This window comes from Neosynechococcus sphagnicola sy1 (assembly GCF_000775285.1).
Classification (GTDB): Bacteria; Cyanobacteriota; Cyanobacteriia; order Neosynechococcales; family Neosynechococcaceae; genus Neosynechococcus; species Neosynechococcus sphagnicola.
Genome location: NZ_JJML01000007.1, coordinates 1 through 57,671 on the forward strand (window position 1 = coordinate 1; position 57,671 = coordinate 57,671).

Genomic DNA, 57,671 nt, shown 5'->3' on the forward strand with positions numbered 1-57,671 from the left:
TCTACAATCAGTGCAATCAGCCTCAAAACCGTTGTCACTAACGTAAGTATCGTCGGTTCAACCGATGGTTTGACCTTTGAAGCCTTCATTGCTCGCCACCTGGTTCCGAAACTTTGGAAAGGAGCTTGTGTGATTATGGATAACTACTCGATACACAACCATGACACGATCAGAAAGCTGATTGAGGACGTGGGTGCTAAGTTGATTTATTTACCTCCCTATTCTCCAGACTTTTCACCGATAGAAAATTGCTTCTCAAAGATTAAAAATATTTTGCGGACGATTGGGGCACGCAGCTATCCCGATCTCGCTAATGCCATTGAAGACGCTTTTTCTCAAGTATCTTTGGAAAACCTCAAAAATTGGTTCACTCACTGTTGCTACTACGCCTCACAAGAGTGAAAAATGCTATAGTTTGTTTATTTACTTGGAAAGACTGCATTCTTTTCGACTTCATATCTTCCGAATGCTTAGCGCCTTTATTGTCTATTTATATATTAAATTAACAGTGGAAAAAAATATAATTTTATACAGTCAATTCCAAGAGCTCGAACAATTATTTACCCAAATTCTGCTGACTTGTGTCTTTGCATTTCTTCTTTTTAAAGCCAGTTCAGTTAGGTGGCATTCATTGTGGCAATATAGACTAAAAATGATTAGCATTTTGACTATATATCTATACTTGCAATTAGCTCTATCGACAACTTCTATTTTATACATTCAACTCAGTGAATTCAAGACATTGATTGCTTCAGTTACACTTCCTATTAAAGTTTTATCTGGAAGTTTTGATTATGAAAAAGATTTCCAAAAACAGCAGAGTGAGAATTTGTCGAAAAGAAGCTTGCCGAAAATTCTGGGGAGCGTTGACCTATATAAATATAATCAAGGTCTAGTCATTTCAAATTCATTTTTACGCTACCATCCTAGGCCAATTTTTCAGAGTTACTCAGCCTATACTGAGAGACTGGCAACAATAAATGCACTACATTTGAGAGATCCGCAAGCTCCAGACAATATTTTTTATGATATGTTATCAATCGACAACCGCTATCCCACTTTAGATGATAATTTGTCACTGCCTGAGCTGCTTGTAAGATATTCATTTAATTCCCAAAAAACCAACGAACTTTTTTTATTCTTTAATAAGAAGAAAATACCCAGAACATATACTATGATTCCGATTGAATCCGGGTATTTAAATTTTGATGAATGGAGAGATATTCCGAATATCGATCAACTCCTTTGGTCTGAAATCAATCTGAGAAAAAATCTTTTTGGCCGCTTCGTCTCTTTCTTATTTAAGTCACCACCTATTTTTATTGATGTAAGGCTTCAAGATAATTCTATAGAATCATTCCGCTTGATTCCTCAACTGGCTAAGTCTGGATTTCTGCTTTCACCATTGCTCAAGAGCAATAATGATTTACTGGATATATGTGTAAATAATTTCCGGCCGACTGAAAAATCCCAAAAAATTACTGAATTCAAAGTTAGAACTTTGCCGAATATCTTCTCCTTAATTCAATTCCAAAAACGTGGTGAATTTAAACTAAAAATGCTTAAGGTTTATGATGATAAATTTTATCCCGCAGAGAAATTTAAATAACTGGTTTATTCTCCTAACTTCTATAGCTCAATAAACATTAACAAATAATCTGGGAGTCAAGATTTGTTCAAATATAACAATTCTATGGTCTAAGAGACTTATGTCTGGGTGAGGACAAAGGTAGGGAGGAGAAGGCCGATCCCCATCCCATTCATCATATATTTTGTAGGACTATCTTCGGATGATGTCATCAAGGATTTCTAAATTGTTTTTAAGTAACTCGCTATTACATAGATAGTCAATCTGGATTGTAGCCCATCAATTGCAGTGCTGCTAAATTGTGAAAAACGCTACTGTATAGGTAATACACCTAGGTCTAGAATTAGCGTACGAATATTTTACGGGTGAGTCAATTGTTAGGTTTGAAAGCTGGAGATTGCTGCAATGCTTGAGGCTTATCGTCAACAGGTCGCCGAACGGGCTGCCTTGGGAATTCCCCCCCTGCCGTTGAGTGCCCAACAAACCACGGAGTTGTGTGAGCTACTGAAGACCCCCCCCGTCGGTGAGGCCGACTTTTTGCTCAGTCTGGTGCGCGATAGGGTTCCCCCAGGAGTGGATCAAGCTGCCTACGTCAAAGCTGGATTCCTGACGGCGATCGCCCACAGCACCCTCACCAGTCCCCTGATTACTCCCCTAGAGGCGATTGAACTTTTGGGAACCATGATGGGGGGCTACAATGTGCGATCGCTGATTGACTTGCTCCAAGCGGCGGATGCTGAAATTGCCGCTGCGGCGACCACAGCCCTCAGTAAAACTCTCCTGGTCTACGATGCCTTCCATGATGTGCAGGAACTGGCGGCTCAGGGGCATCCCTCCGCAGCGCAGGTGATGCACTCGTGGGCAGAGGCCGAGTGGTTTACCAGCCGCCCGCCCCTCCCAGCAGCAATTACAGTCACGGTGTTTAAAGTTCCCGGTGAAACCAATACCGACGATTTGTCTCCCGCACCCCATGCCACCACCCGGCCTGATATTCCTCTCCATGCACTGGTGATGTTGGAAACCCGCCAACCCGGTTCCTTGGAAACCATTGCCATGTTGAAGCAAAAAGGCCACCCCGTTGCCTATGTGGGGGATGTGGTGGGAACAGGTTCTTCCCGGAAATCAGCCATTAACTCAGTGCTATGGCATATCGGCCAGGATATTCCCTGTGTCCCCAACAAGAGATCGGGGGGCTATATTCTCGGCGGTAAAATTGCTCCGATCGTTTTTTAACACAGCGGAAGATTCCGGGGCTCTGCCCATCGAGTGCGATGTCACCCCACTGGAAACCGGGGATGTGATTACGATTTATCCCTACGAAGGGAAAATTACCAAGGTGGACGGGGTTGAAATCGCCACCTTTACCCTCAAACCCGACACCCTCCTGGATGAAGTCCGAGCCGGAGGCCGCATCCCCTTACTGATTGGTCGAACCCTGACGGATAAAACCCGCAGTGCCCTGGGGCTTGAACCGAGTTCGCTCTTTATCCGCCCCGCTCTGCCTGCGGACACAGGCAAAGGCTTCACCCTGGCGCAAAAGATGGTGGGCAAAGCCTGTGGGCTCCCTGGTGTGCGTCCTGGCACGGCCTGTGAGCCACTGATGACCACTGTAGGCTCCCAAGACACCACTGGCCCCATGACTCGTGATGAACTCAAAGAGTTGGCCTGTCTGGGCTTCAGTGCCGATCTGGTGATGCAAAGTTTCTGCCATACCGCCGCCTATCCCAAGCCCGTTGACATCCAGACCCACCACGAACTCCCCGATTTCATGCATGAGCGCGGAGGAGTGGCGCTCCGGCCTGGAGATGGGATTATTCATTCCTGGCTGAATCGGATGCTATTACCGGATACCGTGGGTACGGGGGCGACTCCCACACCCGCTTTCCCTTGGGGATTTCTTTCCCGGCAGGTTCGGGGTTGGTGGCCTTTGCCGCTGCCCTCGGGGTGATGCCCCTGGATATGCCGGAATCAGTGCGGGTCAAGTTCAAGGGCAGCCTGCAACCCGGTGTCACCCTGCGGGATATTGTGAATGCAATTCCCTATGCCGCGATGGAGCGGGGATTGCTGACGGTGTCCAAGGAGAATAAAAGAACGTTTTCTCCGGACGCATTATGGAAATGGAAGGCTTGCCCGACCTGAAGTTAGAGCAGGCCTTTGAACTGACGGACGCCACGGCAGAACGCTCCTGTGCCGGTTCAACGATTCAGCTCAGCACCGAGACGGTGGCGGAGTATCTGCGCTCGAACGTTGCCCTGCTCAAGAATATGGTGGCCCGGGGCTATGGCGATGCCCGCACCATCCTCCGCCGGGTTGCCAAGATGGAGACGTGGCTGGCAAACCCAACTTTGATGGCTGCCGATTCGGATGCGGAGTATGCCGAAACTATTGAGGTGGATCTGGATCAAATCACCGAACCCATTGTTGCGGCTCCCAACGATCCGGATAATATTAAATTGATGTCCGCCTGTGCCGGAGACCCCATCCATGAGGTCTTCATTGGTTCGTGTATGACCAACATCGGTCACTACCGGGCAGCGGCCAAGGTGTTAGAGGGAGCAGGCCCCGTAAAGGTGCGTTTGTGGATTTGCCCCCCCACCCGGATGGATGAGCAGCAGTTGCGGGAAGAAGGGATGTATGGCAGTTTTTGCTGCTGCGGGTGCCAGAACTGAGATGCCGGGATGCTCCCTCTGTATGGGCAATCAGGCACGGGTAGCCGATGGCGTGACGGTGTTTTCAACCTCGACCCGCAATTTCAACAATCGCATGGGCAAGGGGGCACAGGTTTACCTCGGTTCCGCCGAATTGGCTGCGGTGTGTGCTGTACTAGGTAAAATCCCCACTTTGGAAGAATATCGGGCGATTGTTACCCAGAAAATCGATCCCTTTGCCGCCGACCTCTACCGTTACCTCAACTTTGACCAAATTCCCAACTTTGAGGATGAGGGACGGGTAATTCCCCTGGATGAAATGCCCAGAATTGAGGATATTTTGGGGATGCCCACCGCCAGTCGTCGCTAACGCAGTGGGTTGAATACAGCGGTCAAGGGGTGCTGGGAGGTGAGGCCGGGGTGATGGATCTAGTGTTGTGCCATGCGATCGCCGATTTTGATACCTTGGGGGCGGCGGTGGGTTTAGCGCGTTTGCAGTCAGGAAGTCGGATTGTGCTCACGGAGGGGTGTCATCCGGGAGTCCGGGAATTTCTGGCACTTCATCGGGATGAGTACCCCCTGATGGAGCGGCGCTCGGTAATCCCGGCGCAGATTCGCTCTTTGAGCATTGTGGACACCCAACGCCGCGATCGCCTAGGGAAAGCGGCTGATTGGCTTGATTTACCCCAGGTGACCATCGCCGTTTACGATCACCACACCGAGGTTGAGCGAGATATTCCGGCCCATGAGGTTCAGGTCGTGGCAGTGGGAGCCACCACGACCCTGATTGTAGAAAAATTGCAAGCCGCACAGGTGACCCTGACCGCCACCGAGGCTACGGTCATGGCCTTGGGCATTCATGTCGATACCGGCTCTCTCACCTTTGACCATGCCACGCCTCGGGATGCGTTCGCCCTTGCCTGGCTGATGGAGCAGGGTGCTAACCTGGGGGCGATCTCCACCTATCTGGATCCGGGACTCTCCCCAGAATTACAAACCCTGCTGACCACCGCCCTCAATCAGTTGCAAATCTCCCCCTGCCAGGGCTACCAGGTTGCCTGGGTATTACTGGAAACCGACACCTACGTCCCTGGTCTCTCCACCCTCACCAGTCGGCTGATGGAATTGACGGATCTGGATGCCCTGATTCTAGGCTCCCAGTATTACCGGGGTGGCCCGGAGCCGATTCTGACCCTGATTGGGCGCACCCAGATTCCGGGCACCGATCTCCATCGGTTGTTTCACCCCCTCGGGGGTGGGGGGCATCCCCGCGCCGCCGCTGCCACCCTCAAGGGGGTGAATGCTCACCAAACCCTGCACCAGATCAGTCAGCAACTCCAGGCTCAAATTCCCCATCCCCCCACGGCCCAGGAACTGATGTCTACCCCCGTGCGCACCATCCGCCCTGAAACCACCATTGATGAGGCTCAGCGGGTGCTGTTACGCTACGGCCACTCCGGACTGTCGGTCGTGGATACCCAAGACCAACTGTTGGGGGTGATTTCTCGACGAGACATTGACATCGCCCTCCACCATGGGTTTAGCCATGCCCCCGTCAAGGGGTATATGACCAGCAATCTCAAAACCATTACCCCGGAGACATCGCTACCGGAGATTGAGTCCCTGATGGTGACTTATGATATCGGCCGTCTGCCCGTGATCTCTGCGGGACAACTAGTGGGCATTGTCACCCGTACTGATGTGCTGCGCCACTTGCATCAATTTACCGTCGAGCAAACGGAGCAACGTCGGGGTACCCCCGACGTTGCATCAGCCATGGCTCCCCCCCGCCACCCTGGCGATCGCCACCTTGCAGCAATCCCTCCCCCTGACGCTGTGGCAACTGCTGACTGAGGCAGCGGCAGCAGCGGTAGAGCGAGGTTGGCAACTCTACCTTGTGGGGGGGGTCAGTGCGGGATTTGCTCTTAGCCGTCGCTGAGCACCGCAGCATCCTGGTGGATAATATCGATCTAGTCGTAGATGGTTGTGATTCTGGACGGGGGGAACACCACTTCCTGCCTACCATTAAAAGGATCTGGGGTCGAGCTGGCACGGGATCTACAACGCCATTACCCCGATGCCCGACTCCAAATCCACGGCCAGTTTCAAACAGCTGCCCTGTTATGGCACCAAGACCCCCGGTTTGGCTCCCTGTGGATTGATATTGCCACGGCGCGCACTGAGTTCTATCCCTATCCCGCCGCCAATCCTGAAGTGGAGGCGAGTAATCTTAAGCAAGACCTCTATCGCCGTGATTTCACCATCAATGCCTTGGCTCTGCGGCTGACCCCCCCCCGGGCAGGGTGAGCTTCTGGATTTCTTCGGCGGCTGGCTGGATTTACAAACCCGCCAGGTGCGGGTACTCCACGCCAACAGTTTCATTGAAGATCCGACGCGGATCTATCGAGCTGTGCGTTTTGCCGTGCGTCTGGGGTTTGAGATTGACTCCCAGACAGAAGGCTACATCCGTTACAGCATTGCCAGTGGCATTTATGACCGGGTGCAGACAGAGATCAGCAAGGCTCCAGCACTTCAGACCCGGCTCAAAGCCGAACTGAAGTACATTCTCCAGGCAACTTACTGGCAGTCTGCCCTGCGCTTATTGGCCGATCTGGGGGCATTGCGGTGCATTCACCCCACCCTGACGCTAGATCGGCAATTGTGGCAGCAGCTGCGGTACTTGGAACGGTGGCTCTACCAAGACCCTACCCATCCGGTGGAACAGGTTATTGGGGATCTGCCCCTGGTGTTACCAGATCCCTGGCAACTGCGGCTAGAGGTATTACTGGCGGCCCTAGAGCCGGAGTATCGAGAGCTGGTGGCGAGTCATTTACAACTGCCAGCCGATTGTATTCACCGGCTGCGAGATCTGGCAACGGACGAGGCGACGATCCTCAGCGCCCTACCCAACTGTCGATTGACCAGCCAGGTGGTACAATTACTGGATGAATACCGCTTCCCCACCCTGTTGTTAATTGCCCTGCGCCAGCCCCGTTGGGTGCGCCGCTTGATCTGGCGCTATGTCAAAGATTGGGTAGACATCGCCCCGCCCTTAAATGGCCATGATTTACAGCAGTTAGGGTACCGCCCCGGCCCTGAGTTTAAGCAGATCTTGCAGCAACTGCGCAATGCCCAACTCGATCATGAAATTGGCGATCGCGCCACTGCCCTGACATTTTTAGCGGAACATTTTCCCCGGTGAAGCTTTCAGGGGGAACATGCCAAGGGGATCTTGGGGGTCACGTGGGATAGGATGTGGTGAGCATAAGTAACGCATGAATTTAACAACAGGCACGGCGCTACAACACGGTAAGTACCTGCTGGAGACATCCTTGGGTCAGGGTGGCTTTGGGATCACCTACCGGGCAACCCATGCCTACTTGCAGCAGTCGGTGGTGATTAAAACCCTCCAAAAAACAGCTGCGATCGGCGGCTGATTTTCCCCGCTTCCGCCAACGGTTTATCGAAGAAGCCCAGCACCTCGCTCGCTGTCAGCATCCTAATATTGTGCGGGTTCTCGACTTTTTTGAGGAGAGTGGCCTGCCCTTCATGGTGATGGATTATATTCCAGGGCAAACCCTGTCGGAGTTCATCCAACCCCGGAAACCCCTCCCCGAAGCCCAAGCAGTGCACTACATTCGTCAAGTCGCCGCTGCATTGAGCGTTGTTCATGCCAACCGGATTCTGCACCGGGATATCAAGCCCCAGAATATTATTCGTCGCCAGGGAAGTCATACCGTGGTGCTAATTGATTTTGGCATTGCCCGTGAATTTACCCTGGGCGTCACCCAAACCCAGACAGGCTTGCTATCGGCGGGCTATGCCCCAATTGAGCAGTATCTGCCCCAGGGGAAACGGACACCCGCCACTGATATCTATGCCCTGGCGGCAACCCTCTATTGTCTGCTGGCAGGGCAACCGCCCGTGGCCGCTCCCCTGCGCGATCGCATCCCCTTGCCAAAGTTGCAACAATTTCAGCCCCAGCTGACTCCAGGTCTGGAGGCAGCGATTCTGCAAGGCCTGGAAATGGAAGCTCCCTTACGACCCCAAACCGTTCAAGACTGGTTGGCCCTGCTGCCAGCCACCGCCCCTGCTCCAGAGCCAGCCCGTTCCCGAGGGGCGACGAAAACCATCGCCGCTGCTAAGATTATCCTGCCCCCCGCCGCGCCATCCCCTGCTGTTGCCAACGGAGCCTTACTGCCAGCAATGGCGAAGCAGCAGCCACTCCCTATCGCCCCCAGATCCGCCCCGTCCCCGGCCATGCTCCCCCAGCCAACTCCTTTATCAATGCCCCGTGCAATGGCTGCCCCTAGCCGCCCCTTTTCCTGGCTATTGGTTAGTACCGCTGTCGTTTGTGTAGGGGCTGGTTCTGGTTTTGGTCTGGCACTGCGGACGGGGGTGATTCAACAGACCCTGCCCCTGCTGCAACGGGATCAAACCTTTCCGGCACGCTCTGACTGGCCAGGCTCAATTCCCACGACCACTCCGGATCAAGCTGCAGAGTCCAATGTTCCAGCGGCAACTGAATATTCAGCGGAGCCAGTGATCCCAGCGGCGATCGCCAAGCCTACGCCAAGGCAGTCTGGGGCAACCGCGTCCTCCCTCCCCACTGACTCAGAGAGTCCAGCCGCGAGCCAAGCCCCGAGTCCAGCCGCCATCAATGCCAATCCGGCTCCCACCACGAACGTTGCCAATACTGATGACTCCGCTGTGCCCGTAGAATTAGCGCCCCCCTCCTCGGCAACCCCCACCCCCCGGCAACTCCTGAAGACACCTCCGCACCGACACCGATACCCACCCCATCTCGCTAGGTAGGAATCTACGGCAGGGTTTTGGGCAAGCACGTTATAATTTGTGCGGACATGCGTATGCTGAGAATTCTGATGAATCATTCCCCGGTACAGGCATTCTTTTTGGGTAAAGCCGTTGCCGAAACCTGTTATGAGCAAGTGGAGAGTACGCTGATCCACCTTTTGAGTGAAATCGGGAAGTTCGATGCCGAGCAGCGAGAGCATCTAAGCCAAGTAACCGAGCAGGTAACCGAACGCGCCAGACAGGCAGAGATTGCCACGGTGCAACAGCGGGGAGGTGCGACCCCGTCTTGGAATTCCCCCACCGTCGATCTCCAAGAACGCATTGATGAGTTACGGGCAGAAGTTGCACAATTACGAGCTGAACTCAAGCGCTACCGCAGTCCCATATCCTAAGGGGATGCACCTAGCAACTGAGTCCATTCTTCTGCTACCGTCCTTTTAGAAAATCCCGTTTAGGAACCTGTGTGTCTGCTATTCCTGATAGCTCCACTGCCAGCTCATATCAGTCTCCTCGATCGGCAGCGGTGATCTCATCCTCGCGATGGTCAAAGATCGGCCTTTGGCCATCGTCCCGTAACCGTAGCAGTAATCCTGATCAAATCTATGGCGGTAAGTCTTACCGTTGGAATCGTGAGAGTTACAATCGGCACACTCGCTTTCTGGATATTTGGAGCTTTGTGCTGCTGCTACTGACCTCCCTGTGGTTGAATGGCAAAACTTGGAGTTACTGGGGAGGAATTACCGATTCCAAGAAGGCAGCTCGTCGGCAGACCCAGGCAATTTGGATTCGCGAAACCCTCTTAGATCTGGGGCCGACCTTTATCAAGGTAGGGCAGCTCTTTTCCACTCGGGCTGATTTGTTTCCCACGGAGTATGTTGAGGAACTCTCGAAGCTTCAAGATAAAGTTCCTGCCTTCAGCTACGAGCAGGTCCTGCGGATCATTGAGCAAGATTTAGGGAAGTCCGCCCATTTGTCCTATGCCAGCATTGACCCCGTTCCCTTAGCTGCCGCCAGTTTAGGTCAGGTTCACCGAGCTAAACTGCACTCGGGGGAAGAAGCCGTGATCAAGGTACAACGCCCTGGACTGCGCAAATTATTTGGCATTGATCTGGCAATTCTCAAAGGGATTGCCCGCTACTTTCAAAATCACCCCGACTGGGGTCGGGGCGGGATTGGTTAGGAATTTATGATGAGTGTTGTCGGATTCTCTATCAAGAAATTGACTACCTCAATGAGGGCCGGAATGCCGATACCTTCCGACGCAACTTTCGCAACTACGATTGGGTCTCGGTGCCTCGCGTCTACTGGCGTTATACGACCCCTCGGGTGCTCACCCTAGAATATGTCCCTGGAATCAAAATCAGTCACTATGAGGCACTGGAAGCCGCTGGGCTAGATCGCAAAGTTCTGGCTCAGTTGGGGGCTAGAGCCTATCTGCTCCAGTTACTGAATGATGGTTTTTTCCATGCAGATCCCCATCCCGGCAACATTGCGGTCAGCCCTGAGGGGGCGTTAGTGTTTTACGACTTTGGGATGATGGGGCAGATTCAAGCGGTTACTCGCGACAAGTTAATGGAGGTTCTCTTTGGAATTTCCCAAAAAGATGCCGATCGCGTTGTGGTGGCTTTAATTGATCTCGGTGCCCTCGCTGCTGTGGATGATATGGGACCTGTGCGGCGCTCCATCCAGTACATTCTCGATAACTTTATGGATAAGCCGTTTGAAACCCAATCGGTGTCTGCCATTAGTGATGATTTGTATGAAATTGCTTATGACCAACCCTTTCGATTTCCGGCAACCTTTACCTTTGTCATGCGCGCCTTTTCAACCCTGGAAGGGGTGGGTAAGGGCTTAGATCCAGACTTCAACTTTATGGAGGTTGCAAAACCCTTTGCAATGCAGCTTATGACCAACAGCAATGGATCGGACAGCAATAGTCTCTTGAGTGAACTGGGACGGCAGGCTGCTCAGGTCAGCACTTCCGCCTTGAGTTTACCCCGGCGACTGGAAGATACCCTGGAAAAACTCGAGCGGGGAGATATCCGGGTGCGGGTACGCTCAACGGATACGGATCGGATCCTGCGCCGTCTCAGTACTGTGCAGATTGGCACTAACTACACCCTGCTCAGTAGTGCCTTTACCTTGTCTGCGGTGATCTTGTTTGTCAATCATTATGTTTGGCTGGCAGCGATCGCAGCGATGCTGGCAGCCGCTATGATGGTAGTATTACTGCGTCTTTTGAGCCGATTAGATCGGTTTGAACGCATGTTATAACAGGGAAGCTCTGCCTGAGTCGGTGCCAATCAAACCTCAAATAGGTTGTGTTGTTGTTAAATCTCGCTGCAAATCCTAAACTTCCCTGTAGGATGTTTCCATTCACTCCCAGTACCGTTGCGCATCGATGAAGTGCTTCTTTACGGGTCTGACCGATCCGGGTATCCTTCGCTCTGTTAATCAGGACGCCTATTATATCGACCCCATTGGTCGATTCTTTCTCGTAGCAGATGGGATGGGGGGACACGCCGGGGGGCAAGAAGCGAGCCGGATTGCCACCCAAATCATTCGTACCTCCCTCAACGACAACTGGTCATCACCGGAGTCATCGCGGGTTCTGCTGGAAACTGCTTTTCTGAAGGCTAACCAGGCCATTGTTAAAGACCAACGGAGCCATCCAGAGCGCGGCGATATGGGAACCACCGCCGTAGTGGTGATGTTTCGGAAGGAACCCAATCAGCCAGAGGGCACGGAGTTAGCCTGGTGCGCCCACGTGGGGGATTCCCGACTCTATCGTTTGCGCGGAGCCAAGCTGGAGCAGATTACGGAGGATCATACCTGGGTTGCCCGAGCGATGAAAATGGGGGAACTGTCCCCCGATCAGGTTCGCACTCACCCGTGGCGACACGTTCTCTCCCAGTGCTTAGGTCGCGAGGACTTACATCAAGTTGATATTCAAACCCTGGAAGTTCAGGTGGGCGATCGCCTGCTGTTGTGCAGTGATGGTCTCACCGAAGAACTCTCCGATCACCTGATTGCCTCTCACTTAAAATCAATTCGTGCCAGTGATAAGGCTGTCGCAGCCCTAGTCAACGCTGCCAAAGAAAAAGGGGGGCGGGATAACATTACCGTGGTGCTGATCACAATTGATGTCCAAGCTCCGACCGTTGCTAAGGCTGGAGCTTAAGGAATGCATCAGCGGCTAAGGATCAATCTGTAATACCTGGGGCTCGATCAGGGTAATCATCTGCTGAATTCCCCGTTGGATGCGGCGAGTCACCGTCATCGGGCTGACCCCTGTGCGCTCCGCTACTTCTTTACGGGATAAGTTACGAAAAAACACGAATTCAATGGCTTCGCGGGTTTTCTCCTCCAGTTGGCTTAAGGCTCCCTGTACCTGTTGACGCTCTTCTTCGCGGGTTTGTAAGGCTGCAAATCGTAGATCCGGTAGGGTATCACCTAGGGCCATGTAAGAGTCTGTCTGGTGAGAGGCCGTGGCATCTAAACTCAGGGGGATGCGGTTACGGTTAACCAATTTGCACTCCTGCCACTCCTCCAGTGAGATCTGCAACGCTTGAGCAATTTCCTCGTCATTGGGTTGTCGCCCCAGGTTCGTAAACAGGGAGGCTCGGATCGCCTGCCCAGCCTTGTGCAGCTGTTGCCAACGCCGAGGAATTCTCACCGCCCCGCTGCGATCGCGCAGAAAGTGCAGAATTTCTCCCCGAATATACGGCACGGCAAAAGAACTAAAGGCGCAGCCCTGGGTGGGGTCAAAACGCTCAATGGCTCGAATCAGTCCCAAATACCCCACTTGTTCTAGATCTTCATAGGGTTCCGCACATTGGTAACTGACACGATGGGCTAGCTTGCGCACCAAGCCAGCATGTAACTTTACTAACTGATTCCGAGCCTCAATGGAAGGCTGCTGGTGATACGCCACCAACAGTTCCAGACCTCGGTAGCGAAAGGTTGATTCATGGGTTGTCATAGCCAGTCCTCAGCAACTCTCCCGTAGTGGCTGCGAGAAAATACTTATCGAGATTGGTCTACTAATTACCCCTGATCGCTTCAGTACCCTCGCAGATGTCATTGTCTGGGACGGCCAGGGGAGAATCTATCGTCCAACTACGGATAAGCAAACCTGCTAGTCTCAAAACTTACGTGCTTATACAGGTATTTTGGGGGCGATCGCTGGACGTTATTTTGCTTTTCTTAAGAATGGCGGTGGGGTAGGAGTCAACAGCTGCTAGCATTTTTTGGCAAGACTGATTCACAATAGAGTCGCAGGCTCTCTTCATTTCTTCAGCACTTAACAACGTCCTATGAGCAATACCAGCAATTTTCGAGCAGCAATTCGAGCAGCGAAAGATCAGGCACTGGTGGGGCCAAACGTAATCGCCAACGCCCTGCCCTTTGTTGGGGGGGGTTGGTTTTAACGGCGGTAGGAACCTATGGTGGATTGGGGGTCATCCGCGCCAATCCCAGCCTGTTTCTGCCGACCTTTATTGCAGCCTTGGTCGTGGAATTGATTCTCTTCTTTGTAGTTCGTGGGGTTGCAGAAAAAGGTAACAATGGCTTGGCACTGCCGCTGCTAGCAACCTATAGCTTGCTCTCTGGTTATACCCTGAGTGGGCTGGTGTGGGTAGCTTTAGGAACCAAAGGAGTGGGGATTGGTGGTATAGCCTTTGCGGCTCTTGGTTGCGGAATCACGTTCATTGTCGGGCGGCAAATTGGCTCCAATCTTTCCGAGCAAGATGGGATGGCGTTGACCAAAACGGTGCAGTTAGGTTTAATTGCCCTCGTGGTGGTACTGGTCGGCCAATTGCTGTGCAGTATCTTTGGGGTGTTTACCCCCACATGGTTAGAAATTGCCATTTCTGGTATCGGAGTGCTGTTGTTTGCAGGTGCCGCCGTTGTAGATTTCTACATCCTCCCCCGCTCCTATCGCGATGAACAATATCTATGCGCAGCGCTGTCGATGTATTTGACGTACATTAACTTGTTTATCTTTATTCTGCGTCTGCTCATTGCCATCAATAGTCGGGACTAAGAGTCGATTGACTGACATTCAGGATTTCCGGTGGGTAGACGTTGTCTCTGCCCACTGATCCCCCGACAAGACTGCCCACTGATCCCCCGACAAGACTGCCCACTGATCCCCCGACAAGATAAGTGTCAATCATTTCTCCCGCCCGAGACCGCTGAACAGGAATCGCTTCTGCGTCAGACACTTGGATGTGTGCTGGGTCTTGCAGTGGAGGATCCAGCACAGAGAGACGACCAATCCAGTGAGTCTTGTCAGTCTGGGTCTTTCACCGATGATTTGCCACTCTGTTGAGATCGCTGGTGATCACAGGTTTCTTCTTGGGCGTTGAGATCTGGGGAACAATGCATCCCGTCTCAACAGCCAGTGCCAAGCATTCTAGCGAGAGGCTTCTATCTTTTGGTATTGAGACGGGAGTTTCAGAGTTGATTGCCAGCTTTACTGGGGAGTAACTTTGCCAATCACCGCAATCTTGCCATCATCTTGAACTGTCCAGATATCGTAGATGCCAACAACATCCCCGTTGGCATCCAGATCCACATTGCTGCTGGCTCCCTGGTAGTTGATATCCTTACCCTGGCGTAGGAGTTCCAACCCTTGACAAACATCGGTAACTTCCTCCCCAGGGCCATTGGCAACCTCGCGAATCTTGCTTTGAATCCCTTCCCCCGTATTCGAGTGGGCTGCCTGTGCCGCCAATACCAGTAAGGCTGTTGCATCCCATGAGTGGGGAACAAAAGGGCTGATCGGGCGATTGTACTTCGCTTCCCATCGCTTGGAGAGATCGGCAAGCGCTTTACCATCGGCACCTGGGACTGTGCCCAACGCCCCCGCCAAAATAAACTTACCCGTGGCTGACTGACCCACTTGGGTGGGGAAGTCGGGGGAGGAAACGCCATCGGTGAGTAGGATTTGTACCCCCTTACTCACCCCCTGTTCGTAGGCCGATTTCAGCAGCAGGCTGCCAGTTTCAGTATAGAGTACCGCAATTACGGCATCGGGTTTGTTGGCAAAGGCAGTAGCAGCTTCGGTATCAAAGGTCGTCGCCTTAGGGTCATAGCGGGTGGGGTTAGCCTCATTGATCACCGTTCCCCCTAACTTCTTAAAGGCGGCGACAAAAACCTTCTCAAATCCAACCCCATAGTCGTTGTTGATTACCAGGGTAGACACCCGCTTAAAGCCTTTGTCGTGGGCGAGTTTTGCCAAGGCTTGTGCCTGGTAAGTGTCAGGAGGAGCAGTACGAGCCCAGTAGCCTTTGAACTCTCCCTTGGCGGCGCGATCGGTAAAGACGGGACTGGTACTCCCCGGTGAAATCAACATCACCTTGTTGCGCACAGCAATGGGAACAGCAGCACTGGAAACACTACTGGCAAAGGAGCCAACCACACCAGCCACCTGATCCACCTCCGTGAGCTTGGTCATGCCCTCAGCTCCGGCTCTAGGATCGGTCTGGTCATCTACGGCCACCAAGGTAACAGGTTCACCGTTGACCCCGCCACACTGATTCACGGTATCTACGAGCAGCGGCACGGCATTGAGCATTGGCTGTCCAATGGACGATAGATCACCTGTGGCAGGCAAGAGTGAGCCGATTTTCAGTCCCTTAGCAGCGGGGGTGGGACTACTGGTCTGGGGATTGTTCGTCGCCACATCTTGACAGGCAGCACTGAGAAAACCTGTGACTACGGTTGTCAGTGCCAGGGCGATCGCGGTGCGGGGATTTAGGCCAGGGGTAGATGAATGCATCGATATTAAACTCCTCCTCAACGGTTGTTCAAAATCTATACTGTTTATCGTGCTGAAATCTAACCATTGTCCATAAACTGTCCCAAATGTCCAGCCGCAGCAAGCTCTAGAGGTGAATTTCCGACACCGCGATCGCACCGGAGAAACACACATCCACATCGGCACCCGGGGTACGGGAGCGTTGGGCATACTCCCCCACATAGTAAAGCTGCGCTCCCTCGACCCGAAAATTGACGGACAAAGGGCGGGTACAGGGGGGACAGAAGATGACTGCTGGATCGGGTTGCTCCGGCTCTAGGTGGGGGAAATTGACATTCCAGAAGTTTCCGGGGGGGAGGGGCAACTGGATCAGGTCTGCCATTACCCGGCGAGTCCAGCGGGTGGCCCGTGCCCAGTCGATGGGGTGTTTGCCCCGACGATATTGGGAAAATGCAATCCCTGGAAGGCCATGGAGGGCGGCTTCTCGGATGGCTGCCACCGTTCCTGAAATATAAATATCCGTGCCCAGGTTGGCACCCTGATTGATCCCGGACAGTACGTAGTTCAGGGCGGGGTCGAGATGGCGGAGGGCGACTCGGACACAATCAACGGGGGTGCCGCTCAGGGCAAAGACCTGCTCAGCGCGTTGCTGCAACTGGAGGGGTTGACGGGTTGTGACCTGGTGGCTGCAACCCGAAAGTTCCTGATCAGGAGCCACCACCATCACATCTTCGCCAAGGGCTTGCAAGAGCGCCTGGAGCCCAGGGGCATCAACACCATCATCATTGGTGACGAGCAATTTCATGCTGTTGACAGGCGGGGCGTTGGCACTCACAAGGTCAGGATCTTTAGGGATAGTCTCACTCGTGCCAGTGTATGCCAAAATGGCAAAATTACGCGGGGTGAAAGTAAAAGGCAATCCCTAACACCAGATAGGTTGCCAGTAATAAGGTGCCATCCAGCCAGTTAGACCGCCCGCCAAAGCTAATCAGGTTGGTGACGGTAACCGCGATCGCCAAGGCAATGACTTCAAAGGGATTAAAATTTAGATCAATCGGTTGACCCATCGCCTGACCCACCAGCACTAAAACCGGAGCCACAAATAGGGCAATCAATAAACTATCCCCGGTTGCGGTGGAGACGGTTAAATCCATCTGATTTTTCAGCGACAGCCGCACAACGGTGACATAACCAGCAACATCACTGATCAGCGGCAGCAGAATCACCCCTGTAAACAGGGAGGTCAGCCCTAGCTCCTGGATTTCGGACTCAATCACATTGACAAACAAGTCGGATTCAAAGGCAACAGCGATCGTGGAAACTAATAAGACGAGCATCCATCCCCATAACTTTGACCAACGCTGGAGGGGCACATCGTGATCTGAGCCGAAGTTATTGGCCTCCATGCCTTCATCGACGAGACCCACATCATAGAGATAGCTATGGGTCTTGAGGGAGAACAGCAACGTTAATCCATAGACAATAATCAGAATCGCCGACACCGAGATCGAGATATAACGAATGGCTGCTGCATCCACAATATTGGAGGTGTTGATCACCATGGTGGGCAGGGCGACTGCAATCACGGCTAAGGTCATTGAGGAGCCATTCACCTTAGCCATAATTGGCTTAAAGGTTTGTTCCTTATAGCGCAGTCCTCCCGTCAACATTGCCATGCCCAGCAGCAACAGCAGGGCACTGAGAATACTCCCCGTAATACTGGCTTCCACAATATCCACCAATCCTTTCCGCAGCGCCATAAAGGCAATGATCAGTTCCGTGGCATTGCCAAATAGGGCATTCACCAAGCCTCCCAGAGAAGGCCCAGTGACCACCGCTACTTTCTCGGTAGCAGTACTCAACCACAGGGATAGGGTGACGATGGAAATTGCAGCGGTGAGGAAGATCGCCAGTTCTCCCCACTGCAAAAGATTAGCGGCGATTGAAACCGGGACAAAGGCCAAAAGAACCAGGGGAACAATGTTTTTGGTCATAGTGTGGGGATTGGCATACCTTATAACCTAGCGTGAGAGGGGTAGCCCCACCACCAACACTGGATCTACCGGGTGAGGATGGGCAAGGGCGATCGCGTTTTGCCCTGGATTTCTCAGAGGGGTAACATTTGTCGGCAATGATGCGATTGTGGGACTCTCGAAGCCATGCCATTGCTGGCGAACAGATGCGGAGAAACCCTCCTATCAAATGTCAAATATGGTGACCAATTCGTGTCATACCAATAAGAAATCAAAGATGGGTTACGATGGGTGATCTCGAAAAAGACAATCAACCCAGCAATGATCGGAGAGCGGTCTTTGGCCGACGCCTTGTATAATCACAGAAACCTACCACAGTGAAACGGCAATGACTTGGAACGGCTCAACCCCATCTGTGACCGATCGAATTTTCGGAGCAGTTCCCTATCTGCTGCCGCTCATGGATGTTTTAATTGCTGGCTATGAGAAGCCATTGCTCCATCAGTTCCCCATTTTAGAGGTGGCTCTCGTCCCCTTGATGCCGTTCCTGCAAGTTTATTCCCAACTGCTTTTTAATATTCCCTTTGCCGGGATGATCCTGTTTTTTGTGCTGTACATGGCCGTGGTGCGCAATGAGAATCTGAGTCGATTTGTGCGATTTAATGTCATGCAGGCTCTACTACTGGACATCATTCTGATTCTCTGTAATCTGATCCTGCCTATTTTAGCCTAAGGGGATTCAAATTCCCTTCGTCCTAGAGACCCTTTTGAATACCATCTTTTTAGGCATGGTCGCCATCTTTGGTTATGGAGTGGTGCAGTCTCTGCGGGGACAGGATGCTGAAATTCCTGCCATTTCCGATGCGGTGAATTTGCAAATCCGTTAATCCTCTGGCTGGACAGGGGGGAGGGGCATGGGGATCGGTCTGGGGATCACGGTGTTTTCCAGGGAGCCGATGCCCTCGATTTCCACCCGGATGCGATCGCCAATTTGCATCGCTCCTACTCCCGCAGGCGTTCCAGTCAACACCACATCTCCTGGTAACAGCGTCATGATCTGGCTGATATAGGCAACGAGTACCTCGGGGGGGAATACCATCTGATCAATGGTGGCTGATTGCACCAGTTGCTGATTTAAAAAAGTCTGGAGGCGGGCACCGGGGCTGAGTTCCCGCACAATCCATGGTCCTAGGGGGCAGAAGGTATTGAAACCTTTGGCTCGTGTCCACTGACTATCCTGACGCTGTAAGTCCCGAGCGGTGATGTCATTGGCAATTGTATATCCCCAAATCTTGTCGGTGATCTGCTCCGGGATACAGTCTTGGCATTGAGCACCGATCACCAGTGCCAGTTCCCCTTCGTATTCAACCTGCTGAGACTGGGGTGGATATTGGATCTCTTGGTTCAGTGCAATCACGGCGGTGGGAGGCTTGAGAAACAGGAGCGGCTCCGTCGGAATCGGCGTATCCATTTCCGCAGCATGGGCAGCATAGTTTTTGCCCACGGCAACAATTTTAGAGGGGGTACAGGGAGCTAAGAGTTGATAACTGTCTGGCTCTAATTCCAGGGAAACTGGCTGACCTGCCGACCAGGGAGCGCCATCCCACACTTTGACGGTGCGATTCAATTGCAACAGACCGTAGCAAATCTTGCCTGTTGCCGTTTGGACACGAACATAGCGCTGTGCCATAGCCCTTAACCTATACTCCCGGACAGTCTTCTAGAGATATCACCTGTTCCATCCTCGACGCTAGAGCGGAGTTCCATTGCCAGTGAGGCTGAGAACTGGTGTAGAATTGTAATTCCTTGCTTTGTCGGCGGTGGGTTCATGGGAATACAACCCAGCTTGTTTCTTCCCGGTTTACCACTAGACTGTCCAAAGCCATATAGTCCATAAGGAAAGATTTGGCATGAGCTACATTTACGAAACCATGTACATCTTACGATCTGATTTGGGGGAAGACCTCATCGATCAGGCGATCGCGAAGTATCAAACCATTTTGCAAGAGAATGGTGCCGAAATTCTGGCAACCCAGCATCGAGGGAAGCGACGGTTGGCCTACGAAATTAAAAAGCAGCGGGAAGGGATCTATGTTCAGGTTAACCATCGCGGGAGTGGTGCCGCCATTGCTTTGATGGAACGGGCCATGCGCTTGAGTGATGAAGTCATCCGCTTTCTGACCATTAAGCAGGAAGTCCCAGAAACACCCGCTGCCGCTGAAACAGACGATTAAGGCTGGATCGCCGCTCTGGGAGTTCCATCGGCAATCTACAGCCCCCTGACCCAGTGCCCAAGCGAGGGGCTGGGTCAGGGGGTTGGCAGCTGAATCCCTTAGCAGAGGATCCATTACAGGAGCAGAAAGCTTGATGTTTGGCAACTTTCAACGCAGCTACCTCAGGATTGAGGTTCAGGCCTCCCAGCAGCACCTCCGGGACTGTTTACTCTGTCCAACGCAGTTTCAGCAGTGGTTGTGGCCGCAGCACTTTTCCCCAGGATTGCCGGAACAATTATCCCTAGGGGTCAGCTTCAAAAGTTGGCTGGGGCCGATCACCATTCACCATACGGTCGATTGGGTCGAGTCTAATAGTCTACGATTGCTGCTGAGCCAGGGAATTGATGGCTTCCATGAATGGTATTGGGGCGACGGCTGGGTGCAGTCTCACCTGGAAGGGATTTCACTTCTACCGTTGAATTTGGGGCAAACGGCGAGTCTACTGCGGTTGCGGCAGTTTCTCCGTCACTTCCCCGCAGCAACCGCCGCCGCCTCTTAATCTGCGACTAGCGCATTTTCTTGGCGGAGGTAAGTCTGAATAAAGGTATCTAAGTCGCCGTTCATGACATCAGCGATCGCAGTGGTTTCGATATTGGTTCGCAGATCCTTGACCAACTGGTAGGGGTGAAACACATAGTTGCGAATCTGATTGCCCCAAGCCGCCTCCACCATATCGCCGCGGATATCAGCTATTTCTTTCGCCCGTTGTTCTTGGGCAATGATCATGAGCTTTGCCTTCAGAATCACCAAGGCTTTTTCTTTATTCTGGAGTTGAGATCGCTCCTGGGTACAACGCACCGCTAAACCGGTGGGAAGATGGACAATCCGCACTGCGGTTTCCACTTTGTTGACGTTTTGACCCCCCCTTGCCACCAGCACGGGAGGTGCTAATTTCCAGATCCTTTTCGGGAATCTCTAACTGCACTGAGTCATCAATCATCGGCATCACTTCTACCCCAGCAAAACTGGTTTGCCGCTTGCCATTGGCATTAAAGGGTGAGATTCTCACTAGGCGGTGGGTGCCCTTTTCTGGTCTCAGGTAGCCGTAGGCATAGCGACCCTCAATTTCCAAGGTGGCCGACTTAATCCCAGCCTCATCTCCTTCAGAGATTTCAGCCAGATGAACCTTATAGCCATGACGCTCCGCCCAACGGGTATACATTCGCAGCAGCATATCCGCCCAATCCTGGGCATCCGTGCCCCCAGCACCGGCATTGATGGTTAGCACCGACCCCCCCTCGTCGTAGGGGCCAGAAAGTAACTGTTGCAGCTCCCATTGATCAAGCTCTTGGCTGAGGCTTTGGAGATTCCCCTGAGCTTCCGTCAACAAGGAAACATCATTGTCAAGCTCCAGCAACTCCAACACAGCTCTGGCATCATCTAAACTGGTTTGCCACTGCTGAAACTGTTGCACGTGTGACTTCAGATCGTTGAGTTCTTGAAGGATTGTTTGAGCCCTCGACTGATCCTCCCAGAATGCGGGTTGGGCAGATAAGTTTTCGAGGTCGTGAATTTTAGCTGTCAGCGCCGGGAGGTCAAAGATAGTCCTGGGTTTTACCCAGGCGGTTAGATAACACTTCGATGTCGCGCTTAATATCTAATGTTTCCAGCATGATCCCACTGATTGAAACTGCTTAAGTGAATACTGCTACTGAATTGTAGCGAAAATTAATTGCATCCATGGGGACTTAAACTACACCGAAGACGGAATCGTATTCCTCCCGACGCTCACCTTCGGTAGAGTGCGGGGCTCCTGCTGCTTTAGCTGAGGGTCGAAAGGATTCTTTGAGTAATGTTCGACAAAGTTATCTACTCTCCATTGTTATGAGGTTCCCTCTGTTCCATTTGATCTGGAGGCCGCATCGCCTCACGACCCAGCATAAATAACCCAGCAACACCTAGACCGACAAAGCCAATGTACTGATACCAGTATGCCTGCATCTGCTCGGACAGGCTCCAGTAAGGATGTAGCACCTGGATCCAGAACAGCAACATCACCAAGCTGAGGGTACTGAAACCGACAAATACCAACCCCATTTGAACTCTGGCAGGCCGCAGTTCCTGGGGCGTAATGGTGCCTAAATCAATCTCTGATAACTGATCGAGAGAGGTTTCAGCGACTTGTGAAGTGGCTTCTAGCTGGGTGACGATCGCCCCTGGAAGGACGGGCACTAAAGCCTCTAAGGTCTTGAGTCGCAGCGATCGCTCCGTATCTCGTAACAGCACCAGAGGTTGCCGGGGATGCTGGGTAACCATTGTAGCGACTGGTTCGACTGGGGAAACGGCTTCAAGCTCAGGTTGCATGGAACGACAGCCCCTCCTTCAAAATGTTTTTCTATAGTAATCTGCCGACGATTTAGTTCTCATTCTGATCTCAGCAAGAACAGAGAATTTTTTCAGGAAAAAATCAGAGGGGTCTCAGAGACAAACCGTAGTTTTAGATACAGTTGGTTCCGCAACTTATTGCTATAGGAGCACCACCATGAAAACCATCCAAGCTTTTGTCGGTCACTCTCTAACTGCCTTATTACTCACCGCTGGTCTAGGATTATCTACAGGTTCCCTGATTGCTCTAGGAAGTTCTTCTGCTGGCAGTCCTGCACCTGCGAATGGCACCTCTGGCCCCTACACTGCTAGTAGATATGGCAGTCCTGCACCTGCGAATGGCACCTCTGGCCCCTATACGGCATAATCCTCAAAGGCGATCGCCTTCGTGATCTCAAAACTCACTGGGCGATCGCCTACTTGCTCACCTGAAGAGCTAGGAGTCTACCAAATATAATTACTGATTTTCCAAACACTCCCAGGGATAATGGCAACATTCCTGTCCCCGATCTGAATATTGTGCCCCCCTCTGCCCCCACTCCCACCCCAGCCCTCCACTCACCCCAGCAGACATTGCCACTTCAACGATGGCAAGTGTTCCCAGCTCAGTCAGAGTCGGTACAAGCCATTGCCCAGGCAACTCAGCTCTCGCCCCTGCTGGCTCAGGTACTGGTGAATCGGGGGCTGGAAACTCCCGAGCAAGCCCAGGTGTTCTTAGAACCAGAGCGGCTGACATTGCCCACGCCCCTCACTGAATTTCCCGATCTGGCAGCCAGCTTAACCCTCCTGGAAACAGCGATCGCCCAACAGCAGAAAATTGCCATCTGTGGTGACTACGATGCCGATGGCATGACCAGTACAGCGCTGCTGCTGCGGGCACTCCGGCAATTGGGGGGGAATTGTCAGTCACGATATCCCCAGTCGGATGCAAGAAGGGTACGGCATCAATCAGCGGATTGTCGAAGCCTTCGCCCAAGAGGGGGTGAAATTGATTCTGACAGTAGACAACGGGATTGCCGCAGTGCAGCCGATTGCCAGGGCAAGGGAATTGGGTTTGGCAGTGATTGTCACCGATCACCATGATCTGCCACCGGAATTGCCCCCTGCCAATGCCATCCTCAACCCCAAGCTCTTGCCTGTAGGTTCGCCGTTTCGAGGCTTGGCTGGCGTGGGAGTTGCCTACATTCTGGCGGTGTCCCTGGCGAAACAGCTAGGGCGATCGCAGGGCTTGGCCGCCTCCCTGCTGGAATTGTTTACCTTGGGAACGATCGCCGATCTAGCGCCTCTGACCGGAGTCAACCGTCGCTGGGTGAGGCGGGGGTTACAACGATTGCCGCACTCCCAATTTGCCGGGGTACAGGCGTTGATCCAGGTGGCGGGACTGAGCGACAAAACGGATGTTAAACCTGAGGATATTGGCTTTCGCCTCGGGCCTCGGATTAATGCCGTGGGTCGAATTGCGGATCCCCAGATTGTGATTGACCTGCTGACCACCGATGATATGGGGGTGGCCATGGAGCGAGCCATGCAGTGTGAAGCCATTAACGATCAGCGCCAGCAACTCTGTACCCAGATTGAACAACAGGCGATCGCCGTCATCACCGCCACCCAAAGCAATCTTCAGGCGTTACGGGTGCTGGTGATCGTGCAGCCCCATTGGCATCACGGTGTTATTGGGATTGTGGCCTCCCGCCTAGTGGAACGCTACGGTGTGCCAGTGTTTATCGGTACCTACGAGGCGGAAGACAGCCTCATCCGAGGCTCTGCCCGAAGTATTCCAGAATTTGATGTGTTTGCAGCCCTAGAGTTTGCCAAGGATCTATTGATCAAGCACGGGGGGCATCGGGCAGCGGGGGGGTTTTCCTTGCGGGCTGAGGATCTAGAGGCGTTGCGATCTCGCCTGAGCCAATTTGCCCGTGAATGCCTACAACCCCAAGATTTGAAGCCGCGAATTCAGGTTGATGTCCAGGCCAATTTCTCCGAACTAACCTTAGATCTCTATGGGCAAATTGACCGTTTACATCCCTGCGGCATAGACAACCCCAATCCTGTCTTCTGGACTCCCAATGTACGAATTCTGAAGCAACAAGTCCTAGGAAAACAGAACGCCCATCTCAAACTCACCCTCCGTGAACCCTCCGGGATGGCTGACTCAGGGAGCATGACTCGGCAGGCGATCGCCTGGCGATGGGGGGAGTACTATCCGCTGCCAGAGCACCTGGATGTCGCCTATCAACTGCGCCAGAATCAATGGCAGGGAGAGACGACCATCGAATTGGAGTTGGTCGGGGTGCGGCACCCAACAGTTCCAGGCTCTGAAACTGATTCACCATCCATCTCTTTATGCCATCAGCAGCGACCCTACCGCTGCCAACTGATCCAAGCAGATGGCAAACCGGTGATCCAGATTCACAATCCGGAGGGCAAAACCCTGCTGGTAGAACTTGGGGCATCTACTGGATGGCTGAAGGCAGCGAAGGGCGATGGTAAAGCGGTGTCACTCTCCCAGCCTCCTTACCAGCAGCTAGTGGATCTGGCCTGGGCCGCCTTGACGGCTGAACTGCCGAGAGTTGAAGGCGTGGGCGTCCAGCCAATGGAGCCACAGCCATAAAAAACGACCCAACAATTGCTGGGTCTGATGCTACTCTCTCCAAACTGAAAATTGACTGCTCCCTAGAGGTCGCCGCCCCGATTTGCCAGCAAAAAGATGACAACGGGGCCAGAAAGAACGATCAGCGCCAATAGGGTCAGCTGCACCATGGCTTCCCAATTGAGATTGCCAAAAACACTAAAAAAACTTATTCAAAAACTCCATGCTTCCTCCCTTCGTGACCCAATCAGTGCAGAGCGGCAGTAATCGAAGCCTATTTTATCTGGAGATTACCCCCCTACTTTAAGGAAATTTACAAAAGTCTAAAATTGGCAAGGGACTTAGGCCAGGGTGAATCGTTGAAACACGCTAGACTGCGAATGAATCAAGAGGGTAATGTGTGGCAACCTGGTGTTGTGTAAAGCAGTGTGGCGCTTGCTGTCATCTGGAGCCGAGCGATCGTCCGGATCTGGCAACCTATTTGTCGCCACAAGAATTGGCGCTTTATCTCAGCATGGTCGGGGAGGACGGCTGGTGTATTAACTTCGATGCCAGCACCCGCAAGTGCAAAATTTACCCCGATCGTCCACGCTTCTGTCGTGTCGAAGCGGAGGTGTTTCATGACCTGTACGGGGTGACCCCAGAGGAAGTGAATGACTTTGCCATTGCCTGTTGTCAGCAGCAAATTTCAGGAGTTTACGGCGATCGCAGCCTGGAGATGCTCCGCTTCAACCAAGCAGTGGGGTTCCTTGATCTTTCGGTTTAAAGCCGAGATAATGAAAGAAATATGAAAATCATCTCGGTATCCCTTTTCTGTGCTATCCCTGACCCCTGACTCCAGCTCCACCGCTCTGCCTATGAGCAACCTGACAGCGGTGATGTCCTCCTCCTCCGACGAGGCTGCCGTTATTGACCTTGAGTCCGCTTTGCCCCCGACTTCCCCAGCCGTAAGCCTTAGGGCACCAAGTCTTTGGGGGATCTTTGCCTCGACCTTCTTGACCGTCTTCATGGCAGAGTTGGGGGATAAAACCCAGTTGGCGACGCTGTTGATGAGTGCGGAGTCCCAGGCTCCCTGGGTGGTCTTTGCTGGAGCAGGTTCAGCCCTAGTGGTCACCAGTTGTCTGGGTGTGCTCCTGGGGCAATGGTTGGCGAAGTGGCTCTCCCCCAGGGTACTGGAACGGGCAGCAGGCATTAGTCTGTTGGCGATCGCCCTGTGGCTGACCTGGGATGTGGTACGGCTGTCGGGAGGTCTAAATTGAACTGGCACCTTTTAGGAGTGAGTTTCCTCACGGTTTTTCTCTCGGAGTTGGGGGACAAAAGCCAACTGGCCGCGATCGCCCTCAGCAGCAGTTCTAAATCCCCTTGGATCGTGTTTTTGGGCACCGCAGGCGCTTTATTGCTGGCAAGTTTCCTGGGAGTTGTCGTGGGTCAAGAAGTTGCAGAGTTGCTGCCTGTGCGTCTGGTGAAGGCGATCGCCGCCCTCGGATTTGCCCTGCTAGCGCTGAGACTATTGTGGCCCCGGCAGGATGCTGGATCAAACTCTGAAGCAGCTGAAGCAGATTTTTAACGCTCCACAGATTCGATAAAATTGAGAGGCGGTTGTATACAGAGCTACGGCAAGCCATGAGCAAGGGAACGCTGTTTGACAAAGTTTGGGATTTACATACGGTTGGAACCCTCCCCTCCGGTCAGACCCAACTGTTCATTGGCCTGCACCTGATCCACGAAGTCACCAGTCCTCAAGCCTTTGCCATGCTGCGGGAACGGAACTTGACGGTGTTGTTTCCAGAACGCACCCTAGCCACCGTTGATCATATTGTCCCTACGGAAAATCAGTCGCGTCCCTTCGCTGACAGCCTAGCGGAAGAGATGATGCAAGCCTTGGAGCAGAGCTGCCAAGCAAATGGCATCCGTTTTTACAACGTTGGTTCTGGCAATCAGGGCATTGTCCATGTGATTGCCCCGGAGCTTGGGTTAACCCAACCAGGAATGACGATTGCCTGTGGCGATAGCCATACCTCCACCCATGGAGCCTTTGGTGCCATTGCCTTTGGGATTGGTACCAGTCAGGTACGAGATGTCCTCGCTTCCCAAACCCTGGCATTGTCGAAACTCAAGGTTCGTAGGGTTGAGGTCAATGGTTCCTTGGGGGCAGGGGTCTACGCCAAGGATGTGATTTTGCACCTGATTCGCCACCTAGGGGTGAAAGCGGGGGTCGGCTATGCCTATGAGTTTGCAGGTACCACCTTTGAGCAGATGAGCATGGAAGAGCGCATGACCATCTGTAATATGGCAATTGAGGGGGGAGCCCGGAGTGGCTATATTAACCCTGACGCTGTTACCTTCGATTACCTCCGCGATCGCGACTTTGCCCCCCAAGGTGCAGATTGGGAGCGAGCGGTTTCTTGGTGGCAGAGTCTTTGCAGTGAGGACTATGCTACCTATGATGATGTCGTAGTGTTTGATGCCAGAGAGATTGCACCCACAATTACCTGGGGAATTACCCCCGGTCAGGGGATGGCGATTACAGAAACTGTCCCGACCCTAGAGAGGTTACCGGACGATGATCGGGCGATCGCCACAGAAGCCTACCAATACATGGATCTGGTTCCAGGACAGTTGATTCAAGGCACCAAGGTGGATGTGTGCTTCATTGGCAGTTGCACCAATGGTCGGATTAGCGATCTGCGAGAAGCGGCGAAATTTGCCCAAGGTCGGCAGGTGGCCTCAGGGGTGAAGGCCTTCGTTGTCCCTGGTTCGGAGCGGGTGAAACAGCAGGCAGAAGCCGAAGGTCTGGATCAAATCGTTTTTAGAGGCGGGTTTTGAATGGCGGCAACCGGGCTGCTCTATGTGTTTAGCGATGAACCCCGATAAACTTCAGGGACGGCAACTCAGCGCCTCTTCCTCGAACCGCAACTTTAAAGGACGGCAGGGTTCTGCGTCGGGACGCACACTATTAATGAGTCCAGCCATGGTCGTTGCCGCTGCCGTCACTGGTACCGTGGCCGATGTCCGCGAGCTGACTTAACTAGTAGGCTCTCACTGTTACCCCGTCTGCACTTGGAGATGACTGAGAAGGGAGTGCAAGCGGCTTCTGGCTACAGCCAGCCGCTCCGAATGTCCCAGACTGTGGTTGTCAGGTTTCGTCTCTGTGGTTGCCAGGGTTAGGCGGTAAGCACCTTTACCAAAGCCCAGATAGTGCAGCCGCTCTTCACTACGGGCAGCTTGTAACAGGGCAATTACCCGGTACAGTCGGGCAGCAAACCCCAGATCCTGCTCTAAGTGCGACCGGAGTTGAGGTGAGGGTAAGGTCAACACGAGGGAGTCTTCGAGGGCGGTTGCCGTTGCTAGGGCGAGGCTCTTTTCCATCAAGGCGGACTCTCCAAAGAATTCTGCCGCCGAGAGCTTGGCAATTTCCCGTAAAGCTGGAGGAGCAGATGGGGTGTCTGCCTCCAGGGTGGCCAAAATCTGGGTCAGATTCCGACGGCTACTATCACTTACCCCCCAGGAAATACCACCTTGGAGCAGCAGATAAACGGCAGTCACCGGTTTCCCCGCCTGGATCAGAACCGTTCCCGCTGGAACCTCCTCGGGTATACCGTGGGTGCTTAACCAATCAATGTCACCCTCCGCCAACTCGCCCAAGAGCAGCAGCACCTCCGCGAGGGGATAAATTTGTAGGCGTTTGCGCTGGATCAGGCGTTGCACCAGTTGTTGTGCCCGCTCCTGGAGGAGGCGGATACACAATCGGTAGAAGCGCGTCGCAAATGCCAGATCCTGTTGGAGTTTTTCCTGTACCTGGGGGTAGGGTACTTCTAGAACCGTTGCAGGTTCGACGGCTTTGACGACCATCATTGAGGCACCCATCCCCAACAATGGAGCCATCCCCACGAGTTCACCACTGCCATAGGTACCAATGATGTCTTCGGAGGAAGGTTCCTCAATGGCTGCAATGGCTCGCCCCAAAGGACTGCCAGCATCTCGGGGACCCATCGCTTGCAGACAGCCACTATGGACGATATACAACGGATGGAGCGGTTGTTGTTTCTCAATTAACACACTGCCCGCTGGGACGTCACGTTGCTGTCCTGTGGCCGTTAACCAGTCGAGGTCGTCGTTACTCAACGTTTGCCGGAGGACTTCTATCATCACCCAATCTAGGGACTTTTAGGGGGCTGGTGCCATCTTAGCGCTGAACACCTCCGATGATCCTGCAAGTTTGCCCGTGGAGCTGGAGCTGCAATCAAAACCGATTTTCATATTCCACGACAAATCGGGAATCTCCCGCAAAGTCGGTCGAACCGCGCAATTGAATCTGATCATTCACCCGATAGTTGAGGTTAAATAGCGTCAACGGGTTCTCACTGGTGAGAACCCCCAGAATCGATGCAGACAAGCCCTGGGTAAGATTCACACCAGCCTCTGCGGCAATGTCAATCGTGGAGAGGTTGGTTTTATTTTCTCGGGGAATGACGGCAGGAAAGATTCGGAATTGCCCAATTCCCAGAGCCTGACCGAACCTTGCTTGCAAGTTGGTCAACAGTGCCGACCCCGCCAGATTTGCCAAGGCTAAGGTGCTATCGCCGCGGCCCAAAGTGTTCACAAATCCTCCCCCGAGCAGGGCAATGATTTCATTGCTGGTACGAGCGGGGCTACTGGTCAGCGCTAGGTTGTCAACCAGTTGGCTCGCAGGGCCAGAGACCCTGGCTTCAATCCGCACCGTTTGTAAGGTCCCCAAAGTGGTAGTGGGCAAAATTGCTACCTCAGAGGGAGACAAGGGCGAGGGTGGCAGGGGGTTGCGGGTGACTTCCGGAACTGAGGTAATCAGCCGCAGGTTTAGGGTAGGGTCAAGTCCTTGCTGCTCTGTAAACACAGCAGTCTGTTTATAGCCAGGAGCCAGGGTGAACAGGGTGGTATAGATGTTCACCTGTCCCCGCACCAATTGGATGGTGCCTTTGGGACGCGGTTCATCTAAGCTGCCATTGAGGGTAAGGTCGCCCTTGGCGACGAAATCTAGCAGGGGAGCACTAATCCGCAGGCGATCGCCTAAGCTGAGGTTCAAATCTTGAAAGGCAATAGAGTTACGGGCGGCCAAGTCTAAGCCTGGAGGACTGCTGGGGCTGGGGGTGCCCTTGCGGTGGTTGCGGTGGCTACGGGTAGTATCCATGAGCAAAATTTGTCCATTTGCCAGTTGGACGCCCCCCCCGAATAACAGGATTCAGCACGGATCCTGTCACCGTCAATTGACCATTGACTCCACCGCGATAGAGATCGGGGAGATTGAGAGCCAGTTGTTGGAGGGAAATGCTCAGGGGATGGTCGATGACGGCAGGGGGGGTTTGTCAGGGTTCTCACCGGATTGGCTAGGGGTAATATCCCTTGGGCGATTACCTGTCCCTGACTAAACTGTCCCTGGAGTTTTTCCACCACGATGCGATCGCGATCAAAGCGAATCGTACCCGTGACACCCGTAAGGGGAGCCGGAAGGGCTTGGGCTTTGAGGGTTGCTCCTTGAAGTTGGGCAATGCCCGTGGCAATCGGTTCTTCGAGGGTACCCTGGAGCTGCAATTGGAGCTGTCCGCGTCCCTCTACCCAGTTCACCTGAGGTGTCAGGACATTCAACAACCCCAAGCCCTCGTTCTTGACATCCAGGTTGAGGCTAATGTCCTGGCTATGGGGAGCCACCTTAGCAAAGGGGAGCTTCAGGGGAAAATTGCCTGCGATCCGAATTGGTTCAGGGCCGGCAATCACCACCTGACTCCCAAAATTCAAGCGGGCATCCTGGTAATTAAAGTTTCCCTGGGCCGACTGAATGGCTTTACTGTTGAGGGTTCCCTGCAAAACTTCCAGCGTCCCTGCTGCTTGGGGATTCTCAATGCTGCCAGCAAGGGTCGCCACACCGCTCAACTTGCCCGTCAGATTCACGGGTAATCGAAACGCTTTTTGCAGGTCTGCAAGGGGAAGGTTCTGGGCTAGGAGTTCGCCGGATTGTTGGCTTCCCCCCAGTTGCCCCGTGAAGGTCAGGAGGGCATCTCCAGATTGGAGTTGGAGGGGACGCAGCAGCAACTTGCCGTTTTCAAGACGACCATTGGCGGTAATTTGATTGACCTTGTAAGTCTCCCACTGCCAGTTTTGCCCCTGGAGATTAAAGTCTAGATTCACCCCCGTTTGCAGGGAACCCGCTACCTGAATGGTGCCACTAAAGTTACCTTTTAAGGCTTCTAAAGGGGGGATCTGCGCCTCTTGTTGCTGATTGGCCTGTTGATCTTGCAGGGCGAGAATTTCGGAGAAGCGCCGCAGCTGGTCTTGGAGGGTCGCCTCCGGCAGGCCAAGGGCGACGGGCTGAACATCCACCGCCCTTGCATAGGTGGGAGGTTGCAACCCCCGCTGTAGATCTCGAAGCTCAAACCATTGCAACGCTTGGAGGACATCCTGAATCTGGCCTTTCGTCACCTGAATTTGGGCCTGGAGTTGAGGCATATCCTGCCGACCTGCAAGGTTGTAGCTCCCCTTCAGCAGATATTGACTGTTGCCTTGGCGAAACTCACCACTGCTGAGGACCGCTACCCCATTGGCGTAGCGAAATTGTCCCAGAAACTGATCCCCGGTGAAACGACCGAGCTGGGGATGGGCGATCGCCACTTCTCCGGCAACGGTTTCCTGGTTCCAATTGACCAGAAAATTGCCATTTAACTGGCCCCCCAGAGTCTTGAAGGATGCATTAGCGGTCTGGGGGAGGGGCAGCAGTGCCAGGGGAAGATTCTGTAATTGCACTCGCAGTTGTCCACCCTCGGTTTGCCCAATTGCCAGGGCTTGATCCCGCTGGATAAAAAACGTAGTGGGGCGGTTGGCTGTATCCACGCCCAAGGCAATGCGATCCTGACGACCCGCCACTTGCAACTTCAGTCCTTGGGTGGGTCGATAGCGAAGACTACCCACCAAGAGCGGTTCAAAAGCGACCCGATTCACCATCAGTTGATTCAGTCGCAGCACCCCCGAGACAGAGGGCCGCTCGATGGCGCCACTCACCTGTCCCGTAAAGTCAGCTGTGCCCCGCAGTGGGGCGGGGAGATTGGCCAAGGGCAGGGTGCGGAGATCAAAATTGTGCGCCTTGACGTTGAGTGCCAGCTGGGTGAGCTGGGGTAAGCCAGCGGCGAGCAGCCGCGTCTGAATCACGCCCTGAGCCTGTATCCCTGGAGCGGTTGCCTGTTGTACCTGAATTTGCCGACCATCCCAACGCACCTGGGCGCTGAGGGGTTGATTGATCAGTGCCAGTCCCTGGGAAAATTGCAGGCTACCCGCAGCTCGAACTGCTTCCAGCCCTGGAGTCTCTAAAGAGCCTGAGAGTTGGAGTTGACCATTGAGCTGTCCCCGTAGCTGGGGGGAGAGGGTTGACAATCGGAGTTGCCCTAGGTCGGCAACGGCTTGCCAGCCGCCATTGGCCTGCAATTGCCCTTGCAGCGCCACCGTCCCCTCTGCCACCTGTAAACGGGTGTTCTGGACGTGGGTGGTGTCGCCCGCTATGGTGACCGTGCCTGTAGCTGGATAGGCCGCCTGGGGCGCTTGCCACTGCACTACCGTTTGAATCGGTGGCGGATTTCCCCTTGGGGTGAGGGAGCCAAAAATCTGGGCTTGAGCCGCGATGGGGCCGATGGTAAATCCAGGTACATTGCCATAGGCGCGGGCGATCGCATCACCCGGTAAGCCTTGGCCTTGGAAATTAAGGGTGAGACGGCCACGCTCTCCGAGGGTAACCTGCCCCCGACCGATCACCTGCCCCCCCCAGGGTGGGGAGAATTTGGATGTCAGACAAGGCCAGGGTGGTGTGAGCGAGGCGGAACCGGGCACTGAGATGACTGACCGCCAGTTTATCGACTTGGGCAGTGCCAATGGAGCGGACTATTCCCCTCAGGATCGGTTGCCCTAAGGCACCATTTAACCGGAGATCAACGCTGACGTTGCCCGATGTCGGGAAGGGCAATTGCACCGCCAGGGTTTTCTGAGCCGCTGTCAAATTCACAGACTTGACCTGTCCCCGGAGGTTAAAGCCCTGGGTGGGGTGAATCGTACCCTGAATCTGCGCTGGAATTTGCCCATAGTGGCCACTGGTCTGTTCCAGGGCGATCGCTTGGTCTTGAAAGCGCAGTTGCCCCGATGCTTGGGTAAACGGTTGCGGCACGCCTGGAATTTGCAAGGTCACCGCCTGAAACTCAGCGACCCCCACCAAGGAGGGCGGTTGCTGGGGGCGCAACTTCACGGTGAGGTTGCCCCCGCCTCGACCTGCGCGCAGATTAATCGGAAATCGTAAGAGCCGATCCAGGGAGGCTACCGCTAGATCCTGACCCTGAGCCACAAGATTCAGAGACTGGGTGGGCTGCTGCCACTCTCCCTTCAGATCAAAGCGTCCCCCTGTGGTGGGTTGCCCCCGCACTTGGAAGCGAATCCGCTCGCTGTTGTCAAAAATATGGGCGGTGCTGTAGACCTGCTCCAAGGCGATCACACTTCGCCGCTGGCCGGGTTTGGAGTTAGGAACCAATTCCACCGAGGCATTGCGGATCTGCACCGATTGCACCTCGGTTTTGAGCAGTTCCGTCGGCGCGTGGGGTGGCTGGAGGCTGATCTGTACCCACTGCTCATCTTTGTCCTGTTCAAGATGTACCGTGGGGCGCTCAGCGGTAATATCCAGTTTCAGGGTGCGGGTCAGCAGGAGTTGAAGGGGGTTAAACTGCACCTCTAGGGCTTGCAAACGCAGGGAATCGGGGTCGTTGACCGTGGGCGGTAATGCCGAGGGACCAACGCGCACACTGTTCCAAGAAAACCGCTCGATGTTTCCCAACTGCACCGGACGCTGGAATTGCTCAGTGAGGGTTGCTTCCACCCAAGGGCTTAACTCGTTGAGAATGAAATGCCGCAGCCACAGGGTTCCCCCCACCATACTGGAGAGGATGACCACCCCGATGGCAATACCCTTACGACTCAGCAACAGCAACCATAGGCGGCGACTGAAAGATGTTCCAGGTTGTTCTGGAGGGGAGCTATTCATTTGCTGCGCGGAACCACTAGAAGCCACCCTACTGTCTACCATAGTTAATTTCTTTGAGCCAACCGTTTGGGGAAATTCCCCGATCAGGTTGGGCTGTTCCCCATCCTTGCCACCGAGCTAAAGGATTGCAGCACCGGGAGGTTCCCTGAGTCAGCGGTCTCAATCCCTCTTAAGATAAAAACAATTACAAATTGTTCCCCAGCCTATGCGTGTCTTCGTTTTACTATTTAATGTCCGCACCGATAACGAAGGAATTCATACCATTCAACTGGGCAATCGCAACCTGGTTTTGGCATTTGAAGAGGAAGATGATGCCACTCGTTATGCCCTGTTGCTAGAGGCGCAGGATTTTGTCACCCCCACCGTGGAAGCCATGGAGCAGGAAGAGGTGGAGGAGTTTTGTGTTGGGGCTGGTTACGATTTTCAACTGGTGCCCAAGGGCTTCATTCCCCAAAGTGACCTCGATCGCTGGTTAATTGCACCGCCAGAGAAAAATTTAGAGAAGCTGGACTGGCAGGCTGATGCTCAACCTCAACCAGAGGTCGGCGAGCCGATGGCTGCCAGCAACCCAGACTTGGATCGGATTCGGCGGCAACTTGAGGGCTTACTATGACCCAGCCCATTCAAGAACGGGGGCATTTGCTCACAGAACAGGTGAACCCCCTCAGCCAAAACTTGGATCAGCTTTCGTCTCTGGAGTTGGTCGAGCTATTCAACCAAGAGGATGCCCGCACCATCAGTGCCATTGCCATTGCCAAGAACGAGTTGGCCCAAGCGATTGATGCCACCGCCCAAGCACTCCGTCAGGGAGGTCGCTTGTTTTATGTAGGTGCAGGCACCAGTGGTCGTCTAGGGGTATTGGATGCTGCAGAGTGTCCCCCTACCTTTTGTACCCCACCGGACTTGGTGCAGGGAATCATTGCCGGGGGCGCAGCAGCGCTCATTCGCAGTTCTGAGGATCTGGAAGATCGGCGAGAAGATGGAGTCGCCACCATCGCCCATCACCAAATTACCGAACGGGATGTCGTCGTTGGGATTACCGCTGGGGGTACGACCCCGTTTGTCCATGGTGCCCTGCAAGCAGCCAGACAACGGGGGGCTACAACCCTGTTTATCGCCTGTGTCCCCCGTGACCAAGCCAGTATTCCCGTGGATGTTGATATTCGCTTGGTGGTCGGGCCAGAGTTACTGGCGGGTTCCACACGCCTCAAAGCTGGAACCGTCACCAAACTCGCCCTGAACATTCTCTCCACCGGGGTGATGGTCAAACTGGGCAAGGTCTACGGCAATCGCATGGTGGATGTTGCCGTTACCAACCACAAGCTGCACGATCGCGCCCTGCGGATGCTGCAAGATCTCACAGAACTGAGTCGAGAACAAGCTGCTCAGTTACTGGAATCCAGTGGCCGCTCGGTAAAACTTTCACTGCTCATGCACTGGACCGGCTTGGATCGGGCCACGGCCACCCAACTCTTGACCACTTGCCAGGGCAATTTACGTCAGGCGGTTCTCAGCCATCCCTCAACCGCAGCCATCGAATCTTAGAACCTCCCCGCCAGGGCTGAAACACAGCGATCGCACAACAGGGGATGGCTAGCCTCTGCGCCCACGTTGGGCGAATAATTCCAACAGCGATCGCATTTTTGTCCCTGGGCATTCACAACCCCAATTCCCAAGGCATCGGACTCAGAATGGTAGGGCAAATCGGCCAGGGGGGTTGGTGTGGTTAGCAATTCTACCTGGGAGACAATTAGCAAATAGCGCAATTCATCAACCCCATTGCGGACAAAGTTGTCCGTCGGGTTCCAGGTTTGGAGCGCTGTCCTTAGATCCAGATCTGCCACATACAACAACAACTTGGCATCCAGGGAGGAACCGATGGCCTTCTCTGCCCGTGCCTGCTCCATTACCTTATTGATCTCGGTGCGCATCTGCCGCAGGGTGATCCAGAAATCCAGGTTTTCAGTCAGTTGCCACTGGGGGTCTAACTGCACCCAACCCGCTGCAAACACCGAGGCATGGGGGGTGGAGTAGGGCAAAAATTGCCAGATATCTTCCGCCAAATGACAAAGAATCGGGGCGATCGCCCGGGCTAAATTTTCCACCAGAATTTGCAACACCGTCTGACAACTGCGCCGACGGGGGGCATCCACCGCACTGATATAAAGGCGATCCTTGGCAATATCCAGATAGAAATTCGACAGATCAACGACACAAAAATTCTGAACTGCCTGGAAAACTCGGTCAAACTCATAAGTTTGGTAGGCTGAAGTTACCTCCTGCATCACCTCACCCAGCCGGTGCAACATATACCGATCTAACTCGGGCAGGGTCACATAGGGAACCGCATTGATGGCCGGATCAAAGTCATGCAAATTTCCCAGCAGATAGCGCGCCGTATTGCGGATCTTGCGATAGACATCCCCCATTTGCTTGAGGATACTCCGACCAATCAGCACATCGGAGCTGTAGTCCACCGAAGACACCCATAGCCGCAGTACATCGGCCCCGTAGGGCGGCTCTTCCTTTGAGTTCTTGCCACCGTTAATCACTATTTTGGGGTCTAAGACATTCCCTAGGGATTTACTCATTTTCCGCCCCTGTTCATCCAAGGCAAAGCCGTGGGTGAGCACTGTTTTGTAGGGGGCACAGCCATTGACTGCCACACTGGTGAGCAAACTTGACTGAAACCAACCCCGATGCTGGTCAGAGCCTTCTAGGTACATATCCGCTGGGTAGCGTAACTCTGGACGTTGCTGTACCACCGCAGCCCAAGACGATCCCGAATCAAACCACACATCCATGGTGTCCGTGCCCTTGCGATAGCTGCGGCCATTGTTCCGGTAGGCTGCTGGCAACAGGTCGGTAACCGTTAATTCCCACCAGATATCTGAACCCTTCTCAGCCACGAGTTGTTGCACATGGGTAATGATTTCCTCCGTCAGCAACGGCTCCCCAGTCTCTTCGTCATAGAACACGGGGATCGGCACTCCCCAGCTCCGCTGGCGGGAAATGCACCAATCCGAGCGTTCTGCCACCATTGGGGTGATCCGATTTTCCCCTTGGGCGGGAATCCACTCCACCTCGGCGATCGCCCGCAGGGCTGCATCGCGGAACCCTGACACTGAGGCGAACCACTGCTCCGTGGCCCGAAAGATAGTTGGCTTTTTAGTGCGCCAGTCATAGGGGTATTTGTGCACATAGGCTGCTTCTTTCAGCAGCGACCCCGCCGTCTGCAAAGCTTCGACAACGGCGGTATTGCCACTGCCTAAAACACTTAAGCCCGCGAATACCCCGACCTCTGCGGTGAAATTACCATCCCCATCGACGGGGGCAAACACCGGGAGACCATAGCGTTGTCCCACCTGGTAGTCCTCAAGGCCGTGACCCGGAGCCGTATGCACCAAACCAGTACCGGAGTCCGTCGTAACATAGTCGCCGCCAATCACCACCGGACTCTGGCGGTCAAATAAGGGATGACGATAGGTGACGTGCTCCAGGACTTTACCCATGAGGGTGGCTTGGATGGTCAATGTGGTCTCTAAGGTCGCCGATAGTTGCTCCACCAAATCTTTCGCCACTATTAGATAGCGGAATTTACCAGAGAATTCAGACCCGGTTTCGACGACGGCATAGACCAACGCTGGATTCACACTCACCGCCAGATTCGCTGGGATCGTCCACGGGGTGGTTGTCCAGATCGCAACTCCCAACTCCCCCAGGTAGGGATCAAGGGGAAGTTGCAGATCGGGGGGCAGGGCAGTGACCTCAAAGGCTACATAGATACTCCGGGAGGTATGCCCTTCTGGATACTCCAACTCTGCTTCGGCGAGGGCTGTTTTAGAACTGGGACTCCAGTGAACAGGCTTCAAGCCGCGATAGATATGCCCTTTGAGCACCATTTGTCCAAAGACACCAATTTGGGCGGCCTCATAGGCGGGGGTGAGGGTGAGGTAAGGATGGGCCCAATCTCCCCAAATGCCGTAGCGCTGAAAGTCCTGGCTCTGTTGCTTCACTGTCTCTAGGGCAAAATCACGGGCTTTGTGACGCAATCCTAAGGGGGTGAGCTGCTGCCGTTCCTCCGCTTTGAGGGTTTGTAACACCTTGAGTTCAATTGGCAGGCCATGACAGTCCCATCCTGGGACATAACGCACCTTGCGTCCCTGCAACAGCTGAAATTTGTTGATGATATCTTTGAGAATTTTATTCAGGGCGTGACCAATATGGAGGGAGCCATTGGCGTAGGGTGGCCCATCGTGGAGGATAAAAGGGTCTCCGGGATTTTGCTGTGACAGCTGTTGATAAATGGTTTGCTCTTCCCAGAACTGTTGTAATTCGGGTTCACGCTTGATGGCGTTGGCCCGCATATCAAAGTTGGTTTTGAGCAAATTGACGGTGTTCTTGTAAGTGCCGGGTTCTGTCACAGTCAAACCTTGAGAAATGTTGCGATATGTTTTCCCCCATTATCTGCGAGAAGTTTCACAGCCTCAAGTTGCAGGCGTGAGATTCTGAGATGCAGTCATGGGGGGATGGATGGGGGAACTTAGCCATCCACAATATTAAGATGACAAAACTAGTGGTCTGGTTCTGGGTCTGTTGAACTCGTAGATGCGTCCACTTCAGGGGCTGAGGATGACTCGTTAGCAGTACTGACCTCGCTGTCAAATGTCAGTACTACGGGTGGAGCAGCCTCCGTTGAGTCTATTGCTGCTGTTGTCTCAGTTGCTGCGTCTAGAATTGGCTCTGCATCGGAAACGGTCTCTGTTTCTGGCTCGGCATCGGCAGTTAGAGCCTCTACTGGGGTAGTTTCGGCCTCAGCACTGGCCTCAGTTTCAGTCTCATTTGCTATTTCTGCGGTCATAATTTCGTGTGTTGCTTCTGGAAGATCCTGAGCTTCTCCAGGAGCAATCACAGTTTCAGCCGTTTCTCCTTCAGCCTCAGCAGTCGTCTCTAGCGTCGTGATTGCGGCAGGAGTGTCTGAAATGTCTGGGTCGGGTGAGATCTCAGTTTTGTCCTGGATCTCCTCAACCACTGCTGCCGTCATTCCCCACTCATCCTCACCCCCTTGAGCGTCGGAGACAGGAGTTTCTGGGGCTTCTGCCTCTGATGTCCGAAACTGCTTCCGCACATAGACAGGTTTACTTTCTGTTGTTTTGCTCCGTGAACCGAGGGTCGATTGCCACAGATCCTGGAGAATGGCCAATGGTCGATCGTAGACAATTTGCCACCAGTGTCCAATCCGCTCAGTCAAGTTGATCCCAGCTTTGGCGATCGCCGACTTTGCATCCTTCACGACTACGACTGCCGTCACAGGCTCCGATGGCTCCGGGACTTCTGCCCAAGGATCAACCTCTAAAGATTTAGGCACAGTTGCATCAACGGGACTCCCCTTGGTGACCGCTGGCTGCGGTTGGGAGGTTGACAGCTCCCCTTCAGCAGGGGTGGTTGAGTCCGTGATCTTCAGAGAGGAGTCTAGCCCCTGAGGATCGCCAGGTATCGTTGGCTGAGTTTTAACCTGAGGTCGCTGACTCAGGACTGCTTTCAGGGAGGTTTGTAGGCGCTGCCAGAGCAGTTGAGCTTGGTTGGGTAATTGAGAAAGCTGCTCAGGACTGCTCCACTGAGCCAGCTTTGACTGCAACATTTGCCAGTCGGGAAGCGGCGTTTGTTGATCGGAGGGTGTTGACTGCCGCCGGAGCCAGAGGGTCTGCCACCCCAACCACCCTAGTAAAGCCACACTGGCAGTTTGTCCGATCAGCACGCCCCCGGTAATGCGCCCAGCACACACCCACAAGACCAACGCATAAAACATAGCGACTCCACTCCAGATGAAGTCATGTTTACGATGGATTTCCGGGAAGAAAAAGGCAGACAGATACAGAACAAAACTACCCAGCCCTACGAGCAATGCCAGGATATAGGCCAGCATGAGGCAACCTCCTGAAACGACCAACAACCCAACTGCGGGATCACAGTTGATACTTTCTTATTGTCGCCAACATTGGCTCTTCTGCTCCACAGTCCTCGACTTTCCTGGCGATCGCCATCTCCGCAACCGTTCCAGAACCCGATCGGCTCTCTTGAGTAGCAGTTCAGCCACCTTGGGACACTGGCAGTGCTCATGGATTTTACGGTGCAACCTAGCATCCACTAGGATTGAAAGGCTATCTGCTACCACGGTTTCCACTGACTTAGGTCAGCATTGGCACTCAATTACTCGGCAGTGATGCCCCTAGGAAGCAACCATGACGTGGATGGAGTTAAGCCTCGACACAACCCCCGAGGCCGTTGATTGGGTTTGTACCCTGTTAGCCACAACCTCCTATGTGAGGGAGGTACGGGTTCGGTCATCCATCGCTAGCGATGGTCAAAGGGGGGGCGTTGAACATTGCCCGTTGACCGAACAACCCATCGATCCTGCTGAGGCCACCCCCGGCTGGGCCTTCACGATTTGCTTCTATCTCCCCTACGACCTGCGGGTGCGGGCCCGTGTGGATGCCATTGAGGCGCTGCTTTCACCCCTACAGCGGACGGGTATTGCCACCGTTCTGGAAGTAGCGATCGTGTCAGAGCAACCCGAGTACCCTGTGGCCTCCATCCCTTTGATCCATCGGATTGGAGAACGGTTTGTGGTGCTGGCTCCCGGTGTTCCCTATCCATCGCAGCAGAGCGACGAAATCCTCCTCAGACTTGAGGCCAGCCTCGCCTTTGGGAGCGGTCTCCATCCGGCGACAGCGGTGAGCCTCCAATTACTAGAGCGGCATGTGGTTCCGACAATGCAAGTCCTCGATCTCGGATCTGGGACAGGAATTCTCAGTGTGGCGATCGCCAAATTAGGCGCGCAGGTTTTAGCCCTGGATAACGATCTGCTGGCAGTGCAAGCAACTCAAGCCGCTGTGGAACAGAATCAGGTGGAGCAGCAGGTAACTGCGAGGGCAGGTAGCTTGGGCTGTGGTAGTCGCTTAGGACATTGGCTGGGGGGTGACATCCTTGATCAAGCACCCAGTGTTAATGTCACCCAAGCCTTTGACCTGATTATGGCCAATATTTTGGCACGGGTTCACATTGCCCTTGCGGATGACTTTAAGCAGGCACTGCGGCAGACCCATGCCCAGGGGGGGGTACTCATTACCAGTGGATTTACCACCGATCAGGAAGAGGCTGTTGATACTGCTTTAAGTGCAGCGGGGTTTGCTTCCCTTGATCGTGAACAATGCCGGGAGTGGGTAGCTTTAGCGCATCGCCTTACCTGAATGACTGGATTGCAAATCATTGGTGCGGATGTCTTGGCTGGTGGCAGCGGAGCCGATGTGCTGTTTGGCGACCTAGGCAGTCTCTGGAATTTCAACCACCTTGCGAGAAGGACGACTTTTTCGGGGTAAGGTCAAATTCAGAATGACGGCCTCTCTGTAAAAGGGTGCCAAGGCATCACTGGTTTCCAGGAGAGCGCAGGGGACATTCTGTTAAGACCAACTCAAATAGGAGGAGCGATGGACAAAGTAGCGTTTTGGAAGTTGATGGATGCCTCGCGTCGCTCGGCGGAGGGTGACCCAGAAGCCCAGATTGACGTGTTGCGAGAGAAGCTCGACAAGCATAGTCCTGAGGAGCTGGTGGACTTTGATCACATATTTACCGAGTACCATAGCCGTGCCTATACCTGGGATCTATGGGGGGCTGCGTACATCATCGGCGGTGGCTGTTCAGACGATGGCTTTATGGACTTCCGCGCCTGGTTAATCTCTCAGGGTGAAAAAGTATTTGAGGCTGCTCTGCAAGACCCCGAAACATTAGCCCAAGTAGTTAAGGAAGAAGATGGTGACTGTCAGGTCGAGGGCTTTCAGTACATAGCCCTTGAACTATGGGAGCAGAAAACCAACAAAGAACCAGAGGCATTTCCGACCCACCCTATCCAAGGTTCGCAGTCGCCCCTCGGGAAGGAGTGGACTGAGGATGAACTTGAATCCAGGTTTCCAAAGCTCAGCAAGGAGTTCAGCTAAATCCAGGCATTCATATAAGTTGAGCAGCTTTGGCTCAGACAGCTACACACGCAGCCCTCTTAGGTGCAGTGACTTTGGTGTAAAAATCTTGCAAATTGCTGAAATGACTGCTAAATATAGGCTTTTCCTAGGCTTCATCAGCCCTAGGTCGCAAGTTCAAATCTTGCCTGAGTCATGTAGTTTTCAAGCATCGTCCGTCTCATTCAACCCTCGCTGCTCCAGCGCATGGGCGCATTTCGGGCATCCTCATGGCTCCGTGGCTGAGTTTCAGCATCCAGGGCATTAACAACCTGATTGTAAAGATCCGCTGCCTGCTGGGGTGAATTGCCAATGCTGGTCAGCCCCAGCTTACCGAACTCGGATAGGCAACCCATGAGATGAAAGACCGTGCCAGACTCGGTACTGGTGTCGAAGTGGAGTTGATATTCGGCAATAATGTCCATTAAGTCATTGGGAAGTAAGCCCCGATAACGGTCTTTTTGCAGATTGTCCGTGGCGACATAGTATTTTGCCTGTCCATGCTGGCTATAGAAAGACCCAGTGGATAGGTTATAGCTGCCGTTGGTGAGAAATCTTAGGGTCATGAAGGGGTGGGTGGTACCCCCTTTTCGGAGGTTAATTTCGATCGCCTGGACATCCCAGGTGTCATTGCCGAGGTGATCGCGCTGCCGCACTGCCACAAAGTCCACCCCATAGCGTTCAATCGCCCCCTTTTCCGCCAGACAGCGTCCCACCTGTTCCCCTAGAATTTGTAATTGCAGACGGTAGGCCGGATCTGCCGGGAAGCGACATCCCAGGTAAACCTGTCCGTTAGGCCCCCCCAGAATTTGGTCATGGGTGGAGAGAATTTCAACTTCACCCGTGGGGGTAATCCGCCCCTGAACACTGGGCGATCGCTTCTCCTCTCCTTCAATAAAAGCTTCCACGATCGCCCCCAATTCTGGGATGCGACTGCTGTAATTCTCCCAGGTCTCGGCTTTGGCTTCAAACTTCAGATGCTGAAAACGATCCAACAGGGTCTTGACCCGGACACAGTGAGAGACGTTGCCGGGGGCAATCTCCCCCAGGGATCTTAAGTCCAGCAAGGCATTGCCCTCCCCGGAAAAGCCCTCGTTCAACTTCACCACTAGGCGCTGCAAGGTCGGCTGGCGTTCCCAGAGTTCGGCGGCGGCGGTGGCCAGATCCGCTTGATCAAAAATCGCGGCACTGCCATCCGGGTGGGGGATGTTGGCCTCTGCAAAAATCTGGCGACTGCCTCCCTTGGTGCCCCACTGCAACAGGGCTGGATCGAGGGCATAGAGGGGAACATTGAGGGCAACGGACAAGTCCCGCTCTAGGGCGGTGGAGTTATAACAAATCATAAAGGAATGCTCGGGACGCAGGGCTTGGCGGATGCGCTCCATCAACCGGGGGCGTTCGAGAATCTTCTGACTCAGGGATTTACAGGAGCCATCGTAGGTCGAAAGCAACAATAGGCGATCTCGGGCATGGGAAAAGGGAATTCCCGGCAGTAGTTGCAAGTAGTAGTCAATCACACTGGGGTGCAGGGGTTCCGAGGTCACATAAACCAAGCGAGTCCGAGGATTCCGCAGCCGAATCAACGAGAACAATAGGCGTTCTTCGTAGTGCTTAAACCCCTGGATCTTATCGAGTTCTCGCCGATCGAGACTCAGGGATGGGATCACCAGAATATCGGTATTGCTACTGTCAAAGGCTTCCAGGTGACGCCAGCGATCGCACAGCCGCCCCTGCAACCTGCGAAAATGATCCAACTGCTCGGGGTTGGAAGTAGGCAAGGTCTGCATTTCCCGGTGTCTACCATACGCTTAATACAGCGATTTTATCTGCTTTCAGCGCCATCGCTGGTTCCTGGGTGACCGTCTTGCTGAGCCAACGGAGCAGAGGGTGGATACTTAGCGATAATCGTCCCCCTGAATTTGACGGAGTCGAGCCGCCTGACGCATCCCATAGTCAGGACGGCAGAAGCGATCTAGTTGGGCTTCAAAAAAATCCCGGTTGGCCTGTAAGTGTCGGGGATTCGGGTCATCCAGGGGATACAGCAACGCCGTTCGTAGCGCCTGAAAAACCGCAGATGTCACTGTGTACATAGAGCGTTGGAAGGTGACGCCAATCTGGTTGAGGATATCATCCTCACCTCGGCAGCGGGTTTGGTAGAACGCCTTGAGGTAAGGGGGGAGAAAATGCAGCATATCCTGGGCCAGCAGCGTCGGGGGAATGCCAGCGGTACCGACGGGGAACTTGTCGGCGTAGAGAACCCCGTAGTGGAAGTCTTTTTGCTCCCGAGGCACTTCATTGGCCTGGGCGTTATAGGACTTGGTACCTCGGAAGGGCGAGGTGCGGTAGAACACGGCTTCGACATAGGGTAAGGCTGCTTCATAGAGCCAGGTAAAGCCCTTTGACTTCGGAATGATTTCGTAGCATTGACCCCGGATATAAACATGGTGGTAAATCGGGCGACCAGCGATCGCAAAGATGCCGTTGACCAGAAAATTCATTGCCTCGGGAATGCTGGTGACCTTGCCTTCATCGTAGAGATCCGAAACCTCAAAAAATACTGGAGCCATGACCTCCCAAAACAAGCCCAGATTACTGTAGTAGGACATCTGACGGCACTGCTCCAGAAACAGATCTGGGAACAGCTTGTAAAGCCCTATCATCACTGGGTTGAACTGGAAATAAGCTCGAATTGCTCGATCAGCGTTGGCTTTATACTCGTCGCTATCGAGATAGGGATCAAATTTGCCTCCCATACCGCGATGCCAGAGCATTGCCCGCATACATTCTTCAGCAAACTCCATATTGATCCGGTCATGCCAGAGGTGGTGGAACAGCCGGGGCAGGTTGCCCGTTTCTCCCGTTTTCATAAAGGCCAGGAGTTCCGGGTGAGCCGTAGCTGGCCCCCGCCAGATCCGCAGGTCAGCATCTTCCCCAGCATAGTGGTTATGGAGATCCAGATAGTCTTGGGGCAGGAAGTACTTAAAGAAAGGGAAAGGGTCTAGAAACACGCGCTCAGCAATATAGAGCAGATCCCGCCAGTAAAAATCCATGGGGACAGCGTAGGCTTTCCAGATACCAATCACTTGCATCAGGTTTTCCGGGCTATCCGGCAGCATAGCCCCCCCTGCTTCCAGGCGATGGACGACATCGGCAAATTCGTGTTGGGAGGGGGGGAGTTTGGGGGGAGAAAGGGTCGGTGTGAGCAGCGATTCCGTCATAGTGAGTCTGTAATGAGGGGTGAAGATGCACAATCGAACGACCAGTGGCGGAGCAAGGGAAGTACTTATTGCTCGGTTCTGGTTGGATCACTCAGGGCTAGGGGGGAGCGTTGATCCAGGGAAACAGCCGCGACCATCGCATTGGTCGTCGGTTCACTCCAACGCACTAACCAACTGGGCTGAACACCCAGAAACATGATCAGAGCGGTTAAGACCAATGCGGGCAGATGTTCCAACCCGGTGACTCTGGGGTAGTAGGCAGTGGTGTTGTCCAGTTTGCCAAAACAGGTACGATTCAGCAGGATCACAAAGTAAACTGCCGTCAGACCCGTACCCACAACCGACAATAGGGTGGCCCAAGGGAACACAGAAAAACTGCCTTGAAACACAAGGAACTCAGCGATAAACCCGACCATGCCAGGAATTCCCGCACTGGCCATGCCAGCGGTGATCAGCAGGGCGCTGGTCAAGGGTAAACCCCGCAGGGGATTCAGCAGTCCATTCAGCACATCCAGTTCCCGAGTCCCCACCTTGGACTCAATGACCCCCACCAGGTAGAAGAGCAAAGCTAGAATCAAACCGTGGCTCACCATCTGGGAAACCGCTCCCACCAGGGCTAGGGGCGTCATCGCTGCGGTTCCCAAGAGGATATAGCCCATGTGACCGATGGAGCTATAAGCCACCATACGCTTGATATCTTTTTTGGGCGATCGCCGCCAAGGCACCATAAATGATGGAAAGGGCGGCAATGATCGACAATCCTGGGGCAACCAACGACCAGGTATCTGGGAATAAGCCGATACAGAACCGAATCAGGCCATAGGTGCCCAACTTAGCCAAAATTCCCCCCAAGAGAATCACCACGGGGGTGGAAGCTTCCACATAGGCATCGGGTAGCCAGGTGTGCAAGGGAACCAGGGGAATCTTAATGCCGAATCCAATCAGCAGCATTGTCAATAGAATCAGCTGGGTGGGCTGGGATAAACCCTGGGTTGAGATGGCATCGTAATCAAAGCTAGAGGTGCCACTTAACCAGGCCAATGCCAGAAACGCCGCCAGAACTAACATCCCAGAAACCGCTGTGTAGATCAAAAACTTGATGGCAGCGTATTCCCGCTTTTGACCCCCCCCAGATCACAATCAAGAGATAAAAAGGAATCAGTTCTACTTCATAGAACAGGATGAACAGCAACAGGTTCTGGGCCACCAATGCTCCGGCCATGCCTGCATTCACCAGCAATATCAGCGTATAAAACAATCGCGGGCGAGGCAGGGGTTGACCATTGGGCAATCCAGCATGACTGCCAAAGATGACCCCCAGGGTGAGCAAATTACTCAAGGCCAGCAGCGGCAGGGACAGGCCATCCACCCCCAGGGTGTAGTTCAAACCTAGATGGCTGATCCAGGAGAAGGATTCCCGCATTTGTAAGCCGGGGTTGCTGAGATCGAACTGACTCATTAACCATCCAGTCCACAGCAGCAGACTTCCGGCGATCGCCAGGGCTCCCCAGCGTGACCGGGTAGCAGAAATGGTTCCAGGCCAAAATCCGATGAGTGCCGCACCCACCACAGGTAACCAGATCAAGGTACTTAGCATAGTCAATCGTCGATTCCTACAGAAACGTTTGGCGTTGTTTAAGGGCTAGGAGAAGAGAGGGCTAGGAGAACCCAGGAGTCAGGCGTAGATTGAATTCTGGATTCTGAATTCTAGATTCTGCCCACTCCAAAGTTGCCTGTTGACCCCTAGGGCCCGGTAGTGGCGATCGCAGACAGGGAAAGGTGAGACAGGAAGGGCCAGCCTAACCAAACGCCTAAGCAGGAAAGTCCTACGAGAATGGTGAGGGCATAGAACTGAGACTGACCGGAGGTACTGTATTTCAAGCCTTCGCCCCCAAAAATGGAGGAGATGCCCACAAGATTGACAATGCCATCAACGACATAGCGATCGCACCAGGATGTGAATCGGGAAACCAGATCCACCGCCAGTACAAAGCTGATTTTGTAAAGTTTGGCCGTGTAGAGGTCGTAGGCTAAGAAGTCTTGGAGGGCTGGAGATGGAAGCTTTACAGGTTTTGGCACCACGTTCCCTAAGTAGATAAAGGCACTGATACTACAACCCAGAAGGCTAGAACCAATTAACCCAAGAGCGACTGGATAATTCACGATCACCCAATCGGGGAGGAGGGACAGGCTTTGTAAAATCAGGGGCAGATGTAACACGAAGCCCAGCAGTACCGCCATCGGCAACGCCATCGGCCAGTGAATTTCCGGCGATCGCTCCGTCATCGCTGAGGGTTTCCCGCCAAACATCAGACTAAATACCCGGGTGAGACCAAAGGCGGTTAAGCCATTGACCAGCCCTAACACCCCCAGCAGGCCAAATTGATGGTCATCCCACAGGCCATCTGCCAGCTGAAGTAAGGCCCAAAATCCACCCAGGGGTGGCACGGCGATCAAACCCGCTGCCCCTACGAGGAAGGAAAACCCACTCACCGGACGCCGAGACCACAGACCTCCGTGCTGGGTTAAGTTTTGAGTAATGCTGTTCCAGATCACGCCCCCCACACTCATCACCAAGAGGGCGATCGCCACTGCATGGGTGAGAACAAGGAGCAAAGCCGCTTCATCGTGCTGGGTTCCCACCGCAATGAATACCAATCCCATGTAGGCACTCACCAAATAAGACAGTGCCCGCTTGGTATCAATCTGGGCGATCGCAATCAGGGTGCCACCGATCGCAGTGGTTGCCCCAATCACTACCAGAGCCGTTAAAGTAATCGGGGACAGTGCCAAAACAGGTTGTAATTTCACTAACACCCAGGCACCGGATGCCACCACCACTGAGTTCCGAAGAATGGTACTGGGCAGTGGCCCTTCCATGGCCTCATCCAGCCACAAATGTAAGGGAAACTGGGCGCACTTACCCATGGGGCCAGCAATCAGCGCCAACCCGATCAAGGCCGCAACGTTTGGGTCAACTTGTGCCGTCTGTGCCCAAACGGCTAACTCTGTAAAGTTCCAGGTACCAGCCAAGGGCAATAGGGCAATCACCCCCATGAGCAGGAATAAATCCCCCACCCGTTTGGTCAAAAAAGCATCGCGGGCTCCCGTGACCACCAAGGATTGATTAAACCAAAACCCAATTAGGAGGTAGGTGCCGAGGGTGAGGATTTCCAGGATGACGTAACTAAAGAAAAGGGAATTACACAGTACTAATCCCGATAGACCCGCCTCAAACAGAGCCAGCAACGCGAAGAATCGCGCCCACCCCCAGTCCATTTCCATGTAACCAATGGCATAGAACTGGGCCAATAGATTCAGACCATTGATCAAAATTAAAGCCCCAACGGTTAAGGAAGATACCTCAACGGGCAAGGTGAGATTTAAATTTGCCACCTGCAACCAGGGATAGAAAAATTCCTGGGGGGGTTGATGCCACGTGAGGGGCAGAAGCGCCACACTGTGGAGCACTGCAAGCAACGTCGTGCAGGTATTCACATAACCCGCAGGACGAGGTCCCGTGCGCCGGGTAATAGAGGGCAACCAGAGAATCGATAACAGCGCCCCCAGTAGCGCATAGCAGGGAATCAACCAGGCTGTTTCAACTAGAAATTGATACATCAACTACGCCCCTAACAGTGAAAATAGCGATGAAAAAATAACCCTGATTCTACGTTCAGGGATTCAAAGGTTATAGCAGGCTGAAAATCGTGTTACCGAAGGTCTAATGACCCACTCCTGGATAAAATGAGTTTTGCAACATGAGGGCATAACCCTGAGCGTGCAGATTCACTGAACCAGGATATTGAAGGAGTTAAAATTTCTCAGCTGGTAGCCTGAGAGTAATCTTAAGATTTATAAAATCAAAATACAAACCGGGAATCCCAATGGCACCGATTACTTTTTTTGATGGATGAAACGCCTTCAGCAACCTAGCCCATAGCAATGAAGCACCCTCATGACTTGGCCAGCATGGTTTTCACCCTTAATTTCCGGGAGGGGTTATCAACAGCGATCGCCCTTAGGGCTGATTTATAAAGTCGGCTGAAACTCTTTCATGGCAAGCCTTTCAAAAAACAGCCTTCTTAAGCTATCTGAAGCCTGAAAGCCATAAATGGCAAGGGTTTTAGCCCCTTAAGATTTTCTTTGTAAATTAGCCCTTAAGGTATGGATTGCTCAGACATCGAACTTTCTGAAGGTGTGGAATCGAAACTACTCTATTTGACGATCTCATCAAAAAAAGCATCCTGGTTCTCAAAGATCTCTAGGACGCGATCTAAATCAGAAATTTCTAGCAGGGTTAAGGCTTGCTCGTTCAGAGAACAAAGACAAAGCCGACGTCCAGCCAACCTCAGCTTCGTATGCATGTGAATAAGCGTCCCTAAGCCGGAGCTGTCGAGGAAGGTAATCTCTTGCAAATCCACCAGGATAATGCTGGCATCTGCCTCGAAACAGCGCTTAAAATCCTCTAGGAAGGCTGCGGAGTTGGCGGTGCTCAAAAATCCAGTAGGCTGAATGACCCGAATCTCCGTAGAAATCAGCATAGACCTAAGGGCAATTAGGTAACCTTGTGAACCTTATTGGCATCAATAATTATAGAGTTAATTTTGTCAGATGACTGACTAGAGACTGATAACCAGACTCTAAGTCACTATAAACCCGCAGCCATGACCTACCGCTGTACAGAGTCGGCACCTTCTATGTACTTCAGTAGAAACTGGCACAATTACGACATTCACCTAGGTCTCGTTAATCTTCGTGCTCTTCAAAGGGGTCACGCAGATCCTTGGCAGGCGGTCCAAATGAAACATACACACCATAACCAGTCACCGCAATAATAACGGCACCAATCGAAATGCTAAGAACTATTGCAGGTTCCATGAGTTCAATCCATCTCGTGACATCCCTTCCCCTATAATATTACGGAAAGTTACAAACGTCCTCTCGAAATTCATTTTGGGTGAGCTATGGCACAACGCACTAGATTGGGAGATATCCTGAAGCCCCTCAACTCTGAGTATGGGAAGGTGGCTCCAGGTTGGGGAACAACTCCATTGATGGCTGTTTTTATGGGCTTATTCTTTGTCTTCTTGCTGATTATTCTGCAACTCTATAATTCCTCCCTCCTCATTGAAAATGTGACCGTCGGTTGGAGAAGTCTGGGTGGCTAGGGCTACCAACTTGCAGAACTGCAACAGATACCCCGGTTTGGCCGGGGTTTTTTATGGGTGTGCGCCCTATACTGGTTAGGTGGTTTCAGTGCTAAAGGATCACAGCGCAATCGGCCACTGAACCTAGCGCATTCACAGGAGGGATGGAGATGAATGTATTCGGCATTGGCTTACCAGAAATGGCACTGATTATGGTGTTGGCCTTGCTAGTGTTTGGCCCCAAGAAACTGCCAGAAATTGGCCGCAGCATGGGGAAAGCAATTCGTGGGTTTCAGGAGGCTTCCAAGGAATTTGAGACAGAGTTCAAGCGCGAAGCCGATCGCCTCGAATCAGTGCCTCCAGAGCCCATGAAAGCTGATCTAGAGATGCCTCCAGCCTTAACTGCGGCAGCGACACCCGTGGCGCTGGTGAACGATCCCTCTCCCTCTCCCAGCATTGTTGAAGAGACAGAGGTCTCTGAAGCCGTTGCCACCCCCCATCAACATCGACCGGAGTAAGCTCGGATGGCGATCATAACCCCTGGTTAGATTTGCCTGGGATATTCCTGAACTGGTTGTGCTATTCAGGGGTCACATAGGCGGCTGTAATGCCACCATCTACCAAAAACGTCGATCCATTCACAAAGGAAGACTCGTCACTCGCTAAGAATAGGGCTGCATTGGCAATTTCCTGAGACTGGGCAAAGCGTCCCGGTGGTATATGAACCAATCGCCGTTGGCGACGGGCAGGGTCTGACAGCAGTTCAGCCAGCAGGGGGGTTTCCACTGGGCCAGGGCAGAGGGCATTGGCACGAATATTTTGACGGGCAAATTCCACAGCAATTTCGCGGGTCAGGGATAGGACTCCACCTTTGCTGGCTGTATAAGCAGATTGGGAAGTTGCTGCCCCCAGCAAGGCTACAAAGGATGCCGTATTAATAATTGAGCCACCCCCCGCCCGTAAAAGGGCCGGAATTCCATACTTACAGCCCAGAAACACCCCTTTGAGGTTGATATTCATGGTCAGATCCCAGATCGCTTCTTCTGTATCGACCACCGAACCATCCGCGGCATGAAAGATGCCGGCATTATTAAACAAAATGTGGAGCGCACCATAGGTTGACTCCGCCGCTGCAACCATGGCTTGAACCTCCACTGCCTTGGCAACATCAGCAGCCACAAACGTCGCCTGTCCACCTGCTTGGGCAATCAGGGTCACGGTGGCTTCCCCCGCTGTTGGATTGATGTCACTGACAACGACCCGAGCCCCTTCTTGGGCAAAGAGAAGGGCAGAATCTCGACCGATACCACTGCCTGCACCTGTAATCAGAGCCACTTTGTTGGCTAACCGCATAGACTCTCCTCGCCATCCTCTCGACTACATGTTGGTGTTAGCTGCCACAGGCTAGGGCATACCCAGAATTACGGGTTGCCGCAGCCTTGACTAAGGCTTGAAATAAGCGGGAATGAACTGACTCCCAGGGGGAGAGTTCTGGATGCCACTGCACAGCGACTAACCAGGGGTGATGCCGATGCTCCATGGCTTCAACAAGACCGTCCGCCGCCTGAGCAACTACTTGCCAATCTGTGTCAACAACCTGATGGACCGCTTGATGATGCCAGGAAACGACCTTGACTGTGGTTGCCCCCAAAATACTGGTTAAGCGACTATCGGCAACCAGGTAAGTGTCGTGCTCGATCGGGCGACGGGGGTGATCTAAGCGATGGGGGATCGTTGTGCTGTAGACCTCAGGTACATGAAGAACCAGGTTGCCCCCGGTGGCGATATTGAACAGTTGCATCCCCCGACAAATTGCCAGAATCGGGAGATTGGTTCTCAGTGCTTGTTGGGCCAGGGTGAGTTCAAATCCATCTCGTTCAGCATCCACCATATAAAGTGAGGGATGGGAGTCACCCCCGTAAAGGCTTGGATCTATATCCCCGCCGCCGGAAAAAACTTAATCCATCAATTACATCCAGAAGGCGACTGGGTTCCGGTTGGCTGGGTGGCAGCAACAGCGGAATTCCCCCTGCCCACTTCACCGCATCCACGTAGGCAGCTGGTAGGTTAAAATCCTGTACCTCATTCCGACCATAGGTGGTAATCCCAATCATCGGAGGCCGATTTTGCTCCAAGCTATTCCCCCTCTGAGTCAGTCCAGGCAGCAACAACCTAGGGTATCCTATCGTAAATATTCCTAAGTAAGGATAATGCGTTCTCCCACCCACTTCAACTTCCACCAATTCGCCAAGGCAGTCGTCAAACCTAAGGGTCGCGCCGAATTCATCCCTTATTAGTGTCTACAGGCTTTCAGAACCGTCGCCAACGGGTACTTCGCCCATGGCAAACTTCTCACATCACAACCCATCAGTCATCGTTATGAAACCACTGAAGAGTGGGCCGGAGAACTCAACTTCAAGGCGCTGAGTGTGGGTGTTGGAGTGAGTGGTTTACGGGCAGAAATAAATGCTGTAAATTGCTCAACCAGCACAGGGTTGCGCCAGCCTCCTCTCACTTCTGCTGCCAGAATTTTTAGTGCTTCCTCTTGGGAGAAGGCTGGTTTATAAGAGCGTTCATTGGTGAGGGCATCGTAGATGTCAATCACCTGGAAGATCTGAACTATATAGGGAATCCCATCACCAACCAAGCCATCTGGGTAGCCGGAGCCATTCCAGCGCTCATGGTGATGGCGAATAATGGGAATCACACCCCGCATGGTACGGAGAGGCTTACAAATTTGTTCACCGATCAGAACATGCTGCTGCATAATTGCCCACTCTGCATCTGTAAGCTTGTCAGTCTTGAGCAAAATGGCATCCGGAATCCCAATCTTGCCGATGTCATGCAGATACCCACCCCAAGCCAGATCACGAATTTGACTCCGGGAGAGGTTTAAGAATTCACCAAAGACTCTTCCCAGTTCTGCCAAACGCTCGCAGTGATCACCCGTGTTGGGGTCCCGGCTCTCGACGGTTCGGGCAATGGAAAATAACACTTGTTCGGAATGCTCCAGATCTTCGTTCAGCTGCTTTTGGCGAACGAGGGACTTCACCCGTGCTGATAATTCCAGGTGGTCAAAGGGTTTGGTCAGAAAGTCATCTGCTCCAGCCTCAATGCCCAAAATTCGCGATCGCCGATCATTGAGAGCAGTGATAAACACCACTGGAATCAGTCGGGTTTGCTCATCCTGCTTTAACCGCCGACAGACCTCAAACCCATCCATGCCTGGCATCATCACATCCAGCAAAATCAGATCAGGATTGATCTCTAAGACAGCACTGAGGGCAGCAACACCACTCTCTGCTTCCAAGACGTTGTATCCTTCAACCGAAAGCAGTGCCACAGCCGTTAGCCGACTAGAGGGATGATCATCTACGACCAGAATGCGAGGGAGATCGGGATCGATACTGTTCACAGGGGCACCCTTTGCGCTTTCGCCATGAATACCTTCATAGTCCTAGGATAGGCTGATGGGAATCTCTGGGGACGATGAATTTTTATTCAGTATGAGAAATTCAGAGCGTTGAGGAATCGGGTGTTTTACGGAGATTACTGGCAAGCCAGTCAATGAAGGTGGGGAAATATACCATCACGGCACTCCTGGGACTCCAGATGGGGAAAATTTGGATCATCGGCTCTGGGATCTGCATAGCGAGGTAGGCTATCGGCTAGATGTATTCAGGAGTGTTGGATAGCCGTCAATATATGGTAATCCGGCGTGATTCCATTACCGAATCGCTCCAGCACTAGACACCGAAAATCTGCGCCAGTGGCTTGGGTCAAGATTCAACTTCCTCCTTGTTGCCCTACAAGTCCGGAGACGAGCTGCTGAATGACTGGGGTAATTCCTGCTAGTGCTGGGGAGAGTAGCACTGCCACAAAAGAAGCTACAAGAATCGCACGGGCGAGAGTAATGTTATCGCGGCTGTGTTGAAAGAATCGCTCATCCCATCGCCTTACATCTTCTTGAAGCTTGGAAATAGCTTCCGAGTTCTTCTCCACCAATGCCTCAATTCTGGCGAGAGTATCGCCTTCACTTGCCTGCATGGGTAGCCTCCTTTGGGATGTCAAATCTCATCCCGCGCGATTCTGCTAACTCTAGTATCGCTCCTTATCGTGAAGCTGCGCCAGTATTGAAACAGGCGATCGCCCTCGGTCTGCATAAAGAAGACTGCTTCAGTATGTGTGCTTATGCTTTGTTGAGATCGGAGCAATTTACCGAATCGATCCAATATCACCAACAGGCACTCGATCTGAATCTTGACAACGCAGGCAATTGGCACAATCTAGCTTTGGCCCAGGAGTGTTTAGGAAACTATGAAGATGAGATCGCTAGTTACGATCTCGCCCTCACCCTCAAGCCCGACGATCCGCAAACACTGACCCATCTAGGCAATGTACTGCGACATGGGGGAAGATTTCAAGAGGCAATGGCAGCCAGAGATCGCGCCCTTGAGCTAAAACCGAACTACACCGATGCCCTCTATACGAAAGCCGTGATTTTTGCACTTCAAGGTGACACAAACCAAGCCTTAGTGAATTTAAGAGAATACGTTTTGGGAAGGGACTTACATCCCCATTCCTAACTATTCAGAGACTTTGGCGGAAGAACCTACCTTTGACAGTTTGAGAAGCGATCCCGAATTTCAAGCATTCCTCCAAGAACTTTAATCCATTTGGGAAGGGACTTACATCCCCATTCCTAACTATTCAGAGACTTTGGCGGAAGAACCTACCTTTGACAGTTTGAGAAGCGATCCCGAATTTCAAGCATTCCTCCAAGAACTTTAATCCATACAGGAGTTGCCTCCCACCGCAGAATAGTGGAGTGAGCCTTACCGAAGGAGCGGGCCGCCGCCCCCACGCCCATCCCTTCAGTGCGGACATTCAACCCAGAGGCCACCATTGAATTAGGCGATCCCAGTCGGGCCATCGGGGTGCCAGTGCGCTCATTATCTTGCTTGCTGCAATTCGGCATCGGTGTCGTTGCATCAGGGTCCCATTGAGGCCTGGTTCTCGCCCATTTTTAACGACCTGTTGGCTCTAGCAGTGAAAACAATCCATATGCAGTGGGGTAATTGCACTGCAACTATTTTACCTATCATCGTTTAACAGACCAGTGCCAAGATCTTTCTGGTCAAGCATTGGGGTACAGAGCAGTAATTTTTGGGGGAGGCTAAAGTCTAGGACTCCTTATGAACGCTCCCTCTGACTTGAGAACGGGGAGTAACTGATGAGGCGGACGATCGTCAAGAAATTCCTTACTCCCAAAGGATTTCAGCGGATCGAAGTCCCATTTCTCAACCGTGTCACCCCCTAGGATTATTGCGGATTATGAAGAAATTAAAACTTGTAATAACTTAAAAAGAATGGGATTCTATTCGTCTTAGTATAAAAGGGGCTCGGAAGTCTAAACAGTATATGTACAGATGAGTGAGCTTTGTTCTCTGGTGTTGATCTAGTCTCTCATTTTTCTTGGAGTGCTCTCATAATTTCAGTGAAATCATTCTTGGAAAAATTTGAGTGTTAGCTAAGCTACTGAAATGCTTAGGGAAAGATGACCAGAGCGTTGCAAAGGTTAACGGTTCATCTGTCTTTGTATATACTCCCTGCTTCTGATGTTGTGGATCTAAAATTTAGGAGATTAAATCAATGCTAGATGCATATACCAGGGTTGTTTCCCAGGCTGATGCCCGTGGAGAATTCGTCAGCAATTCTCAAATTGATGCCCTGAGCGCAGTAGTTAAAGATGGGATGAAGCGCACGGACGTAGTTAACCGGATCACCAGCAGCTCATCTGCTATCGTTGCCAACGCTGCTCGTGAACTGTTTGCTGAACAGCCCCAGTTGATTGCACCTGGTGGTAATGCTTACACGAACCGCCGCATGGCTGCTTGCTTGCGCGACATGGAAATTGTCCTGCGCTATGTTACCTACGCTATCTTTACTGGTGATGCTAGCGTTCTGGATGATCGTTGCCTGAATGGTCTGCGCGAAACCTACTTGGCATTGGGCGTCCCCGGTGGTTCTGTTGCTGCTGGTGTTGCCAAGATGAAGGATGCTGCAATTGCAATCGCTAACGACCGTGCTGGTATCACCCAAGGTGATTGCAGTGCCCTGATCGCTGAAGTTGCTAGCTACTTCGACCGGGCTGCCTCTGCAGTCGGCTAATTTTTTGGGTGTCATGGGTCACCATTCCCGCAAGTGACAACTGACTCCTTGCTTTCAACGAAAATCTTTGCAAAACAATCAATAGGGAGATATCAATCAATGAAAACGCAATTGACCGAAGCAGTAGCAGCTGCCGATTCCCAAGGCCGTTTCCTCAGCAATACCGAACTACAAATTGCTTTCGGTCGCCTTCGTCTTGCTAGTGCTGATCTAGAAGCTGCTAAGGCTTTGGCCAGCAAAGCTAGCTCCTTGGCTCAAGGTGCAGCTAATGCCGTGTACCAAAAGTTTCCTTACACCACCTCTACCCCAGGAAACAACTTCGCTGCTGATCAACGCGGCAAGGACAAGTGTGTCCGGGACATCGGCTACTATCTGCGCATGGTTCAATACTGCTTGATCGCTGGTGGTACAGGTCCTATCGATGAGTACCTGATTGCAGGTTTGGCTGAAATCAACAGCACCTTTGATCTATCCCCCAGCTGGTACGTGGAAGCCCTGAAGTATATCAAGGCTAACCATGGTCTGAGCGGTGACCCCGCATTGGAAGCTAACTCCTACATCGACTACGCTATCAACGCCCTGAGCTAGATCGCGTCATTTAGCCCGGCAAGGTGATCAGCTCTACCAGTATGGAAGTAGTTGGTTGCCTTACCGGGCAACTCTTTGGTACTCAGATAGACTTCTTGCAGAGGTAAGTTTTTGCTATGGAAAAACTGGTTTTCCTAACGGCAGTTTTTCCATAGGGCAAGATGTCTGGCATTAAGAAAGATTCTAGAAATTAAAGCGGTCCATTAAGAAATCGAAGTAGGGGAAGCAACTATGGCTGGCTTACAAGAGGCTGGGCGGCTGGGAATCCGCCCGTTCAGTGAAGCAGAACCAGTAGAACTCCGTCCCAGCCGGGATGAAGCAAATGTACAGGCTGTCATCCGAGCAGCCTACCGCCAAGTGTTCGGTAATGAACACATTATGCAGAGTGAGCGTCTGGCTGGTGCAGAATCTCTCTTGCGCCAAGGACAGATAACAGTGCGTGACTTTGTGCGTTCACTGGCTTTGTCTGAGCTGTACCGGGAAAAGGTTTTTTTATTCCAACTTCCAGAGTCGC

At 53.0% G+C, this 57,671-nt stretch carries 50 protein-coding genes and 9 pseudogenes (1 of these 59 running past the window's edge); 32 read left to right on the forward strand and 27 right to left on the reverse strand.

What is annotated here, in order from left to right; all coding sequences use genetic code 11:
* From DO97_RS03470 to DO97_RS03505, 12 genes and pseudogenes are all read left to right on the forward strand, one after another.
* Nucleotides 1-402: transposase (locus DO97_RS03470; protein ID WP_052128332.1), on the forward strand; the 402-nt coding region annotated here is incomplete at its 5' end.
* A 280-nt stretch (nt 403-682) separates the two neighbouring features.
* A complete protein-coding gene (locus DO97_RS03475) occupies nt 683-1,609 on the forward strand; it encodes a hypothetical protein (RefSeq protein WP_162182932.1) in 927 nt (308 codons plus the stop codon).
* Nucleotides 1,610-1,993: 384 nt separating this feature from the next.
* Nucleotides 1,994-4,606, forward strand: a pseudogene (gene acnB, locus DO97_RS30695) (bifunctional aconitate hydratase 2/2-methylisocitrate dehydratase).
* Between the two features lie 29 nt (nt 4,607-4,635).
* Complete coding sequence (locus DO97_RS24865; RefSeq protein ID WP_239651415.1) at nt 4,636-6,090, forward strand: CBS domain-containing protein; 1,455 nt, start codon at nt 4,636-4,638, stop codon at nt 6,088-6,090.
* Entirely contained in the window at nt 6,047-6,175 is a 129-nt protein-coding gene (locus tag DO97_RS27285) for a hypothetical protein (RefSeq protein WP_275574928.1), read from the forward strand. Before DO97_RS24865 ends, DO97_RS27285 begins: the two co-directional genes overlap by 44 nt.
* A 41-nt stretch (nt 6,176-6,216) precedes the next feature.
* Nucleotides 6,217-6,543: a nucleotidyltransferase family protein gene (locus DO97_RS25805; RefSeq protein WP_239651416.1), complete on the forward strand. Its 327-nt coding sequence runs from the start codon at nt 6,217-6,219 to the stop codon at nt 6,541-6,543.
* A gap of 46 nt (nt 6,544-6,589) precedes the next feature.
* On the forward strand, nt 6,590-7,438 hold the full coding sequence (locus tag DO97_RS25810) for a tRNA nucleotidyltransferase/poly(A) polymerase family protein (protein WP_239651417.1): 849 nt from the start codon (nt 6,590-6,592) through the stop codon (nt 7,436-7,438).
* A 73-nt stretch (nt 7,439-7,511) separates the two neighbouring features.
* Nucleotides 7,512-7,673 (forward strand): hypothetical protein, encoded by a 162-nt coding sequence (locus DO97_RS24875; RefSeq protein ID WP_204368463.1) that lies wholly within the window; start codon nt 7,512-7,514, stop codon nt 7,671-7,673.
* Between the two features lie 25 nt (nt 7,674-7,698).
* The gene (locus tag DO97_RS20525; protein ID WP_239651441.1) at nt 7,699-9,051 is read left to right on the forward strand and encodes a protein kinase domain-containing protein; all 1,353 of its coding nucleotides are present in this window, start codon (nt 7,699-7,701) and stop codon (nt 9,049-9,051) included.
* 68 nt (nt 9,052-9,119) lie between these two features.
* Nucleotides 9,120-9,443, forward strand: coding sequence for a DUF6825 family protein (locus DO97_RS03495; protein WP_036531337.1), 324 nt, complete (start codon nt 9,120-9,122; stop codon nt 9,441-9,443).
* Between the two features lie 158 nt (nt 9,444-9,601).
* Nucleotides 9,602-11,325: pseudogene (locus DO97_RS30700) on the forward strand (ABC1 kinase family protein).
* A gap of 127 nt (nt 11,326-11,452) precedes the next feature.
* Nucleotides 11,453-12,232 carry a PP2C family protein-serine/threonine phosphatase gene (locus DO97_RS03505; RefSeq protein WP_036531181.1) on the forward strand — a complete coding sequence of 260 codons (780 nt, stop codon included), beginning with the start codon at nt 11,453-11,455 and terminating at the stop codon, nt 12,230-12,232.
* Nucleotides 12,233-12,247: 15 nt separating this feature from the next.
* On the opposite strand, the gene DO97_RS03510 is transcribed toward DO97_RS03505, so the two are convergent.
* Entirely contained in the window at nt 12,248-13,033 is a 786-nt protein-coding gene (locus DO97_RS03510; protein WP_036531182.1) for an RNA polymerase sigma factor SigF, read from the reverse strand.
* A gap of 334 nt (nt 13,034-13,367) precedes the next feature.
* Here DO97_RS03510 and DO97_RS03515 point away from each other — a divergent pair.
* Nucleotides 13,368-14,095: pseudogene (locus tag DO97_RS03515) on the forward strand (Bax inhibitor-1/YccA family protein).
* Here DO97_RS03515 and DO97_RS03520 read toward each other — a convergent pair.
* The 4 genes from DO97_RS03520 to cax form a co-directional block, all read right to left on the reverse strand.
* Nucleotides 14,079-14,276: a hypothetical protein gene (locus DO97_RS03520; RefSeq protein ID WP_156120420.1), complete on the reverse strand. Its 198-nt coding sequence runs from the start codon at nt 14,274-14,276 to the stop codon at nt 14,079-14,081. The pseudogene DO97_RS03515 and the gene DO97_RS03520 overlap by 17 nt on opposite strands.
* 251 nt (nt 14,277-14,527) lie before the next feature.
* Nucleotides 14,528-15,835 carry an ABC transporter substrate-binding protein gene (locus DO97_RS03525; protein ID WP_036531184.1) on the reverse strand — a complete coding sequence of 436 codons (1,308 nt, stop codon included), beginning with the start codon at nt 15,833-15,835 and terminating at the stop codon, nt 14,528-14,530.
* A gap of 106 nt (nt 15,836-15,941) precedes the next feature.
* Nucleotides 15,942-16,619 carry a 5'/3'-nucleotidase SurE gene (surE, locus tag DO97_RS03530; RefSeq protein WP_036531185.1) on the reverse strand — a complete coding sequence of 226 codons (678 nt, stop codon included), beginning with the start codon at nt 16,617-16,619 and terminating at the stop codon, nt 15,942-15,944.
* 88 nt (nt 16,620-16,707) lie between these two features.
* A complete protein-coding gene (cax, locus tag DO97_RS03535; protein WP_036531186.1) occupies nt 16,708-17,808 on the reverse strand; it encodes a calcium/proton exchanger in 1,101 nt (366 codons plus the stop codon).
* A gap of 367 nt (nt 17,809-18,175) precedes the next feature.
* Between cax and DO97_RS25815 the strand changes: the two are divergent.
* Nucleotides 18,176-18,674 (forward strand): annotated as a pseudogene (locus tag DO97_RS25815) (Tic20 family protein).
* Here the strand turns inward: DO97_RS25815 and DO97_RS03545 are convergent.
* Nucleotides 18,671-19,477: a fumarylacetoacetate hydrolase family protein gene (locus DO97_RS03545; RefSeq protein WP_036531187.1), complete on the reverse strand. Its 807-nt coding sequence runs from the start codon at nt 19,475-19,477 to the stop codon at nt 18,671-18,673. The pseudogene DO97_RS25815 and the gene DO97_RS03545 overlap by 4 nt on opposite strands.
* Before the next feature lie 220 nt (nt 19,478-19,697).
* Here DO97_RS03545 and rpsF point away from each other — a divergent pair, with 220 nt between their 5' ends.
* Both rpsF and DO97_RS03555 read left to right on the forward strand, forming a co-directional pair.
* The gene (gene rpsF / locus DO97_RS03550) at nt 19,698-20,021 is read left to right on the forward strand and encodes a 30S ribosomal protein S6 (RefSeq protein WP_036531189.1); all 324 of its coding nucleotides are present in this window, start codon (nt 19,698-19,700) and stop codon (nt 20,019-20,021) included.
* Nucleotides 20,022-20,154: 133 nt separating this feature from the next.
* On the forward strand, nt 20,155-20,559 hold the full coding sequence (locus DO97_RS03555) for a hypothetical protein (protein ID WP_036531191.1): 405 nt from the start codon (nt 20,155-20,157) through the stop codon (nt 20,557-20,559).
* Here the strand turns inward: DO97_RS03555 and prfB are convergent.
* Both prfB and DO97_RS03565 read right to left on the reverse strand, forming a co-directional pair.
* Nucleotides 20,556-21,670 (reverse strand): annotated as a pseudogene (gene prfB, locus DO97_RS03560) (peptide chain release factor 2). The gene DO97_RS03555 and the pseudogene prfB overlap by 4 nt on opposite strands.
* A gap of 199 nt (nt 21,671-21,869) precedes the next feature.
* Entirely contained in the window at nt 21,870-22,364 is a 495-nt protein-coding gene (locus DO97_RS03565) for a hypothetical protein (protein ID WP_204368464.1), read from the reverse strand.
* A 178-nt stretch (nt 22,365-22,542) separates the two neighbouring features.
* Here DO97_RS03565 and DO97_RS03570 point away from each other — a divergent pair, with 178 nt between their 5' ends.
* Nucleotides 22,543-22,752: a hypothetical protein gene (locus tag DO97_RS03570; RefSeq protein ID WP_036531192.1), complete on the forward strand. Its 210-nt coding sequence runs from the start codon at nt 22,543-22,545 to the stop codon at nt 22,750-22,752.
* Between the two features lie 149 nt (nt 22,753-22,901).
* Nucleotides 22,902-24,996: pseudogene (gene recJ, locus DO97_RS03575) on the forward strand (single-stranded-DNA-specific exonuclease RecJ).
* A 62-nt stretch (nt 24,997-25,058) separates the two neighbouring features.
* Here recJ and psb30 read toward each other — a convergent pair.
* A complete protein-coding gene (gene psb30 / locus DO97_RS21890) occupies nt 25,059-25,187 on the reverse strand; it encodes a photosystem II reaction center protein Ycf12/Psb30 (RefSeq protein ID WP_072016346.1) in 129 nt (42 codons plus the stop codon).
* 188 nt (nt 25,188-25,375) lie between these two features.
* Between psb30 and DO97_RS03580 the strand changes: the two genes are divergently transcribed.
* From DO97_RS03580 to leuC, 4 genes and pseudogenes are all read left to right on the forward strand, one after another.
* A complete protein-coding gene (locus DO97_RS03580) occupies nt 25,376-25,741 on the forward strand; it encodes a YkgJ family cysteine cluster protein (protein ID WP_072016347.1) in 366 nt (121 codons plus the stop codon).
* A gap of 91 nt (nt 25,742-25,832) precedes the next feature.
* Nucleotides 25,833-26,234, forward strand: coding sequence for a TMEM165/GDT1 family protein (locus DO97_RS03585; protein WP_072016354.1), 402 nt, complete (start codon nt 25,833-25,835; stop codon nt 26,232-26,234).
* Nucleotides 26,231-26,542, forward strand: a complete 312-nt coding sequence (locus DO97_RS03590; protein WP_036531196.1) for a TMEM165/GDT1 family protein — start codon at nt 26,231-26,233, stop codon at nt 26,540-26,542. Before DO97_RS03585 ends, DO97_RS03590 begins: the two co-directional genes overlap by 4 nt.
* 56 nt (nt 26,543-26,598) lie before the next feature.
* Nucleotides 26,599-28,003, forward strand: a pseudogene (gene leuC, locus DO97_RS03595) (3-isopropylmalate dehydratase large subunit).
* Between the two features lie 17 nt (nt 28,004-28,020).
* Here leuC and DO97_RS03600 read toward each other — a convergent pair.
* The 4 genes from DO97_RS03600 to DO97_RS22870 all read right to left on the reverse strand — a co-directional run bounded on the left by DO97_RS03600 (nt 28,021) and on the right by DO97_RS22870 (nt 34,018).
* Nucleotides 28,021-29,124 (reverse strand): cyclic nucleotide-binding domain-containing protein, encoded by a 1,104-nt coding sequence (locus DO97_RS03600; protein WP_052128334.1) that lies wholly within the window; start codon nt 29,122-29,124, stop codon nt 28,021-28,023.
* 94 nt (nt 29,125-29,218) lie between these two features.
* Nucleotides 29,219-30,142 (reverse strand): translocation/assembly module TamB domain-containing protein, encoded by a 924-nt coding sequence (locus DO97_RS22860; protein ID WP_081980604.1) that lies wholly within the window; start codon nt 30,140-30,142, stop codon nt 29,219-29,221.
* Entirely contained in the window at nt 30,073-32,748 is a 2,676-nt protein-coding gene (locus DO97_RS25820) for a translocation/assembly module TamB domain-containing protein (RefSeq protein WP_052128336.1), read from the reverse strand. The genes DO97_RS22860 and DO97_RS25820 overlap by 70 nt, the downstream gene beginning before the upstream one ends.
* Complete coding sequence (locus DO97_RS22870; RefSeq protein WP_156120421.1) at nt 32,696-34,018, reverse strand: DUF3971 domain-containing protein; 1,323 nt, start codon at nt 34,016-34,018, stop codon at nt 32,696-32,698. The genes DO97_RS25820 and DO97_RS22870 overlap by 53 nt, the downstream gene beginning before the upstream one ends.
* Nucleotides 34,019-34,223: 205 nt before the next feature.
* On the opposite strand from DO97_RS22870, the gene DO97_RS03610 reads away from it, so the two are divergent.
* Together DO97_RS03610 and murQ are read left to right on the forward strand one after the other, a co-directional pair.
* Nucleotides 34,224-34,631 (forward strand): DUF3110 domain-containing protein, encoded by a 408-nt coding sequence (locus DO97_RS03610; protein WP_036531197.1) that lies wholly within the window; start codon nt 34,224-34,226, stop codon nt 34,629-34,631.
* Nucleotides 34,628-35,563 carry an N-acetylmuramic acid 6-phosphate etherase gene (murQ, locus tag DO97_RS03615; protein ID WP_036531199.1) on the forward strand — a complete coding sequence of 312 codons (936 nt, stop codon included), beginning with the start codon at nt 34,628-34,630 and terminating at the stop codon, nt 35,561-35,563. Before DO97_RS03610 ends, murQ begins: the two co-directional genes overlap by 4 nt.
* Here the strand turns inward: murQ and ileS are convergent.
* Nucleotides 35,560-38,442 carry an isoleucine--tRNA ligase gene (gene ileS, locus DO97_RS03620; RefSeq protein WP_036531201.1) on the reverse strand — a complete coding sequence of 961 codons (2,883 nt, stop codon included), beginning with the start codon at nt 38,440-38,442 and terminating at the stop codon, nt 35,560-35,562. The two genes, murQ and ileS, sit on opposite strands and share 4 nt — an antisense overlap.
* A 149-nt stretch (nt 38,443-38,591) precedes the next feature.
* A complete protein-coding gene (locus DO97_RS20545) occupies nt 38,592-39,944 on the reverse strand; it encodes a Ycf66 family protein (RefSeq protein ID WP_052128338.1) in 1,353 nt (450 codons plus the stop codon).
* 316 nt (nt 39,945-40,260) lie between these two features.
* On the opposite strand from DO97_RS20545, the gene DO97_RS03630 reads away from it, so the two are divergent.
* Both DO97_RS03630 and DO97_RS03635 read left to right on the forward strand, forming a co-directional pair.
* A complete protein-coding gene (locus DO97_RS03630; protein ID WP_036531203.1) occupies nt 40,261-41,268 on the forward strand; it encodes a 50S ribosomal protein L11 methyltransferase in 1,008 nt (335 codons plus the stop codon).
* Nucleotides 41,269-41,505: 237 nt separating this feature from the next.
* The gene (locus DO97_RS03635) at nt 41,506-42,012 is read left to right on the forward strand and encodes a DUF4240 domain-containing protein (RefSeq protein WP_036531204.1); all 507 of its coding nucleotides are present in this window, start codon (nt 41,506-41,508) and stop codon (nt 42,010-42,012) included.
* A gap of 203 nt (nt 42,013-42,215) precedes the next feature.
* Here DO97_RS03635 and DO97_RS03640 read toward each other — a convergent pair whose 3' ends face one another.
* The 6 genes and pseudogenes from DO97_RS03640 to psbN form a co-directional block, all read right to left on the reverse strand.
* Nucleotides 42,216-43,817: a peptide ligase PGM1-related protein gene (locus DO97_RS03640; RefSeq protein WP_036531205.1), complete on the reverse strand. Its 1,602-nt coding sequence runs from the start codon at nt 43,815-43,817 to the stop codon at nt 42,216-42,218.
* Between the two features lie 108 nt (nt 43,818-43,925).
* Nucleotides 43,926-45,248 carry a CO2 hydration protein gene (locus DO97_RS03645; RefSeq protein ID WP_052128339.1) on the reverse strand — a complete coding sequence of 441 codons (1,323 nt, stop codon included), beginning with the start codon at nt 45,246-45,248 and terminating at the stop codon, nt 43,926-43,928.
* Nucleotides 45,249-45,313: 65 nt separating this feature from the next.
* Nucleotides 45,314-46,845: pseudogene (locus DO97_RS30705) on the reverse strand (NADH-quinone oxidoreductase subunit M).
* 146 nt (nt 46,846-46,991) lie between these two features.
* Nucleotides 46,992-48,869, reverse strand: coding sequence for an NAD(P)H-quinone oxidoreductase subunit F (locus DO97_RS03655; RefSeq protein WP_036531206.1), 1,878 nt, complete (start codon nt 48,867-48,869; stop codon nt 46,992-46,994).
* Between the two features lie 596 nt (nt 48,870-49,465).
* The gene (locus DO97_RS03660; RefSeq protein WP_052128340.1) at nt 49,466-49,792 is read right to left on the reverse strand and encodes an STAS domain-containing protein; all 327 of its coding nucleotides are present in this window, start codon (nt 49,790-49,792) and stop codon (nt 49,466-49,468) included.
* A 205-nt stretch (nt 49,793-49,997) separates the two neighbouring features.
* The gene (gene psbN / locus DO97_RS03665) at nt 49,998-50,129 is read right to left on the reverse strand and encodes a photosystem II reaction center protein PsbN (protein ID WP_036531208.1); all 132 of its coding nucleotides are present in this window, start codon (nt 50,127-50,129) and stop codon (nt 49,998-50,000) included.
* An 86-nt stretch (nt 50,130-50,215) separates the two neighbouring features.
* Here psbN and psbH point away from each other — a divergent pair, with 86 nt between their 5' ends.
* Together psbH and DO97_RS03675 are read left to right on the forward strand one after the other, a co-directional pair.
* Nucleotides 50,216-50,419: a photosystem II reaction center phosphoprotein PsbH gene (psbH, locus tag DO97_RS03670; protein ID WP_036531209.1), complete on the forward strand. Its 204-nt coding sequence runs from the start codon at nt 50,216-50,218 to the stop codon at nt 50,417-50,419.
* 149 nt (nt 50,420-50,568) lie between these two features.
* A complete protein-coding gene (locus tag DO97_RS03675; protein WP_036531210.1) occupies nt 50,569-50,916 on the forward strand; it encodes a TatA/E family twin arginine-targeting protein translocase in 348 nt (115 codons plus the stop codon).
* Between the two features lie 61 nt (nt 50,917-50,977).
* Here the strand turns inward: DO97_RS03675 and DO97_RS03680 are convergent, their stop codons facing one another.
* From DO97_RS03680 to DO97_RS24290, 5 genes are all read right to left on the reverse strand, one after another.
* Complete coding sequence (locus DO97_RS03680; protein ID WP_036531211.1) at nt 50,978-51,751, reverse strand: glucose 1-dehydrogenase; 774 nt, start codon at nt 51,749-51,751, stop codon at nt 50,978-50,980.
* 37 nt (nt 51,752-51,788) lie between these two features.
* Nucleotides 51,789-52,334 carry a gamma-glutamyl-gamma-aminobutyrate hydrolase family protein gene (locus DO97_RS03685; RefSeq protein ID WP_275574936.1) on the reverse strand — a complete coding sequence of 182 codons (546 nt, stop codon included), beginning with the start codon at nt 52,332-52,334 and terminating at the stop codon, nt 51,789-51,791.
* Nucleotides 52,309-52,533 (reverse strand): gamma-glutamyl-gamma-aminobutyrate hydrolase family protein, encoded by a 225-nt coding sequence (locus DO97_RS27290; protein ID WP_275574929.1) that lies wholly within the window; start codon nt 52,531-52,533, stop codon nt 52,309-52,311. Before DO97_RS27290 ends, DO97_RS03685 begins: the two co-directional genes overlap by 26 nt.
* A gap of 242 nt (nt 52,534-52,775) precedes the next feature.
* Complete coding sequence (locus tag DO97_RS03690; protein ID WP_476703515.1) at nt 52,776-53,843, reverse strand: HD domain-containing phosphohydrolase; 1,068 nt, start codon at nt 53,841-53,843, stop codon at nt 52,776-52,778.
* 341 nt (nt 53,844-54,184) lie between these two features.
* The gene (locus DO97_RS24290) at nt 54,185-54,445 is read right to left on the reverse strand and encodes a hypothetical protein (RefSeq protein WP_036531214.1); all 261 of its coding nucleotides are present in this window, start codon (nt 54,443-54,445) and stop codon (nt 54,185-54,187) included.
* A 17-nt stretch (nt 54,446-54,462) separates the two neighbouring features.
* Here DO97_RS24290 and DO97_RS03700 point away from each other — a divergent pair, with 17 nt between their 5' ends.
* On the forward strand, nt 54,463-54,984 hold the full coding sequence (locus DO97_RS03700) for a tetratricopeptide repeat protein (protein ID WP_162182933.1): 522 nt from the start codon (nt 54,463-54,465) through the stop codon (nt 54,982-54,984).
* Nucleotides 54,985-55,130: 146 nt separating this feature from the next.
* On the opposite strand, the gene DO97_RS03705 is transcribed toward DO97_RS03700, so the two are convergent.
* Nucleotides 55,131-55,376 (reverse strand): hypothetical protein, encoded by a 246-nt coding sequence (locus DO97_RS03705; RefSeq protein ID WP_052128341.1) that lies wholly within the window; start codon nt 55,374-55,376, stop codon nt 55,131-55,133.
* 674 nt (nt 55,377-56,050) lie between these two features.
* Here DO97_RS03705 and DO97_RS03710 point away from each other — a divergent pair.
* The 3 genes and pseudogenes from DO97_RS03710 to DO97_RS30710 all read left to right on the forward strand — a co-directional run.
* On the forward strand, nt 56,051-56,569 hold the full coding sequence (locus DO97_RS03710) for a phycocyanin subunit beta (protein ID WP_036531216.1): 519 nt from the start codon (nt 56,051-56,053) through the stop codon (nt 56,567-56,569).
* Between the two features lie 99 nt (nt 56,570-56,668).
* A complete protein-coding gene (gene cpcA, locus DO97_RS03715; RefSeq protein WP_036531217.1) occupies nt 56,669-57,157 on the forward strand; it encodes a phycocyanin subunit alpha in 489 nt (162 codons plus the stop codon).
* Nucleotides 57,158-57,388: 231 nt separating this feature from the next.
* Nucleotides 57,389-57,671, forward strand: a pseudogene (locus DO97_RS30710) (phycobilisome rod-core linker polypeptide) (it continues 537 nt past the right edge of the window).

Bases quoted from the DNA above. Each gene is read 5' to 3' on its own strand.
- DO97_RS03510 (WP_036531182.1), bottom strand. From the start codon at position 13,033: ATGACAACCCATGAATCAACCTTTCGCTACCGAGGTCTGGAACTGTTG.
- DO97_RS03675 (WP_036531210.1), top strand. From the start codon at position 50,569: ATGAATGTATTCGGCATTGGCTTACCAGAAATGGCACTGATTATGGTG.
- DO97_RS03680 (WP_036531211.1), bottom strand. From the start codon at position 51,751: ATGCGGTTAGCCAACAAAGTGGCTCTGATTACAGGTGCAGGCAGTGGT.
- DO97_RS03710 (WP_036531216.1), top strand. From the start codon at position 56,051: ATGCTAGATGCATATACCAGGGTTGTTTCCCAGGCTGATGCCCGTGGA.
- DO97_RS03585 (WP_072016354.1), top strand. From the start codon at position 25,833: ATGAGCAACCTGACAGCGGTGATGTCCTCCTCCTCCGACGAGGCTGCC.
- DO97_RS03600 (WP_052128334.1), bottom strand. From the start codon at position 29,124: ATGATAGAAGTCCTCCGGCAAACGTTGAGTAACGACGACCTCGACTGG.
- DO97_RS03525 (WP_036531184.1), bottom strand. From the start codon at position 15,835: ATGCATTCATCTACCCCTGGCCTAAATCCCCGCACCGCGATCGCCCTG.
- DO97_RS03555 (WP_036531191.1), top strand. From the start codon at position 20,155: ATGTTTGGCAACTTTCAACGCAGCTACCTCAGGATTGAGGTTCAGGCC.
- DO97_RS03700 (WP_162182933.1), top strand. From the start codon at position 54,463: ATGTCAAATCTCATCCCGCGCGATTCTGCTAACTCTAGTATCGCTCCT.
- DO97_RS03660 (WP_052128340.1), bottom strand. From the start codon at position 49,792: ATGCTGATTTCTACGGAGATTCGGGTCATTCAGCCTACTGGATTTTTG.
- surE (WP_036531185.1), bottom strand. From the start codon at position 16,619: ATGAAATTGCTCGTCACCAATGATGATGGTGTTGATGCCCCTGGGCTC.
- DO97_RS25805 (WP_239651416.1), top strand. From the start codon at position 6,217: ATGGTTGTGATTCTGGACGGGGGGAACACCACTTCCTGCCTACCATTA.
- DO97_RS20545 (WP_052128338.1), bottom strand. From the start codon at position 39,944: ATGCTGGCCTATATCCTGGCATTGCTCGTAGGGCTGGGTAGTTTTGTT.
- DO97_RS03635 (WP_036531204.1), top strand. From the start codon at position 41,506: ATGGACAAAGTAGCGTTTTGGAAGTTGATGGATGCCTCGCGTCGCTCG.
- psbN (WP_036531208.1), bottom strand. From the start codon at position 50,129: ATGGAACCTGCAATAGTTCTTAGCATTTCGATTGGTGCCGTTATTATT.
- DO97_RS03495 (WP_036531337.1), top strand. From the start codon at position 9,120: ATGAATCATTCCCCGGTACAGGCATTCTTTTTGGGTAAAGCCGTTGCC.
- cax (WP_036531186.1), bottom strand. From the start codon at position 17,808: ATGACCAAAAACATTGTTCCCCTGGTTCTTTTGGCCTTTGTCCCGGTT.
- DO97_RS22870 (WP_156120421.1), bottom strand. From the start codon at position 34,018: ATGAATAGCTCCCCTCCAGAACAACCTGGAACATCTTTCAGTCGCCGC.
- psbH (WP_036531209.1), top strand. From the start codon at position 50,216: ATGGCACAACGCACTAGATTGGGAGATATCCTGAAGCCCCTCAACTCT.
- rpsF (WP_036531189.1), top strand. From the start codon at position 19,698: ATGAGCTACATTTACGAAACCATGTACATCTTACGATCTGATTTGGGG.
- DO97_RS03545 (WP_036531187.1), bottom strand. From the start codon at position 19,477: ATGGCACAGCGCTATGTTCGTGTCCAAACGGCAACAGGCAAGATTTGC.
- DO97_RS03645 (WP_052128339.1), bottom strand. From the start codon at position 45,248: ATGACGGAATCGCTGCTCACACCGACCCTTTCTCCCCCCAAACTCCCC.
- DO97_RS03655 (WP_036531206.1), bottom strand. From the start codon at position 48,869: ATGTATCAATTTCTAGTTGAAACAGCCTGGTTGATTCCCTGCTATGCG.
- murQ (WP_036531199.1), top strand. From the start codon at position 34,628: ATGACCCAGCCCATTCAAGAACGGGGGCATTTGCTCACAGAACAGGTG.
- DO97_RS03505 (WP_036531181.1), top strand. From the start codon at position 11,453: ATGAAGTGCTTCTTTACGGGTCTGACCGATCCGGGTATCCTTCGCTCT.
- DO97_RS24290 (WP_036531214.1), bottom strand. From the start codon at position 54,445: ATGCAGGCAAGTGAAGGCGATACTCTCGCCAGAATTGAGGCATTGGTG.
- DO97_RS24875 (WP_204368463.1), top strand. From the start codon at position 7,512: ATGAATTTAACAACAGGCACGGCGCTACAACACGGTAAGTACCTGCTG.
- DO97_RS03640 (WP_036531205.1), bottom strand. From the start codon at position 43,817: ATGCAGACCTTGCCTACTTCCAACCCCGAGCAGTTGGATCATTTTCGC.
- DO97_RS03705 (WP_052128341.1), bottom strand. From the start codon at position 55,376: ATGCCGAATTGCAGCAAGCAAGATAATGAGCGCACTGGCACCCCGATG.
- DO97_RS03630 (WP_036531203.1), top strand. From the start codon at position 40,261: ATGACGTGGATGGAGTTAAGCCTCGACACAACCCCCGAGGCCGTTGAT.
- DO97_RS03570 (WP_036531192.1), top strand. From the start codon at position 22,543: ATGAAAACCATCCAAGCTTTTGTCGGTCACTCTCTAACTGCCTTATTA.
- DO97_RS22860 (WP_081980604.1), bottom strand. From the start codon at position 30,142: ATGGATACTACCCGTAGCCACCGCAACCACCGCAAGGGCACCCCCAGC.
- DO97_RS03565 (WP_204368464.1), bottom strand. From the start codon at position 22,364: ATGCAACCTGAGCTTGAAGCCGTTTCCCCAGTCGAACCAGTCGCTACA.
- cpcA (WP_036531217.1), top strand. From the start codon at position 56,669: ATGAAAACGCAATTGACCGAAGCAGTAGCAGCTGCCGATTCCCAAGGC.
- DO97_RS03610 (WP_036531197.1), top strand. From the start codon at position 34,224: ATGCGTGTCTTCGTTTTACTATTTAATGTCCGCACCGATAACGAAGGA.